At 54.9% G+C, this 57,671-nt stretch carries 44 protein-coding genes, 6 tRNA genes and 1 rRNA gene (1 of these 51 running past the window's edge); 16 read left to right on the top strand and 35 right to left on the bottom strand.

Annotated features, from left to right (window positions below; genetic code table 11):
- Window positions 1–2,632 carry the 5' portion of an ATP-binding protein gene (locus tag ABE504_RS32225; protein ID WP_430096736.1) on the bottom strand. Its footprint begins 59 nt before the window's first position, so 2,632 of the gene's 2,691 nt are visible here — the first part of the coding sequence; its start codon is at window positions 2,630–2,632; its stop codon lies off the left edge, out of view.
- Window positions 2,633–2,791: 159 nt separating this feature from the next.
- Between ABE504_RS32225 and hisC the strand changes: the two genes are divergently transcribed.
- Both hisC and mscL read left to right on the top strand, forming a co-directional pair.
- Window positions 2,792–3,931: a histidinol-phosphate transaminase gene (hisC, locus tag ABE504_RS32220; protein WP_430096734.1), complete on the top strand. Its 1,140-nt coding sequence runs from the start codon at window positions 2,792–2,794 to the stop codon at window positions 3,929–3,931.
- 65 nt (window positions 3,932–3,996) lie between these two features.
- Window positions 3,997–4,455: a large conductance mechanosensitive channel protein MscL gene (mscL, locus tag ABE504_RS32215; RefSeq protein ID WP_430096732.1), complete on the top strand. Its 459-nt coding sequence runs from the start codon at window positions 3,997–3,999 to the stop codon at window positions 4,453–4,455.
- 59 nt (window positions 4,456–4,514) lie between these two features.
- Here the strand turns inward: mscL and ABE504_RS32210 are convergent, their stop codons facing one another.
- The 6 genes from ABE504_RS32210 to ABE504_RS32185 all read right to left on the bottom strand — a co-directional run bounded on the left by ABE504_RS32210 (window position 4,515) and on the right by ABE504_RS32185 (window position 11,185).
- Complete coding sequence (locus tag ABE504_RS32210) at window positions 4,515–5,264, bottom strand: (S)-benzoin forming benzil reductase (RefSeq protein WP_430096730.1); 750 nt, start codon at window positions 5,262–5,264, stop codon at window positions 4,515–4,517.
- A gap of 816 nt (window positions 5,265–6,080) precedes the next feature.
- A complete protein-coding gene (add, locus tag ABE504_RS32205; RefSeq protein WP_430096728.1) occupies window positions 6,081–7,118 on the bottom strand; it encodes an adenosine deaminase in 1,038 nt (345 codons plus the stop codon).
- Window positions 7,119–7,306: 188 nt separating this feature from the next.
- The gene (locus ABE504_RS32200) at window positions 7,307–8,335 is read right to left on the bottom strand and encodes a FecCD family ABC transporter permease (protein ID WP_430096726.1); all 1,029 of its coding nucleotides are present in this window, start codon (window positions 8,333–8,335) and stop codon (window positions 7,307–7,309) included.
- On the bottom strand, window positions 8,335–9,375 hold the full coding sequence (locus ABE504_RS32195) for a FecCD family ABC transporter permease (RefSeq protein WP_430096724.1): 1,041 nt from the start codon (window positions 9,373–9,375) through the stop codon (window positions 8,335–8,337). Before ABE504_RS32195 ends, ABE504_RS32200 begins: the two co-directional genes overlap by 1 nt.
- Window positions 9,376–9,397: 22 nt before the next feature.
- Window positions 9,398–10,408 (bottom strand): ABC transporter substrate-binding protein, encoded by a 1,011-nt coding sequence (locus tag ABE504_RS32190; protein ID WP_430096722.1) that lies wholly within the window; start codon window positions 10,406–10,408, stop codon window positions 9,398–9,400.
- A 108-nt stretch (window positions 10,409–10,516) separates the two neighbouring features.
- The gene (locus tag ABE504_RS32185; protein ID WP_430096720.1) at window positions 10,517–11,185 is read right to left on the bottom strand and encodes a DNA alkylation repair protein; all 669 of its coding nucleotides are present in this window, start codon (window positions 11,183–11,185) and stop codon (window positions 10,517–10,519) included.
- A gap of 119 nt (window positions 11,186–11,304) precedes the next feature.
- On the opposite strand from ABE504_RS32185, the gene ABE504_RS32180 reads away from it, so the two are divergent.
- Window positions 11,305–12,102, top strand: a complete 798-nt coding sequence (locus ABE504_RS32180; protein WP_430096718.1) for an HAD family hydrolase — start codon at window positions 11,305–11,307, stop codon at window positions 12,100–12,102.
- Window positions 12,103–12,683: 581 nt separating this feature from the next.
- Window positions 12,684–13,532 carry an SDR family oxidoreductase gene (locus ABE504_RS32175; RefSeq protein ID WP_430096716.1) on the top strand — a complete coding sequence of 283 codons (849 nt, stop codon included), beginning with the start codon at window positions 12,684–12,686 and terminating at the stop codon, window positions 13,530–13,532.
- A gap of 68 nt (window positions 13,533–13,600) precedes the next feature.
- Here the strand turns inward: ABE504_RS32175 and ABE504_RS32170 are convergent, their stop codons facing one another.
- On the bottom strand, window positions 13,601–13,996 hold the full coding sequence (locus ABE504_RS32170) for an iron chaperone (RefSeq protein WP_430096714.1): 396 nt from the start codon (window positions 13,994–13,996) through the stop codon (window positions 13,601–13,603).
- Between the two features lie 185 nt (window positions 13,997–14,181).
- Here ABE504_RS32170 and ABE504_RS32165 point away from each other — a divergent pair, with 185 nt between their 5' ends.
- A complete protein-coding gene (locus tag ABE504_RS32165; protein WP_430096712.1) occupies window positions 14,182–15,726 on the top strand; it encodes an MFS transporter in 1,545 nt (514 codons plus the stop codon).
- Between the two features lie 142 nt (window positions 15,727–15,868).
- Here ABE504_RS32165 and ABE504_RS32160 read toward each other — a convergent pair whose 3' ends face one another.
- The 6 genes from ABE504_RS32160 to ABE504_RS32135 all read right to left on the bottom strand — a co-directional run bounded on the left by ABE504_RS32160 (window position 15,869) and on the right by ABE504_RS32135 (window position 23,666).
- Complete coding sequence (locus ABE504_RS32160; RefSeq protein WP_430096710.1) at window positions 15,869–16,645, bottom strand: TetR/AcrR family transcriptional regulator; 777 nt, start codon at window positions 16,643–16,645, stop codon at window positions 15,869–15,871.
- Window positions 16,646–16,870: 225 nt separating this feature from the next.
- A complete protein-coding gene (locus ABE504_RS32155) occupies window positions 16,871–17,713 on the bottom strand; it encodes a carbohydrate ABC transporter permease (RefSeq protein ID WP_430096746.1) in 843 nt (280 codons plus the stop codon).
- A gap of 51 nt (window positions 17,714–17,764) precedes the next feature.
- Entirely contained in the window at window positions 17,765–18,640 is an 876-nt protein-coding gene (locus tag ABE504_RS32150) for a carbohydrate ABC transporter permease (protein ID WP_430096708.1), read from the bottom strand.
- Window positions 18,641–18,733: 93 nt separating this feature from the next.
- Window positions 18,734–20,077: an extracellular solute-binding protein gene (locus tag ABE504_RS32145; RefSeq protein ID WP_430096706.1), complete on the bottom strand. Its 1,344-nt coding sequence runs from the start codon at window positions 20,075–20,077 to the stop codon at window positions 18,734–18,736.
- 131 nt (window positions 20,078–20,208) lie between these two features.
- Window positions 20,209–21,873, bottom strand: a complete 1,665-nt coding sequence (locus tag ABE504_RS32140) for a response regulator transcription factor (protein ID WP_430096704.1) — start codon at window positions 21,871–21,873, stop codon at window positions 20,209–20,211.
- A complete protein-coding gene (locus ABE504_RS32135) occupies window positions 21,870–23,666 on the bottom strand; it encodes a cache domain-containing sensor histidine kinase (RefSeq protein WP_430096702.1) in 1,797 nt (598 codons plus the stop codon). The genes ABE504_RS32140 and ABE504_RS32135 overlap by 4 nt, the downstream gene beginning before the upstream one ends.
- Before the next feature lie 171 nt (window positions 23,667–23,837).
- Between ABE504_RS32135 and ABE504_RS32130 the strand changes: the two genes are divergently transcribed.
- The 4 genes from ABE504_RS32130 (at window position 23,838) to ABE504_RS32115 (ending at window position 28,194) form a co-directional block, all read left to right on the top strand.
- Entirely contained in the window at window positions 23,838–24,509 is a 672-nt protein-coding gene (locus tag ABE504_RS32130; protein WP_430096700.1) for a helix-turn-helix transcriptional regulator, read from the top strand.
- Window positions 24,506–25,618: an alanine racemase gene (locus ABE504_RS32125; protein ID WP_430096699.1), complete on the top strand. Its 1,113-nt coding sequence runs from the start codon at window positions 24,506–24,508 to the stop codon at window positions 25,616–25,618. Before ABE504_RS32130 ends, ABE504_RS32125 begins: the two co-directional genes overlap by 4 nt.
- Before the next feature lie 338 nt (window positions 25,619–25,956).
- Window positions 25,957–27,564: an N-acyl-D-amino-acid deacylase family protein gene (locus ABE504_RS32120; RefSeq protein WP_430096697.1), complete on the top strand. Its 1,608-nt coding sequence runs from the start codon at window positions 25,957–25,959 to the stop codon at window positions 27,562–27,564.
- A 165-nt stretch (window positions 27,565–27,729) separates the two neighbouring features.
- Complete coding sequence (locus ABE504_RS32115) at window positions 27,730–28,194, top strand: RidA family protein (RefSeq protein WP_430096695.1); 465 nt, start codon at window positions 27,730–27,732, stop codon at window positions 28,192–28,194.
- Between the two features lie 858 nt (window positions 28,195–29,052).
- On the opposite strand, the gene ABE504_RS32110 is transcribed toward ABE504_RS32115, so the two are convergent.
- From ABE504_RS32110 to ABE504_RS32080, 7 genes are all read right to left on the bottom strand, one after another.
- Window positions 29,053–30,771, bottom strand: coding sequence for a methyl-accepting chemotaxis protein (locus ABE504_RS32110; protein ID WP_430096693.1), 1,719 nt, complete (start codon window positions 30,769–30,771; stop codon window positions 29,053–29,055).
- 131 nt (window positions 30,772–30,902) lie between these two features.
- On the bottom strand, window positions 30,903–31,934 hold the full coding sequence (gene mglC, locus ABE504_RS32105; RefSeq protein ID WP_430096691.1) for a galactose/methyl galactoside ABC transporter permease MglC: 1,032 nt from the start codon (window positions 31,932–31,934) through the stop codon (window positions 30,903–30,905).
- A gap of 18 nt (window positions 31,935–31,952) precedes the next feature.
- Window positions 31,953–33,467, bottom strand: a complete 1,515-nt coding sequence (locus tag ABE504_RS32100; RefSeq protein ID WP_430096690.1) for a sugar ABC transporter ATP-binding protein — start codon at window positions 33,465–33,467, stop codon at window positions 31,953–31,955.
- Window positions 33,468–33,576: 109 nt separating this feature from the next.
- The gene (locus tag ABE504_RS32095; protein WP_430096689.1) at window positions 33,577–34,653 is read right to left on the bottom strand and encodes a galactose ABC transporter substrate-binding protein; all 1,077 of its coding nucleotides are present in this window, start codon (window positions 34,651–34,653) and stop codon (window positions 33,577–33,579) included.
- Window positions 34,654–34,781: 128 nt separating this feature from the next.
- Entirely contained in the window at window positions 34,782–35,750 is a 969-nt protein-coding gene (locus ABE504_RS32090; protein WP_430096687.1) for a substrate-binding domain-containing protein, read from the bottom strand.
- Window positions 35,747–37,549 (bottom strand): sensor histidine kinase, encoded by a 1,803-nt coding sequence (locus ABE504_RS32085; protein WP_430096685.1) that lies wholly within the window; start codon window positions 37,547–37,549, stop codon window positions 35,747–35,749. Before ABE504_RS32085 ends, ABE504_RS32090 begins: the two co-directional genes overlap by 4 nt.
- A gap of 21 nt (window positions 37,550–37,570) precedes the next feature.
- Window positions 37,571–39,226 (bottom strand): response regulator, encoded by a 1,656-nt coding sequence (locus ABE504_RS32080; RefSeq protein ID WP_430096683.1) that lies wholly within the window; start codon window positions 39,224–39,226, stop codon window positions 37,571–37,573.
- A gap of 564 nt (window positions 39,227–39,790) precedes the next feature.
- On the opposite strand from ABE504_RS32080, the gene ABE504_RS32075 reads away from it, so the two are divergent.
- The 7 genes from ABE504_RS32075 to ABE504_RS32045 all read left to right on the top strand — a co-directional run bounded on the left by ABE504_RS32075 (window position 39,791) and on the right by ABE504_RS32045 (window position 46,180).
- A complete protein-coding gene (locus ABE504_RS32075) occupies window positions 39,791–40,747 on the top strand; it encodes an AAA family ATPase (RefSeq protein ID WP_430096681.1) in 957 nt (318 codons plus the stop codon).
- 9 nt (window positions 40,748–40,756) lie between these two features.
- Window positions 40,757–41,890, top strand: coding sequence for a DUF58 domain-containing protein (locus ABE504_RS32070; protein ID WP_430096679.1), 1,134 nt, complete (start codon window positions 40,757–40,759; stop codon window positions 41,888–41,890).
- The gene (locus ABE504_RS32065; protein ID WP_430096678.1) at window positions 41,874–43,232 is read left to right on the top strand and encodes a DUF4129 domain-containing protein; all 1,359 of its coding nucleotides are present in this window, start codon (window positions 41,874–41,876) and stop codon (window positions 43,230–43,232) included. Before ABE504_RS32070 ends, ABE504_RS32065 begins: the two co-directional genes overlap by 17 nt.
- 88 nt (window positions 43,233–43,320) lie before the next feature.
- Window positions 43,321–43,491, top strand: coding sequence for a hypothetical protein (locus tag ABE504_RS32060; RefSeq protein ID WP_164716704.1), 171 nt, complete (start codon window positions 43,321–43,323; stop codon window positions 43,489–43,491).
- A gap of 175 nt (window positions 43,492–43,666) precedes the next feature.
- The gene (gene hprK / locus ABE504_RS32055) at window positions 43,667–44,584 is read left to right on the top strand and encodes an HPr(Ser) kinase/phosphatase (RefSeq protein ID WP_430096676.1); all 918 of its coding nucleotides are present in this window, start codon (window positions 43,667–43,669) and stop codon (window positions 44,582–44,584) included.
- A gap of 152 nt (window positions 44,585–44,736) precedes the next feature.
- Window positions 44,737–45,618 (top strand): hypothetical protein, encoded by an 882-nt coding sequence (locus tag ABE504_RS32050; RefSeq protein WP_430096674.1) that lies wholly within the window; start codon window positions 44,737–44,739, stop codon window positions 45,616–45,618.
- Window positions 45,619–45,811: 193 nt separating this feature from the next.
- The gene (locus ABE504_RS32045; protein ID WP_430096673.1) at window positions 45,812–46,180 is read left to right on the top strand and encodes a VOC family protein; all 369 of its coding nucleotides are present in this window, start codon (window positions 45,812–45,814) and stop codon (window positions 46,178–46,180) included.
- A 70-nt stretch (window positions 46,181–46,250) separates the two neighbouring features.
- Here ABE504_RS32045 and ABE504_RS32040 read toward each other — a convergent pair whose 3' ends face one another.
- From ABE504_RS32040 to rrf, 14 genes are all read right to left on the bottom strand, one after another.
- Window positions 46,251–48,263 carry a transglycosylase domain-containing protein gene (locus ABE504_RS32040; RefSeq protein WP_430096671.1) on the bottom strand — a complete coding sequence of 671 codons (2,013 nt, stop codon included), beginning with the start codon at window positions 48,261–48,263 and terminating at the stop codon, window positions 46,251–46,253.
- A gap of 196 nt (window positions 48,264–48,459) precedes the next feature.
- Entirely contained in the window at window positions 48,460–49,338 is an 879-nt protein-coding gene (locus ABE504_RS32035; protein WP_430096670.1) for an aldo/keto reductase, read from the bottom strand.
- A gap of 455 nt (window positions 49,339–49,793) precedes the next feature.
- On the bottom strand, window positions 49,794–51,473 hold the full coding sequence (locus tag ABE504_RS32030; RefSeq protein WP_430096668.1) for a thiamine pyrophosphate-binding protein: 1,680 nt from the start codon (window positions 51,471–51,473) through the stop codon (window positions 49,794–49,796).
- Window positions 51,474–51,476: 3 nt separating this feature from the next.
- Window positions 51,477–53,243: a sensor histidine kinase gene (locus tag ABE504_RS32025; RefSeq protein ID WP_430096667.1), complete on the bottom strand. Its 1,767-nt coding sequence runs from the start codon at window positions 53,241–53,243 to the stop codon at window positions 51,477–51,479.
- A gap of 74 nt (window positions 53,244–53,317) precedes the next feature.
- A complete protein-coding gene (locus ABE504_RS32020) occupies window positions 53,318–54,208 on the bottom strand; it encodes a diguanylate cyclase (protein WP_430096666.1) in 891 nt (296 codons plus the stop codon).
- Between the two features lie 34 nt (window positions 54,209–54,242).
- Entirely contained in the window at window positions 54,243–55,295 is a 1,053-nt protein-coding gene (locus tag ABE504_RS32015) for an HD-GYP domain-containing protein (RefSeq protein WP_430096664.1), read from the bottom strand.
- 268 nt (window positions 55,296–55,563) lie between these two features.
- A complete protein-coding gene (locus tag ABE504_RS32010) occupies window positions 55,564–56,763 on the bottom strand; it encodes an MFS transporter (RefSeq protein ID WP_430096662.1) in 1,200 nt (399 codons plus the stop codon).
- A 122-nt stretch (window positions 56,764–56,885) separates the two neighbouring features.
- Window positions 56,886–56,959, bottom strand: a tRNA-Pro gene (locus ABE504_RS32005).
- A 23-nt stretch (window positions 56,960–56,982) separates the two neighbouring features.
- A tRNA-Arg gene (locus ABE504_RS32000) sits at window positions 56,983–57,059 on the bottom strand.
- Window positions 57,060–57,065: 6 nt separating this feature from the next.
- A tRNA-Gly gene (locus tag ABE504_RS31995) sits at window positions 57,066–57,140 on the bottom strand.
- A 7-nt stretch (window positions 57,141–57,147) separates the two neighbouring features.
- Window positions 57,148–57,230 (bottom strand) — tRNA-Leu (locus tag ABE504_RS31990).
- Window positions 57,231–57,262: 32 nt separating this feature from the next.
- Window positions 57,263–57,338, bottom strand: a tRNA-Lys gene (locus ABE504_RS31985).
- A 6-nt stretch (window positions 57,339–57,344) separates the two neighbouring features.
- Window positions 57,345–57,421, bottom strand: a tRNA-Met gene (locus ABE504_RS31980).
- 32 nt (window positions 57,422–57,453) lie between these two features.
- Window positions 57,454–57,570, bottom strand: a 5S ribosomal RNA gene (rrf, locus tag ABE504_RS31975).
- Window positions 57,571–57,671 lie beyond the last annotated feature (101 nt).

Here is a 57,671-nt window from a genome sequence, read left to right as displayed (position 1 = left end):
TGTAGTCGGAAGCGCCTGCCTGCAGGCAGATTTCCCGGTCCTGCTTCATGGCTTTCGCTGTCAGGGCGATAATCGGCACCTCGGCGTAGCGCTCGTCCTTGCGAATGAGGCGAATCGCCTCGTAGCCGTCCATCACCGGCATCATGATGTCCATCAGGATGAGCTCAATATCCGGGTCCTGCTGGAGCAGTTCGATACATTCCTGCCCGTTCTGTGCGACGCTGACCCGTATGCCTTCTTTTTCAAATGCGTTGCACAAGGCGTAGACGTTGCGCACATCGTCATCGACAACCAGCACTTTGCGGTCCGCGAAATTGTTCTTCGCCTCGATGGCAGACGCTTTCTTATACGCATCGCGCAGCAAGTACCCGCTGATCGTCGAACCCGAGGAAGCCGCCGCCTCCAGGGAGGCTTGGTTCATTTCCTCCATTTTATGCTGAATGGAAGGTACGTAGAGGGTGAAGCGACTTCCTCTGCCTTCCTCGCTCTCCATCACAATGGCGCCTCCAAGCAGACGCGCAAGCTCGCGGGAGATCGAAAGGCCCAGTCCCGTGCCGCCGTACTTCCGATTCGTCGTACCGTCCGCCTGGGTGAAAGGCTCGAAGATAAGCTGCTGCTTATCAGGCGAGATGCCAATCCCCGTATCTTGAACGGAAATGGCAATCGCGAGGCCGCTATGCTTAACCGTCGGTACAACACTGTCCATCTCGTCGGGCAAACACTTGCGGATCGCAACCTGAACCGCGCCCTCATGCGTGAATTTGAAAGCATTGGACAACAGGTTTTTGACAATTTGACTAACTCTCTGCTCATCCGAATAAAAACTGGCCGGCACGTCGGCATCAATCGCTATGGTAAAATCAAGGTTCCGCTGCTCCGCCACTTTGTCAAACTGACTGCGGAGTATGTCAGGGAGCGTAAAGAGGTTCATTTCGCCAACATGAATGTCAAGCTTGCCGGCCTCCACTTTGGATAAATCTAAAATATCATTAATCAAATGCAAAAGATCGTTGCCCGAGGAATGAATGACTCTTGCGTACTCCTGCTCTTCCTTGGATAGGGAGCCATTCCCGTTCTCGTGCAGCATTTGGGATAAAATGAGCACGCTGTTCAGCGGGGTACGCAGTTCATGCGACATGTTAGCCAAAAATTCGGATTTATAGCGGGAGCTCTGCTCCAACTGGATCGCATACTCTTCAAAAGAAGCTCGCATATGCTCAAGCTCTCTCGATCGTTCGTCCGCATAGCGGTTCCGCTCCTCAAGTTGTTCATTCGTAATATGTAGCTCTTCTTGCTGTGTGCGGAGCTCCTCTGTAATCACCTGGTATTCTTGGAGCAACTGCTCGAGTTCCACGCGCGTTTGCACGCTATGAATAATGGTGCCGAGCATTTCAAGCGTATCGTGCAGCAGTTCAAGCTGCATGGACGTGAAGCGTTCGAGCGAAGCAAGTTCGATGATCGAAATCACTTCATTGTTATGTAAAATAGGTACGATGAGCACGCTTTGCGCCTTTGCCGCGCACAAACCGGTCGACAGCGTAATATAAGCGTCCGGTACGTGGGTGAGGTGAAACATCCTTTTTTCCAAAACGCTCTGGCCTACGAGTCCTTCGCCAACGGCGATATAAGGCTTGCCTACCTCATCGCCCGCCGGTACGTCGGCATAGGACGCCAGCTTCATCAGTACATCCTTACCATTCACGGTACTTCTGAAATAAAATACGCCGTACGAAGCCCCGAACATATCATAGGCTTGTCCAATAATCATCGCGGCTAACTGTTCCAAATCCGGGATGCCTTGCAGCAATCGAATAAGCTCGGTCAACTTTCGCTGCTGCCATTCGATTTCCTCCTGATTCTCGAGCAGCGCATTCGTTGCCTCCGCCAAATCTTTGACTTCATCGTTCATGCGGACATAAATGCGTTTGGAGCGGTCCCTTTTCATTGATGTCAGCTTAATAATGCTCCGGGTAACCTGCTTAAGCGTGCCGACAATGGAACCGGAGACCAGCACGGCCGCAATCAAGGAAAAGAGCAGCACTAATCCGAGCATCGCAAAAAGCGAGTGCGTGAGCATCTGATTCTGAGCATCCAATTCCTTGGTCCGCGACGTCAGGTACCCCATCTCCATCGTACGGAATCTCCCTAACTGCGCGCGAATGTCCAATATATCCTGGTGCGCTTGAAAAAATGAAACATTGAATGCGCTCGTATTCGAAATCTCTTTCCGAAGCTGCATCATGGCAGCTCCGCCAGACTGTATAAGCCAATTTTCAATGGAAGATTTGATCGACGCCAAATTATTAAGCTGAACAGCGTTTCCGTAGGAGAGCTCTAGAAGTCGCATGTAGGCATCTCGCCAGTGGCTCTCGGCAGAATTATAGGGCTCCAAGTAATTGGATTCCCCCGTAAGCAGGTAGCCTCTTTGCCCGATTTCCATGTCCATGACGTATTTCTCAAGACGGTTCGTTTCATTACTAATGGCAAAATCATGCTCAATGACATAATTGCGATCCTTCTGCATGATCATTAATTCTCGATTGACCAGTACGAAGGAAATGGTGATACAAATGATGATGAATAAGTAGCCGATCATAATTTTGGCGCGAATGCCGAATCTCATTTTCCCCATCGTGCTGTCATCCTTTCACCACAGTACAGTCCCCCTCTTATTATCATAACTCAAAATCCCAGTATCTGGGTATGATTATTTTAAACTTTACTACTTTACCGAGTTAATGTATTATCTAGATAAAGAAATTCATCTTTCCTTATAAAAGGAGCTGGTAACATGAAGAAAGGCCCTGGTATTTCCAATATTACGTCCAGAAGTATTTTATCCCGCATGCAGCCTTATTCGCCGGGCAAGCCGATTTGGGAAGTGCAGCAAGAGTTAGGGATTGAGCGCGTTACGAAGCTGGCTTCGAATGAAAACCCGATCGGCCCGTCCCCTATGGCGTTGGAGGCGATTCAAGCTTATCTGACCGAGATCAACCGCTACCCGGATGCCGACACGGTACATCTTCGCAAAGCGATTGCAAGCCACTACGCGCTGGAGGCGGAACAGGTGCTGGTAACCAATGGCGGAGATGAGCTGATTACGCTGCTTTCGGAAACATTTTTGGAGGCGGATGATGAGGTGATCGTTCCTTCTCCGACGTTCAGCGAGTATGAATTCGGCGGCAATCTGTTGGGAGCCAAAGTCGTACCCGTTCCGCTTCGCGAGGGGTTCAACTATGATGTGGACGATTTGCTCGCCGCTGTTACGGAACGCACCAAGCTGCTTTATCTCTGCTCGCCTAACAATCCGACAGGTACTTATATGAAAAAAGAGGAGCTGCACCGGCTCGTTGCCTCCCTCCCCTCTCATGTACTCGTGGTTTATGACGGTGCGTACAGCCATTTTGTGACGGCGGACGACTACTGCGATGGCATCGAGCTTGTGCGCAGCGGCTTTCCAATTGTCGTGCTGCAAACTTTCTCGAAGCTGTATGGGCTGGCTGGCATTCGTGTCGGTTACGGCCTTGCAGACCCGGGCATTATCGCCCGCATACGCCAGGTGAAAGAGCCGTTTAACGTCAATATGCTGGCACAAGTAGCCGCTGCCGCTGCCATTGGCGACGAGGCGCATGTAGAAGCTACGCGCACTTTGAACGAACAAGGCCGCAACACGCTGTATGCGCAATTGGACGCTTTGAAACTGGGATATACGCCGAGCATGAGCAATTTTGTGCTGGTAGAGCTTGGTCCCGATGCTAAAACGATCTACGATCGCCTGATGCAGCGCGGCATCATCGTTCGCTACGCGGGAAGCTGGCATTTGCCGAATCACATTCGCGTCTCTATCGGAACCGCCGAAGAACAGGACCTGTTCATTCAGGAGCTGACTGCCATTCTAGCCTCCCTCGCACAGCCGAGCACGTCAATCTAGTCGATTGTCCGACTCTATGAATTATGGTACAATGCTACCAAATTACGTGCAGGTGGAGGTAGGTTATGTTAAAGGAATTTAGAGATTTTGCTTTTAAAGGAAATATGATCGATCTCGCTGTCGGGGTTATCATCGGCGGTGCCTTCGGGAAAGTCATCACGTCGATTGTGAGTGATTTGGTGATGCCGCTTGTCGGGTTGGTTGTTGGCAAAGTGAAGTTTAATGACTTGTTCATTTCCTTGAACGGTGAACATTACGATACGCTAGCGCAAGCCGCTGAGGCTAGCGCACCAACATTTAACTACGGTCAATTCCTTACCGTATTCCTCGATTTCCTCATCGTGGCCTTCGTCATCTTCATGGTCGTGCGTCAACTGCACCGATTCCGTAAAAAGGAAGCGCCGAAGGAAGTGACGACCAAGACGTGTCCGCACTGCGTCTCGGAAATTCCGATTCAGGCGACGCGCTGCAAGTTCTGTACGTCGGAGCTGGCGACCGGGACAGCGAGCGGCGGGATTCAGTAGGCAAAAAAGCCCTTTGTGGGGCTTTTTTTTCGTTAGCGGGCGCGGCTGCTGGCAGCCCGCTAAGCTTTGGTCCGGAGGTCGGCGATCTCGCCGGACTCGAAGGCATTTGCATGCAGCAGGCGAAGCAGCTGCGCGGCGGTATCCGCAGGCGTGCGCAGCTCGCCCTGCTCCTTCAAAGCGACGAACCGGCCTACCTCCGGGAAGTCCGTTTGGGATGCAGCGCGAATCTCCTGCTGCATGTCCGTGTCGACCACACCCGGTGCTACGGAGATGACGTGCACCGGGTGTGGCTGGTTCGCCTGCTCGACGCTCGCGCAGCGCGTCAGCATGTCCAGCCCGGCTTTGGCGGTGCAGTAGGCACCCCAGCCGGGGTAGGGCTTGCGGCCCGCGCCCGAGGAGATGCCGACGACCCGCTTCAGGACCGGCCACGCCTGCGTGAGCCGGATGAAGCTGTTCGTCAGCAGCGCGGGCGCGATGAGGTTGACCTGCAGGCTGCGCTGCAGGTCCTGCGGGCTTGCGGCGCCGAGCGGCTTCATCGGCGCGAGCGTGCCCGCGTTGTTGATCAGCGTGATCGAGGTCACGCTGGCGAGGGGGGCGATGATTCGCGCCATGAGCGAATCGATGCCTTCGGTCTGCGCCAGGTCGTAAGCGTGAAAGGTGAGTTCACCTTTCGCGCTTTGCGCCGTTTGGCGCAGGAGCTCGCTTTCGCTGCGGGCGATGCAATGCACCGCAGCGCCTTCTTGCAGGAGCTGCGTCGCGAGCGCAGCGCCGATGCCGCGCGTGCCGCCAGTGATAATGTAGACGTCCATGATCGTTGAGGCCTCCTTGTGATGGTCTTTTATTCGGTATTTACATACTATTCCCATCGCTCAGAATGTCAAGTTGCTGAACAGCCATTTCAAAAGATGCGTTCACTCCAACCACCACTAGCTTTACAAGTTAGCCATAGCCTTTGAAGCCCCTCCTCCGAACCATTCCTAAACCTGCAAAAAAGCAGTAATTTCACTCCACACTCCACAATTTCAAGAAAATGCCTGCGATTCGGCAGGTATTAATGGTACTTTCATCCAAAAACGAGAAAATGCCGCTAAAAACCTGCCTATTTGCCTATTTGCAGGCATCCCCCTCAAACTGGACGCTTACTCGAAAAAAACTGCATAATCGCAGGCATCGGAGAGTTGCTGAACCATCTGGCCAATCAGGTGGCAAGCAGCAGGATGATCTAGCGTTCACACCTGCGGCATTGCAGGCACTGGAGGCTAATGGACACGCAAGCCTATCGAAGCGATTACTGCTCGAGCCCCTTGGAACGCGAAGTGCTATGCCGCTTCTCCCCGCAAACATTAGAGGATCGAAAAGACACTATTATGCGTTTTTTTGCGTTTAAACGCGAGATGCGGAACGAGGAGGCGCTATTCGGGCTCCAAACCACCGGAACGGGGAAAAATGGCACAAATAACATCCTCTCGTTCCCCTCCCCAGTCCTAAAGGGGTGCTTGGGCTTAAATAGCGGCTCTGCGTTCCTCTAGCACAAAAGCCTCGAATCCCACAGCGCCGAAGGTAATTCCAGCGGCATCAGCCCACTGCAGGGTACTTCAAGCCCGTGGTATTCGAGGCTTCTTACTTCAATTATAGACGCCCAGGCTGCTCAGTTCCGCTTTCATCTCGTTGCGGAATTGCGCTTTGTCGGACTTGGGCATAAAGGCGGCTTCCACGCCGTTCATGATGAGTTGTGCCAGTTCCGGCGGCGAGAAGCCGAAGTTGTCTGCGAGCGCTCTGTACTCGTTGGTGATGTTCGTGCCCGACACGCTGGGATTATCGGTGTTGACGGTCACGATCAACCCTTGGTCCATGTACTCCCGAATCGGGTAGGCGTCCCAGGAAGCGACGGCTTTGGTTTGGATGTTGGAGATCGGGCACATTTCCAGCGGAATCCGTCGGTCTTTCACCATCCGCAGGATGTCTTCGTTCTCGCGCAGGCGGACGCCGTGGCCAATACGTGTAGCGCCTAGCCATGTGACGGCTTCCTGCACGTTCACTGCTCCGCCCGCCTCGCCCGCGTGAATGGTAACGGGAATGCCGTGTGTATGGGATTTCGCGAATACCTCGCGGAAAAACTCCGGCGGATACGTCGCCTCATCTCCTGCCAAATCGACGGCGACGACCCCCTTGCCAGCATACAGTGCAGCCGCCTCAATCACTTCCATATTGCTGGCGCAGGAATGATTGCGCATGCAGATGGCGATAACGCCGAATCGGGTGCCGTAATCATGCTGCGCACGCCGCAGCCCCATGATGACATAGTGAAATGTCTCTTCGATCGACAATCCTTGGCGTCGATGAAGCTGCGGCGCAAAACGCACCTCCACATACCGGCAGTTATGTTCCACGGATTGCTCGACGACTTCGTACGCAACCCGCTCCAGCGCCGCTCCGGTTTGCAGGAAACGCGTCGTAAAGTGAAATTTCTCCAAATATTCAATAAGGCTGCCGCAATGCTCCGTGACCCGCATGTATGGAATCAGCGTCTGGGTCTCATACGCAGGCAATGGAATGCCTTGCTCCCGCGCAAGCGCCACAATCGTCTCTGGCCTCACACTTCCATCCAAGTGCAGGTGCAAATCCACTTTCGGCAATTTCATTAACAGGTCATGTGTACGCATAGGAGCCACTCCGATCTTGTGAATTTTCAATTACTTTATATGAGTGTGATGAATATGTCAATATATATAACACACAATTATGATACTAATATATGCGTCACATTAAATAACATCAACCTCACTTTTACGAAAAACAAAAAATCCGCAGCAAGCTCACCGCCCTGCCACGGATTGGTCCAAGCCACGCACTAATTTCTAGCGCGCGCCAATAAATATAGAAAGTACGGCGCCCCGATGACCGCCGCAACAAGCCCCGTCGGAATTTCCGTCGGCTGAAACACCCATCGTGCCAAGGTGTCGGCAAGAATCAGAATCAAGCCTCCGGTCAGCGCAGACGCGGGCAGCAAGTACTGATGCTTCGGTCCGACAAGGCGTCTCGCCAAGTGCGGGCCGATGAGCCCGACAAAGCCGATGCCGCCGCCGACGGCCACGCAAGCGCCAGCCAGCGCCACAGCTGCTGCGAGCAGCCATCTGCGCTCGCGCTCGAGCGCGACGCCCAGTCCTAGCGATGTATTTTCGCCAAGATTAAGTACGTTAAGCACATTCGCCTTATACATCACATAAGGAAGCAGAATAATCAGCCACGGAAGCAGCGCCAGCACGAACTTCCAGTTGGTTCCCCAGATGCTGCCGGCCAGCCAAATGGATACGAACTGAAAATCGTTCGGGTCCAGCCTGATGCTGAGCACGACCATCAAGGCGGCGATGCCCGCCGATACACCGATGCCCACAAGTATAAGCCTGGAGGAGGAGATGCCTTCCCCTCGAACATAGGACATGCTGTAAATCAGAATCGCCGCAAGCCCCGCTCCGGCCATTGCGATGATCGGCATGAGGAACAGTGGGCCTGCGAGATTATTTTTATAGAAGGAAACCGTCAAAATCACGGCTAATCCTGCGCCTGCGTTAATCCCCAGAATCCCCGGATCGGCCAGCGCGTTGCGAGAAACTCCCTGCAGAATCGTCCCCGACACCGCAAGGCCCGCCCCCACAAGAATAGAAATGACGATACGCGGAAGACGAAATTCAAATAAAATGAGATGCTGCTTATCCGTCCCGCCGCCGAACAGCGTCCGCAGCATGTCCCCCGGACTGAGCCGGATAACACCTGTGTTCATACTCCAGATAAAAATAAGTGCGATCACGATAGCCAGTATGGACATGACAGTGACAGCCCGCGTCGTTCTTGCTTGCGTCGAGATGCCTGTTGCTTTCATTACGATCTCCCTCTCTTTCTGCGTGCAAGATAGAGGAAGAACGGCACGCCGATGAGCGCGATGATCGATCCGATCGGCGTCTCAAACGGCGGGTTGACCATGCGTGCGGCCATGTCGGCCACCACAACGAGCAGGCCGCCGAATACAGCCGACGTTGGAATGATCCAGCGGTAATCGACCCCCACCAAAAAACGAACGATATGCGGCACGATGAGCCCGATAAAAGCAATCGGTCCAACCGTGGATACAGCGGCTCCCGCCAGAATAAGGACTAACGTGAAAGCGATGAATTTGACGCGCCCCGTCCGCAGCCCCAAACCTATGGCAACATCCTCGCCCATGCTCAGCACCGTAATCCAGGGCGAAATCAACAATGCGCCTAACACCGCTCCTGCAACCCACGGGCCCATGATCTCGATTTGCATCCATTTGGTACCCGCGATCCCCCCGGCGAACCAGAAGGCAATATCCTGCCCAACACGAAACGTAATGGCGATGCCTTCGCTCAAAGCAACCAGCAGCGCGCTAACCGCAGAGCCGGCAAGCACGATGCGAACTGGCGTTACGCCACCCCTCACCATGGCGGTAATCCCATAAACCAACCCCGTCGCAACCGCCGCCCCAATAAATGAAAGCAGAATCACGTAGTGGAACGGCAGCCCTGGAAAAACGGCAAAACACAGGGCAAGCATAAGGCCTGCTCCTGCGTTAATGCCCAGAATCCCTGGGTCCGATAGGGGGTTGCGTGTAACGCCTTGCATAATCGCACCGGCCACGGCGAAAGCCGCACCGACCAGCACGCCGGCTACTGCACGCGGCAGTCGAAGCTGCCAAATAATGAGATGCTCCGTAACCTCGGCATTATAATGGAAGATCGCCTGCCACACTTCCTTAAAAGAAATATCCGCCGCTCCGACAGAGATCGAAGCGATGAGGGAAATGAACAGCAGCATCAATCCGCCGATAATCATGCCGGACGCTGTCCAAGGGCGCGATGTCATCGCGGGTACTTGAGGTGAAGCTTTGATCTCGGAACCCATGTCTAGCTCGCTCCCCCAAATATTATTTAACAGAAACCTTAAGAATATCGTCCATCACTCGCGTGCCGGCAATGACACCGTTATACAACCATGAGCTTTGCTTATCCATGTCATAGACACGATTAGATTTAACTGCCGGAATATTTTTCCACAAAGGATCTTCCAGGTTGCCCGCTTGTCCTTTATCGCTGTTCACGAGGAAAATGTAATCCGCATCAAGCTGAGCCAGCTTCTCGAGCGAAATCGGCACCCAGTTCGCCTTGGCATCCGGCAGCACTGCCAGAATGTTCGGCATTTGGAGGCCAAGATCGCCGTACACAACCGCGCCGCTCGCCACTTTACCATTAACGACATAAAAGTTTTTGTTCGTTAACCAAAGGATGGCAACCTTTTTATCGCCGATAGTGGAAGCAAGCTTCGCTTTGGTATCCTTGGCTTTCTGATCGTAATCCGCAAGCGCCTTGTTCGCTACGTCAGTTTTGTTCAGCAGCTCACCCATTTTCAGCAGTGTTTTGCGGAAGTCACCTGTTGTTTCCGTGCCAAGCACGTAGGTAGGTACAATTTTGGAATACTGGTCGTACAACCCTTTTTCCACTTGGGACTCGCTGCCCACGATCATGAAATCCGGAGCCGCCTTCAGTACGGACTCTACTGGCAAATCGCTAGGAATGATCGGAACGCCATTCAACTGCGTTTGCAGATAATCCTGCACCGACCCTCCTTTTACCGACCACTGCACAGCCGGCTTAACGCCAAGGGTGAGCAGCGGATCTTCTAAATAGGAAGCAATGACCGTTTTCGGATTCGCAGGCACTTTCACGTCGTGCCCCATCGCGTCTTTCAGCGTGCGCTGGGCAGCAGGAGCTTGCGTTGCCGCTGCAGTCGCCGCAGGTGCCGTAGAAGCTGCTGCGGACGGGGATGTCGTGCTGGCTGCGTTTTTGTCGCTGCCGCACGCTGTCGCCAGAAGGGCTGCCGCACAGATAGAAAGCACGGTGAATGTAAGTTTAGTCGATTTCTTGTTGGGTGTAGACAAGGAAAACCCTCCCGATATTTTCATTATAATACGGTCTATCATAATGAAAATGATTCTCAATGTCAACTAATTTGACTGAAAATCGGAATGGGATAATCTTTCCTTCTATTATATATGCTTCAGTGCCTCGCGTACGCTAAGCGGTGACAGCTCCGTCTGTGCAACGAACGCCCCCACCGCCTCCGCATCGGTCTTGGCATATTCGCGCAGCGCCCAGCCGATCGCTTTGCGGATGAAGAATTCTTTCGAGTCCGCAAGGCGACTGATTACAGCAAACAGCTGCGCCGTGTCGGTTTTCTTTTTATATTTGAGCTGAAATAAAATCGCCGTCCGCTGCAGCCACATGTTGCCGGAGATCAGCCACTTCTCGACATAATCGGGAATGAGCTCGGGATAGCGCTGCAAATGGTAACCAATCAGATGATCGGCGATGGTATCGACTGTATCCCACCAGGACTTGGTGACGATGTACGTCTCGAGCGTATCGATGTGCGCCGCCTCCGCCGTCTTCCGCACTTGCATCAGCATGAGGATCGCCGTGTACGCAAATTCGCGTTCGGGAAGCTGCCACAGCGCCTGCGCCGCCTGGACCGCCTCCTCCCCTTTCGGCAAACCATGCGCTTTCGTAAACTGCTTGGTCAGTTCAGTGCGCTGCGGATTGCGGATGCCCAGAAAAGGAAACTGATTCTTCATGTACGCCTCCATTTTTCGGGCGTTTTCTTGGTCGCTGTGCGCTCTAAGCATCTTTTCCAATTGCTGGACATATGCGGTTGACATCGCCGGTTCCTCCTCGTATTCACTTCTTTTCTATGACTCTCATTGTAGCAATTCCTTGGCAGTTGGGGTATGCTTATAGCAGCATTTTTATAGTAGATATTAGGATCGGAGAGAACAACATGACGACATATAAGCTAGTTGCTGCAGACCTGGACGATACGTTGCTGCGCGATGATTTGACGATTTCTGAGGCGACGATCGCTGCTATGCACCAAGCGGTTGCCAAGGGCGTAACTGTCACGATTGCGACAGGACGAAGCTTCCCTTCGGCCGCCAAAATCGCCAACCAAATCGGACTCAATGTGCCGATCATTACGTACCAGGGCGCGCTCATTAAAAATTTGATCGACGAAGAAGTCATTTACGAACGTACCGTGCCTGTCGACTGCGCCCGTTATTTGCTCGATTACTGTGAACAGCGCGGGCTTCACCTCCAGCTTTACCATGGCGATGAGCTTTATGCAGGCGAGGATAACGACAAGGTGAAAAAATATGTACACCTGACGAAAACGCCTTATATCGTCGGCGATTTGCGCCAATGGATCGACATTCCGCAGCCGAAAATGCTCATTATCGACGAGCCGGCCGTCTGCGATCAGATCCGCGAAGAGCTGCTGCCGATTCTCGGTGACCAGCTCCACATTACGAAGTCCAAGCCGCATTATTTGGAATTCATGCACAAAGAAGGTACCAAAGGCCATGCGATCACCTTCCTGGCCGAGCATATCGGCTGCACACTGGAGCAAGTCATCGCCCTTGGCGATGCGTGGAACGACCGGGAAATGCTGGAGGTTGCCGGCCTTGGCGTAGCGATGGACAATGCGCTGCCGGAGCTGAAGGCGCTGGCGAATTATGTGACAAAGAGCAACAACGACGACGGCGTGCGGCATGTGCTGGAGACGTTCGTACTGGTGTAGTTGAGGGGCCGGGCAGTGGAGCTGTCCGGCTTTTTGGCATGTTGGGGGCGGCTGACTCCTTTGATGAGTCGAGTGTTCAGATACCTAGCGGGATGGCGTGGAAAGCGGCGGGCGCACGAATTCCTGCAGTAAGGCAGGAATTTTCAGGGGGAAAGATCGTTTCTAGCCCGATTGCTGCGAAAAGGCAGTTTTTTCCGTGGATTCCGTTCAAAAAGAGGATTCTCGCCAAATATGCCTGCCGATTCGCAGGAATGTAATGAATTCGAGTGAGGATTGAGGGAAATTCCTGTCTGTAGGAATCAAACTCCCCCCTTCCACCTCTTGGACAAGCGCCTAAGCAGCTCATCACTCCCTGCTCGGTACCACAAACGATGAAAATAGCCTGGGCGACTGCTCGCCACCGAGGTATTTCCGGGGTAGTTCACCTTGTACGGGATTAACCATCCGCGTATAATATTTTTGAAAGCGTATACATTTTAGCGGGTTTGCATTTAGCCCCCTGCTTGTTTCATACGATTGAACAGTAAGCCCATGACTGATTCACGAGGCGAATTTGATTAAGCGAATGGGAGTGTGCGGCGATGTTTCAGGAGACTTTGCTCCAGGATAAAATCATTCTCATCACCGGCGGCGGCACGGGGCTCGGCCGTGCGATGGGCGAACGCTTTCTCGCCCTCGGCGCGAAGCTCGCCATCACCTCGCGGCGCGAGGACGTGCTGGCTGCGGCGGCAGCCGAGATGAGCGCGGGCGGCGGCGAGGTGTTCTACGCGCCGTGCGATGTGCGCGACCCGCAGCAGGTCGCGGCGATGTTTGACGCCGTCTACACCCGCTTCGGGCGCGTTGACGTGCTGGTCAACAACGCGGCGGGCAATTTTGCCTCGCCGACGGAGCGGCTGTCCCCGCGCGCGGTGGACGCGGTGTTGAATATTGTGCTCCACGGGACGTTCTACACTACGCTGGAGCTGGGGAAACGGTGGATCGACGAAGGCGCAGGCGGCACGATGCTGAACATCGTGACCTCCTACGCCTCGACCGGATCCGCCTATGTGGTGCCGTCCGCCGCCGCGAAAGCCGGCGTGCTGGCCTTGACCCGCTCCCTCGCGGTGGAGTGGGCCCGGTACGGCATCCGGCAGGTCGCGATCGCGCCGGGGCTGTTTCCGACGGACGGCGCGTGGAGCCGGCTCGCGCCGACACCCGAGCTGGCGGAGCAGCTCGTGGGCCGCGTGCCACTAGGGCGCGTCGGCAGTAAAGATGAGCTGGCGAACCTCGCCGCTTATCTGATCTCGGACTTCGCCGGGTTCATTAACGGCGAAGTGGTTACGATAGACGGCGGCGAGTGGCTGCAAGGCGCCGGCCAGTTTAATGAACTGCGCGAGGTGACCGATTCGCAGTGGGATGCCCTGAGCGAGCTGACGCGCAAAGGGAAGTGAACCCGCCGCAGCCTCAAGCAGCGCGCGTTGTCATGACTTTGAAGTAAGCCTTCCCGGCTGCGGGAGGCTTATTTTTTCGTTTGCGCTGATTTGAGCTCGGCCAGCTCGAGATTTTCCTGCACGCGGAATTTCACGATACGGCGGATCAGCTCATACGGAATCGGCTGCCCGAGCGGGAATTGAATCGTGCCTTTGGAGACTTTGTAGTGCGGCGCCAATTCTTCCATGAATGCCTCCATCCCCTTGCCCGTCGGATAAAAGCCAATGTGCTTCTTGAACGCCGCGAAGTACACGAGCGCGCCGTGCAGCGCGTAGCCGGGCATGCCATAGCTGATCTTTTCCGCAGCCTGCGGCGCTTCTTCCTTCACGACGGCACGAATCTGATTCAAAATCTCCTGCACCTCCGGCGTCTGGCCCGCAATGTAAGCCTCGACCGTTTCATAAGCGGCTTTCGTTGAATCCACGGCAAACTCCTCCTTTGCGTAACGCATGTACCCAAATCGTACTCGATTCCAGCTGAAATAGAAAGAGCTTGGGCAGCGTAGACAAGCTTCTTTATTTTTGTGTTGACCATATACTGTTTATGTAATATACTAATTTCAACAAATACAGTTTATACAATAAACAGTAACGAAGGAGAGGATTTCAAATGAATAAAACCGCTAACGCGGCTCCATTGGCCGGCCGCAAAGAATGGATCGCCCTTTGCATCTTGTGTCTCCCGCTGATGGTCGTCTCGATGGATGTCTCTGTCTTGTTTTTCGCCGCACCGGCCATTGCTACAGATTTGCTGCCAACCGCCACTGAACAATTGTGGATCTTCGACATTTACGGCTTCATCCTCGCCGGCCTGCTGCTAACGATGGGCGCCGTCGGCGACCGTATCGGACGCCGCAGACTGCTTATGATCGGTTCCGTCGGATTCGCCCTGAGTTCCTTGTTCGCGGCTTACGCCCATTCGGCCGGAACGCTGATTCTCGCCCGCGGCATTCTCGGGGTTGCCGGCTCCACCCTCATGCCGTCGACGATTGCGCTCGTTCGCACGATGTTCCAAAATCCGGCGCAGCGGACGAAAGCCTTATCGATCTGGAGCGCCGTCATGGCCAGCGGTGTCACCGTCGGGCCGATTATCGGCGGTCTGCTGCTTGACCATTTCTCTTGGGGCTCCGTGTTCCTCATTAATATCCCGGCGATGGCGCTGCTGCTGGTGATTGCACCGTTTCTCCTGCCCGAATCCCGCAGCGCCGAACGGAGCCCGGTCGATGTATACAGCTCGATCCTTGCTCTCGCCGCAATTCTTCCGGTTACTTATGGCGTCAAGACACTCGCTGAGCATGGCTGGGCGCTGACTCCCGCCACACTGCTCGCAGCCGGTCTACTCATCGGCATCGTCTTCGTACGCCGCCAGCTAACGATCCAAAATCCGCTGCTCGATATTCGTGCGCTGCTGGAGCGGCGTACCGGCGGCTCGATTCTCGTCAACTTTATCGCAACGTTCGCGTTGATGGCGAGCGCCCTCATGAATACGCAATTTCTCCAGTCCGTGCTCGGTTATTCGCCGTTTGTCGCGTCCCTCTGGAGCGTGCTCCCTTCGATTGCCGTCGGGGCAGCGGCGCCGCTCGCGGCTAAGCTGTCGCAAACCCAGGGACGGCCGCGCATCATGGCCGGAGGCTTCCTCTTGGCGGCGATTGGATTCGGCATACTGACCCAAGTTCGTCTGGAAGGCTTCTCGCCGCTTGTCGGAATCCTCGTCGGAGCCGGATTGGTCGCAGCGGGCATCGTCTCCGTCATGACCCTCGTCACCGATTATGTCGTGGGTGTCGCCCCGGCCGATCGCGCAGGTGCCGTCGGAGGCCTGATCGAGACGTCCAGCGAACTCGGCGGCGCATTCGGTATCGCCCTGCTTGGCTGCGTTCTTGCTGCCGTCTACCGCCATGCCGTCTCGCCTCACCTGCCTTCGACGCTCGCGCCGGAAACGGCTCTCTCGGCTGGGCAAACCATTGCCGGCGCTTCGGCCGCCGCCAGCCATTTGCCTGCGGAGGCCGCATCACAGGTGATGGACGCTTCCCGCGAGGCGTTCATGACCGCGATGCACGTCACCTGCCTCGTCTCCGCCGTCATCCTCTTACTAGCTACGGCGGTCACGCTCGTGCTGCTCCGCGACAAAAAAGCCGTCGTTGACGTCGCGGCATAAAGATAAACGGCTTCGCCGTCCTTTCGAGGACGATAGCGTTTACTGATGACATGGAGCTGCTTCGAGGATATACTTTCTGACATGTTAAAAAAAAGCCTGGCGAATTTAGATCGCCAGGCTTTTTTTGTGCGTTCAGTACCGGTCACGCCCGCTTCAAATAATGTTCAACACCGTCCAAAATCCGCTCCAGACCGAAGTCCAGATCGCTCCCAACGGTGTTCTCTTCCTCATTCTCACCGGTGTAGGCGCCGGACATGATGAGCGGGTGCAGATTCGGGAATTGCTCCGGTTGAACTAGAACGCGAAGCGCCGCCGAATAATTGATTCCGCTGAATTCCTGCTCGCTCGAGCCCTCCTGAATCGCGCTGTCGATGTCTCTCTGAAGCATCCCGCAGGAACGGGCATAGCCGCTCAGCAGAAGAACGATGGACATCTTCTCAAAGTCGTTCAGCGGCATGTCCCGCAAAGGCCGAAGCGCCCAGTCCACGATGCGCAAATTATTAGGCGCGATGGGAATCCCGAAGATCGGGATGTCCGCATACCACGGATGCTTGCGAAAAACATCGATCGTCCCCATCACATACTCGCGCAAGCCCTCCCGCCACTCATGCGGAGGTCTCTCCGGCGGCATCACAATGTCGCAGGCCGCGTCCTGCATGAGCATGAGCAGGTCGTTTTTACTCGGAATGTAGCGGTAGAGCGACATGGCGGTGAAGCCGAGCTCTGACGCTACTCGATTCATCGAAACCGCCGCGATGCCATCCGCATCGGCGATGTCCATCGCTTTTTTCACGATGAGATCAATGCTCATCTCTCGCTTGGGCCCGCGCTGCGGCGACTTCACGAAGCCCCAGCTTAGCGCCGCTCCCGCCGGCAGCATCTCCGCCGCCTCTTCCCGCGTTATGTCTTGATCGCTCATTCGAGTTACCCCCTGGTCGTCTGAATCTGCCTTACACAAAATGTATACATCATAAACAGTATATCATAATTGAGCAAGATACGAAAAGGATAAGGAGGCGCACAAAAACCCCTCTCATACAGCCAAACTCCGTTATTGGAGCCTGCTGTTGGGAGGGGTTTGGGTTTGGACAGCCGTTAGTCGATGATGCTGCGTACTGGTCGGGGTGCGAAATCTCACTAACGCCTACCCCTTCACCGCCCCCGCTGTCATGCCCTTCATAATCTGTTCCTGGAACAGCAGGAACACGATGATCGTCGGGAGCACGGCGATGGCCAGTGCGGCCATGGTTAGCTCGTAGTCAGTCATGTAGCCGGTGGCGAAGGACGACAGGCTGAGGGGCACGGTTTTGAGCGACGGCTTGCTGATGAAGACGAGCGCGAAGGCGAAGTCGTTCCAGAACCGCAGGAAGCCGAGAATGGCGACGGTGGACAGCGCCGGAACGCTGAGCGGCATCATCATGCGGAAGAAGATGCCCCAATAGCCGGTGCCGTCGATCAGGGCGGCTTCCTCGATTTCTTTTGGAATGGAGATGAGGTACGCCGCCACCACAAAGATCGCTAACGGCAGCTCAAACGCCGTATACGGAAGAACCAACGCGCCATAGGAGTTGAGCAAGCCTATTTTTTTCATCATAATAAAGAGCGGCACGAGGGTGCTGTGAATCGGAATGAGCATCCCGAGCAGAAACAAGCCCATCATGAACCCCTTCAGCTTGAATTCGAACCGAGCCAGCACAAAGGCCGCCAACGCACCGAGCACAAGGGTCAACACGAGCGAAAGGACCGTGACGACCGTTGAGTTCCACAGCGAAAGCCCCATCCCCGACACTTTCCAAGCCCGGACGAGATTGTCCCACTTCCATACCGTAGGCAGCAGAAACGGCCTCGAGTAAAATTCTTCATTAGATTTAACAGCACTAATAAATAACCAGATTAACGGATAGACGGTGACCAGCGCATACAGCGACAGTCCTGCATTAACAACGCCGCGCCCCCACCTTTTGCGTTTTGAAGCTCCTGCGGGCATACCCGCCGATATCGCTACGGCCTGCGCCATGCCGATCCCTCCCTGACAAGTTTATCGATAATCCCGCTTCATTACATACTGGCTGCCGACAATCAGGATCAGGCTCAAAATAATGATCGCCGTCGAGATCGCGCTGCCGAAGCCAAAGCGGTATACATTGAATGTGGAGTTATACATATAGGAAGCGAGCAATTCGGTCGAATGCGCCGGGCCGCCGCCGGTCATGATATAAATCAGGTCGAACGCTTTGAGGCTGCCCGAGATACAGAGCACGACCGCCACCTTCACCGTATCCCAGATCATCGGCAAGGTGACAGCGAACAGCTTGCGCGCCGATCCCACCCCGTCGAGCTGCGCGGCGTCTTCGATTTCAGGCGAAATATTTTGCAACGCCGCGATGAACATAATCATATACGGACCAATATAATTCCAGATGATCGGCACCATGAGGGCGAACATCGATACTTTCGGATCGGAGAGCCAAGCTTTTTTCCAGCTATCAAGTCCAACGCCATCCAGCAAAAAATTCAAAATCCCGATCTGCGGATGATAAATATACCCCCAAATAATCCCGACAACGACGGATGACAGCACCATCGGCATAAAGACGGACGCGCGGATCACGCGTTGAAACAGTGTGCTGCGGGTCAGCAGCAGCGCCAGTACCAGGGCGATCGGCACTTGCCCGAAGACCGAGGCGGCAACGATGTACATGTTGTTTTTAAAAGCTTTCCAGAAAATCGGGTCCTTCACGACCTCCAGATAGTTGTCGAAGCCGATGAACTTGGCCGCGCCTATCCCTTTCCAATCAAAAAAACCATAATACGCCGACCAAAAAATCGGCACGATGACGAAAATCAAGTAAACGACCAAGGCGGGCAGGAGCCCTAGGGTAATGAATCCTCTCAACCGTGCGGATACGCTCATGACGCTCCTCCCTCTCATGCTTGTTGGAAAAAAGTCCCCAGCCCTGCCGGAGCTGAAGCTGGAGACTTGGTACAACCGATGCTACTCTCGATGCTATTGGCCGGAAGCCTTCACATGCGCATCTTGAATCCTCTTCGCGATGTCTTCCGGCTTGCCGCCCATGAGCAGCTCTTGCAGGCCGTTGTTCACCACATCCGCAGTCGCAGAGGTCAATTTGCCGTCGTAAACCGGCGTCATTTTCACACTGCTCATCAGCTTATACACTTCCGCAAAGATCGAGGTCACCTTGGACGTATCCAAGTTCACATTGTAAGAAACAAGCTGATTGCTTTCCAAAATCGCTTTCTGCGCTTCCGGACCGGACAGCGCGTAGATCAGTTCATATGCCGCCTGCTTCTTCGCGCCCGTCACGTTCTTGCTCATGCCAAGCCCTGTGCCCACGACGCCGGACAGTGTGTTCGGATCGCCCTTGCCGTTCGGCACGGAAGGCAGCACCGTCACCGCCATATTCGCCAGCGCTTCCTTGGAAGCGGAAGCCGCGAGGTTCGTCAGCGCCCAGCCGCCGTCGATCATCATGGCTGCTTTGCCCTGAGCGAACATTTGTTCCATTTGCGTATTGTCGATGGCATTGAAGCCGTCCTGGAAAGCGCCGGCTTTGCCGAGCTGCTGCAGGTACGTCAGGGCTTGGACGAATTCCGGGTCCGTGAATTTGGCGCCTTTTTGATCCACCGCGTTCAGGAACCACTGCGTGCCCGTCACCCGATCGGCCAAAGAGGAGATAATCGAGGACTGCGCCACCCACGCCGCTTTATTGCCGAGCGCGATCGGCGTAACGTTCGCCTTTTTGAACGTATCCACCAGCTTCATGAGATCGTCCCATGTCTTTGGCGGCTGTACGCCGTTCTTTGCAAAAATTTCTTTATTATAGTAGAGGATCGAGGTTGGCGATAAGGCCATTGGAGCGCTGTATGTTTTGCCGTCTAGGGTGAAATCGTCAAAGGAACCTGGCATGAAGCCCTTCTTCCAATCCGGCTTGCTGTCCAGCAGCTCGTTGATCGGTTGAATCAGGTCGCCCCCGACAAATTCCTTCGTCATGACGCCAGGCCACATCACAAACAAATCCGGCATTTCGTTCGCCGCAGCGACGGTTTTGAGACGCGGACGGTAGCCGTCCGGTGGAATCGCTTGAATGTCCAGCTCGACGTTCGGATGATCTTTCTTAAACTTTTCCATATAGTCGCGCATCGTTTTCGCCCGAAGATCTTCGCCGGTGTAGTTGTGCCAGATCGAGAGCTTGACTTTCTCCGCTGGTTTGCTGGCGTCCGTTTTCGGCGCTTCGCTCTGTACAGTCCCTTCGGTTGTCCCGTTCGATCCACAGCCTGCCAACAGTGACAGCGATAAAGCCGCCGCCATCGTTACGATCCATGATTTTTTCATAAATTCGACCTCCTCGTAAGTTGCCTGCCCGATTCCCCTGTAAGGTTCCTTGCTGCTTGCTACATGTTCAGTATAGGGGACATCCGCCCGAGGGGGTACGGGAGAGACTTCGGCGCGAAGGGGGTCATTTCTCAGTCTTTCCGCATTTGCCGGAATTCCGACGGGGTTTGTCCGGTGTGCTTTTTGAACTGCTGGGTAAAATATTTGATGTCCTCATAGCCCACGCTCTTGGCCACGTCCGCTACCTTCGTCTGCGTTTCGGACACGATCTCGATGGCCCGGTTCATGCGCTCCCGCGTGACAAATTCGAGGTAGGTGCAGCCTGTTTCCCTTTTGAACACCTCGCTAAAATGGTTCGGATTCACGTGCACGTACCCCGCCACCTGCTGGAGGGAAATCGGGAGATGCAGATTCTCCCGAATGTACGCAATCGCTTTATGAATATACGCGTACCGCCCCTGCTCAACCCCTTGATGGAACCGCGTCATCACCGCGGACAGCGCCTTAAATACATCTTCCTCCGGCTTGCCGTCGCCCTCGAACGTCGGCAGGGGCGGCGGCGTCAGGTCGCTTTGGGTGCTGCTCGCCCGCTCCAGCCAGCGGTAGCCGCTGATGACCATCGATTGCAGGTAGCCCTGCACCGACAGCGGCGTCGCCGACGCATCTTCGAGCTGCGCGCGCACCTTCTGGTTCACCCAGTGCCGCAGCTCCGTGGCATTGTCGCTCATGAGAATGGCGGCGAGCTCCTTCTCTTCCTTCTCCGTGCACACCGTGCGGCTGCCGCTGCGCGCGGCGATGTCCTCCGGCGTGTAAAGGCCCTGCTGGGGCAGCAGGCCTTGAAACGCAAACACCTCCTGCGCGGCCTTGTACGAGTCGCGTAATTCTTCCTCGCTGTGCGCGGGCGTGCCGAGCGCTGCAAATGCGGAGCATTTCAGCGTCTCCGTCACGCGCTTCAGCGCCTTGGTCAGCCCGGCCTGGTCGGTCAGGCCGGGTTGAATGCGAAGGACGAGCAGGACGTAGTCCTTCGTCTGAAGCGTGATGCACGGCAGCAGCTCGTGCAGGATGTTCTCGCCCGCGCCGATCAGCAGGTCGGCGATCGGCGGGTCGCCCCAGCCGCTGAGGGCGACGAGCAGGACCTGCTTCGGCGCAGCGAAGCTGGGTGCAGCGGGCGACGGCGGCGTGACGGCGGCGCTTGCCGACGGCGCGTGGGCGGATGGCGTGCCGATGGAAGCAGCGCGACCGGTCGGCGGGGCTGCGGGCGAGTTTACGGCCGCGGCGGACTCTACGCCGTTGCGGACGAGCCAGGCGTACAGCTGCGCCCTCGCCGTCTCGTCGTCCTGCAAGCCACGCTCCAGCACCCGTTCGAGGAGCTGCCGACGCAGCGCAGCCTGCTGCAAGTGATCCTGTTTTACCGTGGCCCATTTGTCCAGGATATTCATCTTCGCCTTAAGCGCAGCTTTCATAATCTCCTCCGGACGGCTCGTCTTGAGGAGATAGTCCGTCACGCCGCCGCGCAGCGCTTGCTGCGCGTAGCTGAAATCGTCATAGCCCGTCAGGATAACGACCTCCGTATCGGGCAGCAGCTTTTTAATCTCCGCCGCCAGCTGAATCCCGTCCATGCCCGGCATCCGAATGTCGGTCAGCACGATATGCGGCTTCTCCGCCAGGATGCGCTCCAACGCTTCTTCCGCCGACTCGGCGGCTGGCAGCAGTTCGAGCCCCAGTTCCTTCCAATCTATTACCGTGCACAATCCTCTGCGGATAATTACTTCATCGTCTACAATAAGCAGTCTCATGTCGTTTGTTCGCCCCTTTCGTAAGGAATCGTGAACGCAATACGCGTACCTGCGCCTTGTGTGCTGTCGACCGTGAGGCCGGACTGCTGTCCATAATGCAGCAGCAAGCGCCGATGGACGTTGACGAGACCGTAGCTGGTTACGGTGCGCACCGCTTCCCGGTCAGCCGCGTTCCGCAGGCCCAGCTCTTGGCTTGCCGCCGTCAGTACAGCCTGAATCTCGCGCAGCTTGAGCTCGTCCATGCCGATGCCGGTGTCCTCGACGACGAACTTCATTTCCGACTCGCGCAGTTCGCCGTGGACATAGATGTGGCCTTTTGCTTTTTTCTTCTGGATGCCATGGATCATGCTGTTCTCAATCAAAGGTTGAAGCAGCAACTTAAGCATCGGTAATTGAAGCAGCTCCGGATCGAAGAAAAACTCGATCTCGAACTGGTCGGGAAAGCGAATCGCCTGGATGTAGGCGTAGTTCTGCGCATGGGCGACCTCCTGCTGCACGAGGCAGAACTCCTCTCCTTTGTTAAGGGAGAAGCGCAGGAAGTCACTGAGTGCGCCAACCATTTCAGCAATCTGCCGGTCCTGGTTCATGAGCGCGATCCAGTGAATCGAGGACAGCGTGTTGTAAAGGAAATGCGGATTAATCTGCGCCTGCAGCGCCAAAATATCCGCCTCCTTCTTCATCGCTTCATTCAGCTGCACCTGCTCCTTGAGCCGGCCGATCCGCTCGCTCAGCTTGTTGTAGCTATGCACGAGCAGCCCGATTTCGTCGGTGCTCTTGACCTCTATGGTCGGCGTCGCCTCGTCGGGGTTCAGGTCTTTAAGCGACTTCGTCAGCTTCATTAGCGGGTTCGTGACCCAGCGCAGGAAGTACAGGACAAGCCCCATCGCAATAAGCAGCGCGATCACGACGGTCACCGCCGTTACGTTGAGGACGAAGCGGTTCTGTTTCTGGTAAATCTCGGTCGGAATTAAGCCGACCAGCTTCCACCCAATACCCGGCAGGGTATTGTACAGCACGGTGTACGGGGTCAAGCCCTGCAGGACGTTGGACACGCCGCTGGCGCTTGAAAACGGATTCATACCGGGAAACACGTCGGCGATGTCCCGCATCTGCCAGCTCGGATCGCCGCCCGCGATGATCTGATTTTCGCTGTCCAACATGACGACAAAGCCGCTCGTCTCCCAGCCTGCGGTGGTCAAATAGCTCGCTAGTTCTTTTTGATCCAGAGAGAACGACAGCGTGCCCAGCGTCTTGAATGTGCTGAAATCGCGGATCGGCCGCACGAGTGAGATCACCTTTTTCGGACCGTCTGTCGTTTGAATCTCATACAGCGGAGACCACCATTTGGGCGCGGATTGGATCGCCTTGTCGTACTGCTGAATGAGCGGAGTCAGACCGGATTTCGTAATCGTCGTTGTGCTCAACATCGGGTTGTTATTGCGAGGGGCGATCGTGATATTGGCGATATATTTTTTGGAGGAGGACAGGTTCCATAAGGTGCCCACGATCAGCGAATAGCTGTTGACGTCACCTTCCTCACTGCTGAGGTAGTTCTGAATATCCTTCTGCCCGATCAGAAACATCGACATATTCTCCACGTCTTGAATGACGAAGTTCAGCTTGTCGGAAATCTGTCTGAGTGTCGTCAAGCCGGCACTTTTGGCTTTATCCTCGGTTACGGACGTCGCGATGCCGTAGGATACGAAGCCGAGCGAAACAAGCGGCAGGATGACGGCGAATAAAATAAGCAGCGAGAGCTTGCGGTTAAGCGATTTGGTGAACCAGCGCCTCATGTTCTTTGCCTCCGTATGCGGTGTGATGATCTTGGTATCATACTATCACGATTGGAGATGGAAAATCATACTTTTTTTCAGCACACCAAACTTTTTGTTTGATTTTTTAAAACTTTGTGTTAGTATGGGCTCAATATCATCACGATGCTCAACAAAGGAGGAGACCCGCTCTTGGAATCGATTCGGGATGAATTTGAGTTTTTGACAGGGCTTGTGCACGGCCTTGCCGCACAGTTCGGCGAGAACTGCGAAGTTGTTCTCCACGACTTGACCGGCTCATACGAGAGCACGATTGTCGCCATCGCCAACGGCCACATTACCGGGCGCAAAGTCGGCGATCCCGGCACGAATCTCGGCCTGGAGCTGCTGAGGGGCAACCACGACAACGACAACGGCAACCGATTCAATTATTTGACCCAGACGAAGGAAGGCCGCATCCTGCGCTCCTCCTCGATGTACATGAAAAACAAAGCCGGCGCGATCATTGGCTCGCTCTGTATCAATTTTGACATCACCGAGCTCATGGTGGCGGAGAAAACGCTGCAAAGCCTCATCTCCCCCGGCGGCGCCGAGCAGACGGAAGTCAAGGAATCGTTCGTGACGAGTGTCAGCGATTTGCTCGACGCATTGATTCAGGAGGCGCAGGAGATGATCGGCAAGCCGGTCGCCATGATGACCAAGGAAGATAAAATCCGCATGATTCAGCTGCTCGACGCCAAAGGCGCGTTCCTGATCAAAAAAGGCGGCGAAAAAATATGCACATATCTTAATATTTCCAAATATACCCTGTACAGTCATCTGGAAGAAGGCAAAAGCCTCGCGAAAGAGAGTGATCCTTCATGAGCATTCGGTATCCGTTAGAAACCCCTTGCGTGCTGATCGACACGGAGGTCATGCAGCGCAACATCACGGCGATGGCGGCTGTGGCAGCGAAGCACGGCGTCAAACTGCGCCCCCATGCCAAAACACATAAGCTGCCTTCGGTGGCTTTGCGGCAAGTCGCGGCTGGCGCCGTCGGCGTAACGGTCGCCAAGGTGTCCGAAGCCGAGGTCATGGCAGCCGGCGGTGTAAGCAGCATTTTTATCGCGTATCCGCTCGTGACGCCGGGCAAAATCGAGCGCGCCGCCCGGCTCAGCCAGCAGATCGAGCTGATCGTCGGCGTGGACAGCCTGGCGGGGGCGCAGCTGCTGGAGGAGACAGCTGCGCGGCTGGGCGCGACGCTGCAGGTGCGGCTCGAGATCGACACCGGGCTGCGGCGCACCGGGGTCGGGTTTGAGTCGGCGCTCGGGATCGCCGACGGGATTGCGCGGCTGCCGCACCTGCGGCTGACCGGCATTTATACGTTCCGCGGCGCGGTGCTCTCCGGCAAGCCGACGCTCGATCTCGAAGCCGCGGGCTTCGAGGAAGGCACGGTGATGGCGCTGCTTGCCAAGCGCCTGCGGGCGCACGGCCACGCCATCGCGGACGTGAGCGTCGGCTCGACGCCGACGGCGGCGTACGCCGCGGCGGTGGACGGCGTGACGGAGATTCGCCCCGGCACGTACGTGTACCAAGACCGCATGCAGGCCAAGTTTGGCGTATGCGGTCTGGACGACTGCGCCGGGAGCGTGCTCGTCACGGTGGTGAGCCGCCCGGCGGCGGATCTCGCGATCGTCGACGGCGGCAGCAAGACGTTCGCGACCGACGTGCAGCCGGGCACGCAGCCCTTGCAGCTCGCGGGCTTCGGCCACGTCGTGGGCCTGCCGGACGCGGTGCTCGCCCGCATGAACGAGGAGCACGGCATGCTGGAGCTGGGGCCTGATGCGCAGGCAGCGGACCTGAAGGTCGGCGACCAGCTGCGCATTATTCCGAACCACATTTGTTCCACGGTGAATTTGCATAATGGGGTCGTGATGGTGCAGGGAGATAAGTTTGAGCGCGTACCTGTGTCAGCAAGGGGAATGCTGGAGTAATTGGTTTCCCGCACGCAGCTGTTTGGTGGCGACTGGTGGTGGCTAGGGTGGGTTGAGTAGCTTGGGTGACTTAGGCTCTCTCCCCTTCATAAAAGTCAGAATAATCCGACAACAATATGACTGGTTGCGCGAAACTAAGCTTGAAACCTGCAAATACGCAGGAATTTTTCGATTTCCCTTTGATTCCGGGCCAAAGCCTGCGAATCTGCAGGAATTATCATTCGAAAAGGCCTGGTTTCAGCAAATCCGAGGAAAAAACCTGCACTTTCGCAGGTTTCCCCCTCTATACGATCAATCGGGTGGCTTCGGGGAGTTACTATTCAGGAGGGTGATACTCAATGTTGGATCTGCTGCTCAAAAACGGCCGCATCGTCGACGGCACCGGGAATCCCTGGTTCGCCGGCGACGTCGGCATTAAGAATAACCAAATTGTCGCCGTAGGTCATCTGCATGACGAAGCGGCAAAGACCATCGATGTCGGGCGTCAAGTGATCGCGCCGGGCTTTATCGACGGGCACTGCCACTCCGATCTGATGATTTTCGACCATCCGCATAGCGAGATCAAAATGCGCCAAGGCGTCACCGCCGAGGTCGTCGGCAACTGCGGCCTCGCCCCTGCCCCGTTCGTGCCGGCGCAGGCCGAACTGCTGCAAAGCTACGTGCAGCCGGTACTCGGCCGCACGAATTGGCCGTGGCCGTGGGAATCGGTCGGGGACTATATGGAAGCGCTGTCCGCTTCCCGCCCGTCCGAGCATATGGCCACGTACGTCGCGCACGGCGCGCTGCGCATCGCCGTGATGGGCTTCGCAAACCGGGCGGCGACGCCGGTAGAGCGCGCCCGCATGAAAGAACTGCTCGCCGAGGGCATGAAAGCCGGCGCGATCGGGCTCTCCATCGGGCTGCTCTACGCGCCCGGCAGCTACACCACGAAGCAGGAAATTGCCGAGCTCTGCTCGGTGCTCCCTCCTTATCACGGCCTCCTCTCCACGCACATCCGTGGAGAAGGCAACAACCTGCTGCCTTCGGTCGCAGAGGTGATCTGGATCGCCGAAAAAGCCGGCGTCTCCCTCCACATCTCCCACCTCAAAGCGGCCGGCAAGCGCAACTGGGGGCAAATCGAAGACGCGCTGAGCCTCATTGAAGATGCGCGCGCCAAGGGCATGGATGTCACCTGTGACGTCTATCCATATAACGCAGGCTCCACGACGCTGACGACCATCCTTCCCCCATGGGTGCTGGAAGGCGGCATCGCCGCTGCGCTTGAAGTCATGCGCGATCCGGCTTTACGCGCCCGCATCCGCAAAGAACTCGGCGAGGAACAAACGGAGTGGGACAATCTCGTCTGCTCCACCGGCTGGCAAAGCGTAATCGTCTCGGCCACGCACACGGAGGCGAACCGTCATCTCGAAGGTATGCACCTTGCCGAGATCAGCGAACTGCGCGGTCAGCATCCGGCAGACTGCATGATGGATCTGCTGCTGGAGGAGGAGGGCCGCATCTCCATCGTTTATTTTCATATGTCGCATGACGATGTGAATCAGGTTGTCGCCTACGACAAATCGCTGATCGCTTCAGACAGTCTGACGTGCGATACCGGCAAGCCGCATCCTCGTCTCTATGGCACATTCCCGCGCGTGTTCGCGACGTATGTGCGGGAGCAGCGCATTTTGACACTGGAGCAAGCCGTCCGCAAAGTCAGCTCCTTCCCTGTACAGCGCTTCAAGCTGGGCAAACGTGGACTGCTGGTGCCAGGGTACATCGCGGACATCGCCGTTTTTGACCCGGATACGATTCAAGATCACGCTACTTTTGAAAATCCGAGACAGTATCCGAGCGGCATCTCACATGTCGTAGTGAACGGCTCGTTGACGTTGGAAAACGGCTCGCACACTCACGCACGTGAAGGCTCCCTCATTCGGGCGCAGCATTGCTGTCATCACCATTAGCCAATTGCCTCGGCGGCGGCGGTATAGGAAGCGGTGACAGCGGCGGTCCCAGCAAACGTTGGTGCACGGCAGCGGTCCGATCCCGCTTTTGCCCATTATCCCGTTGACTCAGGGGCAGCACTCATTCACTCTCTTAACACCATTAACTATTCGGAGGTCATCTTCATGTCACTAATCGAACAACGTCTACAAGAACTCGGTATCACGCTTCCCCCGTCACCGGAACCGCGCTTCACGTACATTCCTTGTAATCAGACCGGCAATCTAATCTACTTGTCCGGCCAAGATTGCCGCATCAACGGCGAGCTCATGTATGAAGGCAAACTCGGCCTCGAAGTGACCATCGAGCAAGGGCAAGCCGCTGCGCGCCAAACGATCATCAACTGCCTTGCTGTGATGAAAGGCTACCTCGGCGACCTCGACCGTGTCGTCAAAATCGTCAAGCTGCTCGGCTTTGTCAACAGCGCACCAGGTTTCGGCGATCAACCGTACGTCATGAACGGAGCTTCCGATTTGCTCGTCTCCGTTTTCGGCGAGAACGGTAAACATGCCCGCTCCGCCATCGGTACCAGCGACCTTCCCTTCCACACGCCGGTGGAGATCGAGCTGATCGTAGAGATTCGGGAGTAGCGGAAAAGTAGTGCCATGTATTGACTTTTGTGCGCTAAGGTGTGTTACAATATAAGTACATGTGGGGCAATTGTTTCTTTGCTTCTTGGCTTGGACATAATAAAAAGACCGCAGTGTGCGCTAACACCTGCGGCCTTTCAGACAACGAAGCTGTGGACACCCACGGCGCGCATAGTTAGACTAAGCGAAAACCACCGATCAGGGTCTGCAGCCTAATGACGGTGGTTTTTTCGCTTGTTATACTTCCTTTTTATCCATTTGAATAGCTTTCTGGAACTAAACCATAGGCTTAGCAACGTCGCAATCCATTTCAGGACATCAAGTAGCGTCACAAGTGTGACCAGGGCAATCACCTCCTCCTTTGGAGGGCTGCGCCGTGGTCAAATCTTCCACCGTTTCGTCATCACTCAAAAATTATAGCATATTTTGGTATATTTTGTCTTCAAGTATATCCTGTATCCCCGAAAATTGGCACGGAGGCTGAGCCGAAATAACATCGCCCAATCCGCCTCCTGCAAAAACTACAACAAATTCCCGATAAAGCACCCATTCGAAGGCAACAACCTGCAGAAACTACAGTAAATTATCCGCATTCTCGCCCATTTCCCGCCTTTCAGCGGGAGTGGGCCATTTTTTGATGTAGGAAATGCAGGTTCTTCCTCAAAATTTGCGCTCTTCCCCGATATTTGATGTAGGAAATACAGCAATACTGCCCGGCTGAACTAAAGGAGGGAGCTGCCCCTCCACATTACACACGCCATAGCCACACTCCACACCAACTCCCAAAACCGTTATCTACTCCTACACCCCTTGCCCTTCCGCATCACGCTAACTCTAACGACACTCCCCGCGCTCCACCTACACCCGAAACTGCCCGATCCGCTCCTGCAGCTCGGCGGCCATCGCGTTCAGCACCGCGGCGGCGGAGACGATCTCCTCCATGCTCGCGTGCTGGCCTTCCATGCTCGCCGCCACCTGCTGCGCCCCGGCGGCGGTTTCCCCGGCGATGTCGTCGATCGCCCGGATCACCCCAACCGCCGCGCCTGTGCGCGCGGCGATGCTCGCAGCACTCGCCGACACCTCGGCGATCTGCTGCGCAACCCCGTCCATCGCCCCGCGAATGCGGGCGAAGGTGGCGCCAGCGGCGCTGACCACGGTCAGTCCCGTGTCCACTTCACGGCTCCCCGCCTCCGTGGCGAGCCGCACTTCTTCCGTTTCGCCCAGGATGTGCGAAACGAGCTCCGCCACCTCGCCCGCCGCCGCGCTCGTCTGCAGCGACAGCTTGCGCACCTCGTCGGCGACGACGGCGAAGCCTTTGCCGGCGGCGCCGGCCCGCGCCGCCTCGATCGAGGCATTCAGCGCGAGCATGTTCGTACGCCGCGAGATCGCGGCGATCATCGCATTCGCGCTGGAGATGGACTCCACGCGCAGGCCGAGGCGCTCAACAGACACAAACAATGCCTGCATGGTGCGGTGGATGGCCTCCATTTGCGACACGGCGCGCTCCACAGAAGCCGTGCCATCACCAGACTCCAACTGCGCCCCAGCCGCTACCTCCTTGGCCGATAAGGCAACCGCCGTGATCTGATCCACCGCGGCCGCCATCTCTTCCATCATCGCAACACCTTCCTGCACGCTGCGCACCTGATCCCCCGTACCTGCGGAGATAAGCTGCACCGTCGCAGTGACGCGCTCCGACATTTCGCTGACGCCGCCGGCATTGGCGCTCAATTCCTCCGAGGCGGCAGCAACCTGGTCGCTGCTGAGGCCTGCCGTTCGAATCAAGCTGTGCAGATTGCCCTTCATCGCATTAAACGCGGCTGCCAGCTGACGCAGTTCGTCGCGGCTGCTCACCTTCACATCGGGAATCGTCAGATCCCCATCCGCCATCGCCTGCGCCGCGCGCACCAACCGCTTCAACGGTCCCACGATCCCCCGCGCAAGCAGCAAGCCGATCACGGCAGCAAGCACCAACGCCGCTGCACTCACGCCAATGAGCGTCCGCATCGTAGCCGCAACAATCTCGTGATTATGCACCGTAGCCGCAGTCTGCTCAACAGCCGAAATCTCTTCAATGCGGCCCGCAGCTTCCTTTAGCGTTTCCGTCGTCGGAATTGCCCACTGCATCGCTTCCGCTTTTGCGAGCCCCACATCGCCTTTGCTCGCATAGTCGACGACTTTCTGGACGAGCCGGGCGAACGTCTGATTCGCATCCATCATCGCGGTGATGGCCGACTGCTCTTCCTCTTGCCCGGCCGCCTTACCCATCTGCGCGATCGCAGCTGTTAACGCCGCGTTCGTTTCCATCAGCAGCTGCTGCTTGTCCTTCGTCGGATCCAACACGTAACCGAACAATAAGCTCGTCTGCAGCAAATTTTTCTCCTTAATGTCGGCTACCTGCTGAGAAGCGCTCCGCTCTCGTTGCAAAAGCTCTGTATAGGTGCTGTCCACCTTCTGCAAGTACGTGTACGCTAAACCCGACGTCATGGCCACAAGCAGCGCCACAAGTACGAAAGCTCCCGCTAACTTCAAGCGCAGAGACACGATCCGCCCGGGCTGTCTCTTATTTTCCGCCATTTCCTTTTTCCCCTCTCCTTCATTTCGCCAAAAAAGAAAACGTTTACAACCAATCCGCAAGAAAAAGCCGCCGAGCACGTCGACAGCCTTTTCCCTTCGAACCTTACTTGGATTGCATGCAGTTTCTCGTCTTACTTGGAATTCATATATTTCCGCATATCGAAGGCCACCGCGGCAACGATAATAACGCCTTTGATAATCAACTGCCAGTAAGGGCTAATACCGATAAACGTCAAACCGTAGTTGATAACGCTGAAAATGAGTACCCCAGCCAGTACGCCAGGCACAGTACCGATCCCACCGGATGTCGACACCCCGCCGACAACGCACGCCGCGATCGCGTCAAGCTCGTACATGTTCCCGTAGTTGTTCGTTGCGCCGCCCGTTCTTGCGGCTTCCAGTACGCCTGCCAGACCGTAAAGCGCACCGGCAATCGCATAGATGTAAATCAGATATTTATTGACGTTAATCCCGGATACGATCGCCGCGTGAATGTTGCCGCCAATCGCGTACATGTATTTCCCGAGCTTCGTTTTATTGAACACAATCCACACGATAATCGCAACAATCAGCGCGAAAATGACGATATAAGGAACGGAATACGTCGCGCCGGAACCGATAGCCCCTGTTCCCAGCTTGGAGAAATCAGGACGCAAACCGCCGATCGGCTGGGATTGGTTCGGTTTCATATCAAAGTACAAGGAGTTTGCTCCGTACACGGCAACCATTGTACCGAGTGTGGCGATGAATGGCGGCACTTTGAGCTTCGCCACGACAAGACCGTTAATTAACCCGATTAACAAACCTACCACAATCGCGATCAGGATAGGTACAATCATCCACAAATGCGGCAGGTCCGGGAAAAATCTGCGGCCATATTCCTGCGTTTGCAGCATGGACGCCGAGATAACCGCGGTCAGACCGACAATCCGGCCGGCCGAAAGGTCCGTACCGCCTGTGATCAGAATAAACGCGGCGCCAAGCGCGATGATGACACGCGTTGAAGACTGCAGCAAGATGTCGCGCAGAATGCTTACGGACAAAAAGCGAGGATCATATATCGCGATCCCGACGACCAGCACCACTAACACGATGTAAATCGCATATTTGGTGATGAACCCGCTCACGTTATTGGATTTTACTGTTTCTGCTTTCGTACTCATGGTTGATAGTCCCCTCCATTATGCCATATGCTGTGCAGCAAGGCGCATAATCTCTTCTTCTGTTGCTTGTTTTCCATCGACAATACCGGTGAGACGTCCTTCGCACATGACCATGATTCGGTCTGACATCCCAAGCAGCTCGGGCATTTCAGAAGAGATCATGATAATACTTTTCCCCTGCTTCGCCAGATCGGCAATGATGGAGTATATCTCGAATTTGGCGCCGACATCGATGCCCCGGGTTGGTTCATCGAGCAGCAGCACGTCCGGATCAGTAAGCAGCCATCTCGCTAACAGCACCTTTTGTTGGTTGCCGCCGGAAAGGTTTTTGATCAGCTCGTACATATGAGGCGTTTTGGTGCGCAGCTTCTCAATGCTTTCTTTCACTTCTTTTTTCCGCTTCGCTTCCTGGATGAAACCGAACTTCATATAGCGATCCAGATTGGCGATCACCGTATTCTCCAGAATGTTCAGCACCGGGAAAATCCCCGTGACGCGGCGCTCTTCCGTGAGCAGCGCGATTTTATGCTTAATCGCATCGAGTGACGACTTGATGCGCACCGGCTTGCCATGAATCGATATGGATCCTGCGGATATGCCGCGAAGCCCGAAAATCGCTTCGACCAGCTCTGTCCGCTGAGCGCCGACCAGACCTCCGACGCCGAGAATCTCCCCTTTTCTCAGCTCAAAAGACACATTCTTAAAAGATTTCGGCACAACCGATGTCAGATCTTCCACCTTCATCAGTACGCCGTCAGGCACGTTGGTGCGCTCAGGGAAACGCTCCTTCAGGTCGCGTCCCACCATTTTCGAAATGATCATATCGGTTGTTAGCTCCGCCGATGCCCACGTACCGATTTTCTTTCCGTCGCGCATGATCGTCACTTCATCCGAAATTTCCAGAATCTCTTCCATTTTATGTGAAATATAGATGATCGAAACGCCGCGGCTTCGCAGATCGCGAATGATCCGGAACAGTTGCTCAACCTCATTGCCCGTCAGGGAAGACGTTGGCTCATCCATAACAATAACTTTCGAATTGAAGGAAACGGCTTTAGCAATTTCAATGGATTGTACTTTGGATACGGACAGATCGCCCACAAGGCTATCGGAATCGATGTCCATTTGCAGCTGCTTGAACAACGCTTCCGTGTCCAGGCGCATTTTTTTATGATCAATGAATTTCAGCGGCCCGACGCCTTTCATCGGAAACCGGCCCAGCCAAATGTTCTCCATCACGTTGCGATGAGGAACCGGGTGCAGCTCTTGATGAATCATGGAAATGCCGTTTGCTAGCGCATCGTTTGAATTCGCAATCGTTACCGTCTGCCCGTTCAGTTGGATCTCGCCGCCATCCGGCTTATAGATCCCGAACAAGCATTTCATCAGCGTCGATTTCCCTGCGCCGTTCTCGCCCATCAGCGCATGCACGCTGCCTGGCCGTACTTTGAGGGTGACGCCATCCAGCGCTTTGACGCCGGGGAATTCTTTGGAGATTTCATTCATTTCCAGTAAATACTCATGTACAGTCATGGTAACTCCCCCTACAGCTCACGATTCCCCACGAAGCCATATTTTTAAAAAAGGAGGCAAAAGCGCGAGCGTTACGCACACATCGCCTCTCTTGCCTGCCTGCTTTCTCTTACTTCGCTTCGTTCATGTTCTCTTTGGTGATTTTTTTGTAGGAAATCCAGACGTATTTCCCGTCAGTTACATCGTAACCTGTTGTTTCTTTGCTTGGTACAAGGCCGTTAGCAAGCGCTGTTGCTACGTTAGTCGTTGCTGCACCTTGGTTTTTCGCATCGTTCAGTACCGTTCCGAGCAGTGTGCCGTCGCTAAGTGCTTGCAGCGCTGGAGCTGTTGCGTCTACACCAACAACCGGCATAAATTTATTGTCTTTGAAGTAGCCTTTCGCTTTCAAAGCTTCGATCGCGCCAAGCGCCATGTCGTCGTTGTTCGCGAGAACCGCTTCGATTTTGCTTTCGGAGGAAGCCAGGAATGCTGCCATTTTCTCTTGGCCTTTTACGCGATCCCACATTGCTGTATCTTCAGCGACTTTTTCTACACCCAGACCTGCATCAGTGATTGCTTGAATGGAGAATTTCGTACGCAGCTCGGCGTCTTGGTGACCAGGCTCGCCTTTGAGCATCACGTATTGGATTTTGCCGTCTTTGTTTTTGTCCGCTTCTGGATGCGCTTTGAAATAGTCAACCAGCAGCTGACCTTCCATCGTACCGGATTGCTCCGCTTTCGCACCTACGTAGTAGACTTTATCCCATTTCTTCATATCGTCAGCCAAAGGCTCGCGGTTCAAGAAGACAACCGGGATGTTCGCTGTTTTCGCTTTGTCGATGATGACGCCTGCCGCTGTACGGTCAACCGCGTTGATCGCCAGTGCGTTCACTTTTTTCGTGATGAACAGGTCGACTTTATCGTTTTGCGTAGGTTGGGAGTTTTGGCTGTCTACGATATCAACCGTCGCTTTGTCTTTCGCTGCATCCGAGATCGCCGCGCGAACGCCGGACATGAACGTATCGTCAAATTTATAGATCGCTACACCGATCGTTGGCTTTTTGCCGCCTGCTGCAGGAGCTGTCGTTGCCGCTGCGCCCGCGGAAGCCGCCGGGGAAGTTGAAGGTGTTGTTTCTGTTTTATTTCCGCAAGCGGTTACGCTCGCAACCAAGGCGCCTGCTACGGCAAGTGTAAGAAGTTTTTTCAAAACGAAGACCCTCCCTAAAAGGTTTGTGTTTGATTACATTACTTAATATACTGCTTCAAACCTTTGAACGAAATGCAATATCCTCATCAGTTCTATCGAAATTCTCATACGTTTCCAGCAGAATTTCATTATTTGATAAAAGGAAAGAGCAGTTTCTGATTGTCAGACCAAAACATATTGGTAAGGTCGATCGCTTTAATCTCCGTCTTGGTACGCTCCGGCAGCTTATGGCCGTTCGACGCTTCCGCCGCCTGCTTCACGCCCAAATAGCCGATGGAGAACGGGTTTTGGACAATCGCCGCCTGAATGACACCTTCCTGCATTAGCGCCAATTCCTCGGGCGTGCTGTTAAACGTAATGATTTTGACCTTCTCCTGCAGATTGCGGCTTTGAATGGCGCTCGCCGCGCCTAGTGAGGCGTTCTCCGTTAGCGCCACGATCCCGCTGAGCCCCGGATGATTCTTGAGCACCTCTTCGGTCAACTGGACGGCCAGCTCCCGATTCGTGGAACCATACACCTTCTCCAACACCTGAATGTCCCGGTAATGCGCCAATTTATCGAGCAGTCCCTGCTCCCGCAGCTCCGTATTCCGATCGCCCTGCCGGTTGCTCACAATGGCGATCTGCCCTGTCGTGCCGATCCACTTGATCAACTGCGCGGCGGCTTGCTGCCCCGCTTCATAATGATCGGCGCCGATGAACGACCGCACCTGCGGCGTATCCACCTCGCTGTCGATCGCCACAACCGGGATATGCTGCTTCGCCGCCTCATCGACGGCCGGAGAAAGCGCCTTGTAATCGTTCGCGGCGAGCAGAATCGCGTCCGGCTTGCTGGCGACGGACTGCTCCAGCAGCGCCACTTGCCCCTTCACGTCCGCCTCGTCGGCGGGTGCGCGAAAGTCCAGCGTTACGTCGAACTCCTTGGCGGCGACTTCCGCCCCCATTTTTACCGTTCGCCAGTACTCACTTTCCTGCGTGCGCAGCACCACTTCCACATGCTTCAAATGCTCCGTCGGCAGACTCTCCACCTGTCTCGTACAGGAGGACACCGTCACGAGGAATAACAGCGCAAGCAATAACGCGGATCTTATTTTCATGGCTGCTCCTCCTGATCTTCGTACTCGAGAGCCGGAATGCGGATGGTGACCGTTGTCCCTTCCTCCAGCTCGCTTGCGATGGACACGCCGTATCCCCTGCCGTAGATGAGCTGAATCCGCTCATGCACGTTGCGCAGGCCGACGCCGGAGCCGTCCTTGCTTTTGACTTGTCCCGTCAGCAGGCTCTTCAGCGTATCTTCCGACATGCCGACGCCGTTGTCGCGCACCTGCATCACAATCGTCTCCCCTTCCTGGGCGACCGCGACGACAATATGGCCCGTATCCGCCATGTACTCGATCCCGTGGTAGAGGGCATTCTCCACAAAAGGCTGCAGAATCAGCTTCGGCGTCCGATACGTCAGCAGCGATTCGGGAACGTCGATCTCGTAGTTGAACTTGTCTTTATACCGCATCTTCTGGATGATTAAATAGTTGCGGATATGCTCAATTTCTTCGCCGATCGTGATTACCGTCTTCCCTTTGCTCAAGGAAATACGGAAAAACTTCGATAACGACGTAATCGTCGTCACCACCTCTTCCTTCCGGTCGCTGCCAACCATGCGCACAACGGAATTGAGCGTGTTGTATAGGAAGTGCGGATTGATCTGCGATTGCAGCACCTCCAGCTCGTTCTTCCGCTTCGTCTCCTGCTCCCGGATACTCTGATCCATCAGCTCCCGCACCCGCGATACCATCAAATTGAACCGCCGCGACAACTGCTCCACCTCATCAGCGCCGCGCACGTGAATATATGTGTCGAAATGCCCCTTTTCCACCATCTCCATCGACTTGCGCAGCCGCTTGATCGGCTGGGAGATACGGGCCGAAATCAAGGCCGAAATTACCAAAATAAAAATAAGAACGATAGCGAGCAGCCAAATCATAAACGCAGAGACTTCCTTCGTCGTCGTGACCATCTCATCGAGATAGGATACCCCCACGATTTTCCAACCGATATTGTTCACCGTACGCACGACGTTCAGCCGCGACTCGCCGCCGCTGTTATCGAGGTACTGCCCATACGAGAACTTGAGCGCCTGTTCCACATTTTCATACTTAAGCCCGGTGTAAATGAGCTGCTGCTGCGGGTGGTAGACGATATTCCCGGCCGATTCATCGATAATATAGACGTACCCCTTCTTCCCGAGCGCAACCGTGCGAAACACGTCATCCAGCGTTTTGAAGTTAATATCCACCAGAATGACCCCATTCTCCCACTTTCCGTCCCGCTCGATCGACACGCTTTTGCTCATGGATACGACCCAATTGTACGGGTTGTCCTTGAACAGGTTCTGAATATGCGGAAGCGAAAACGTCAAATGGTTCGGATTGTCCAGTGCTGATTTATACCAAGACTGCTCCTGAAGGCGCGTATTCTTGCGCATCTCGGTCGTCGGTACGCCCGCCACCAAGGTTCCGTCGCTTGCAAACAAATGAATGGACACGATGTCCTCCCGCGTTCCGGCAATCGTCGCAAGCTGATCCAGCAGATTCGCCGTGGGAATCCCCCGGCTTTTGCCGATTTTGGCATCGACGACTTCAAAAGTTTCCGACATGCCCTTGATATACTGCTCCAGGCTAAACTGCACCTGTTCGACAATCTGCTGCGTATTCAGAAAAGCGCTTTCCTGCGCCGTCCGCGAAAACTTGTTATAAAGCACCAAAGAGACGATCAACATGACCGTCACGGTAATCACGATGAACCACACCGTAATCGCGAATTGAATACTCCTGACGCGAAGCGTATCCTTCATCGTATTGTAAGCTGTCCGCAGCAGCCTGCGGCTTTCTTTTCTCATTCGCTGCCCTCCTTGTCAAGGCTAACCCTTATCGCTGACATTGCGGTACTCTTTGGGCGATACGCCGACATATTTACGAAACGCGAAACTAAAATAATTCGCATCCGAATACCCGACCCGCTCCGCGATTTCGAGCGCTTTCATATCCGTCGTGCGCAGCAGCTCCTTCGCCGCCTCCATCCGAATGTGATTTAGATAGTTCACAAACGTCATCTTCGTCTCTTTTTTGAAAATAGAACTGAAATACCCTGCGCTGATATGCAAATGCCCGCACACCTTGTTGATCGAAATATCGCCTTCAGGATAGTGCGCCTTCGTGTATTCCTTGGCCATCTCGACGAGGTTCTTATACGTATACTGCCGATCCGTCGTAATGTGGTTGATCATGCTCGCGCACAGCTCGGTCATCCAATGCTTCGCTTCCTCCAGCGACGTAAACTTGTTAATCTCGGTAAACGGGACAAAATTGTCGCCGAACACCTCGTCCACGTTCAGGTTCGCATCTTTCGCTGCCTTCAAAATACACGTCAGCATCTCCAACAAATAAATCTGATAATCCTTCACGGATACGCCCGCTTCGATCCCTTGAAACAGCTCGTCCATCGTCTCGCGAATCTCCTGCACCGTGCCGACCTTGATGCACCGGGTGAGCGCATGCTCCTTCACATCGTCAAAACGGATCTTCTCCACACTGCGCTGCTCCACGTCGTCGATATAAATCATCCGGTTGTTCCCGAGAATGAGCCGATAATCCAGCGACAACACCGCATCCTCATAGGCGTAGCTGAGCTTCGTCACATCCTTCATAACCGAGCCGATGCCAACCGTCAGCGTGAAGCGCAAATATTTCTCGACGTTCTGCCGGATCTCTTCCAGCACCCGCATCGCTTCTTGAAGCGCCGTATCTTTGTCGGGGGTAGCGCTGGCCGCCAGGAAGACGACCTGATCGTTATGCATGAAAATAAGACCGATGCCGTGTTTCGTCGCTATTTCCTCGGAAATATTTAATAGGGCGAAATATTTTAAAGCCTGATCCTCGGAATACTTGAGCGAGACCGACTTGGCCAGTTCTTTGCGGTTCTCCACATCCTCCTCGCGGATCAGCACGCCGTCGATGCTCAGCACCGCCACCACATACCGATTCCCCGCCAGGTCGATGCCGTAGGTCGCCGCCTTCTCGAACACCTCGTCCCTCGGCAGCTTACGATTCATTAACGTGGCTAAAAAGTTTTCCCGCAGCACCGGCATGCTTTTGCGGTAGTGCTCCTTCAGCAGCTGCACGTCCTTGCGGTGCGCCTCTTCCTCCTGGATGTGCGCCTTCACCTTCGTCAGCGTCCGCACCAGCTCGTCCGCGGAAAAAGGCTTCAGCACATACTCGTCGATATGCAGCTTCACCGCCCGCTGCGCGTACTCGAACTCGTCGTGCCCCGTCAAAATAATAATTCGGATCGTTGGAAAGCGCTCTCGAATCGCTTCAGCCAGCTGCAGTCCGTTCATAAAAGGCATCTGAATGTCCGTCACGACGACATCCGGCTGCAGGCGCTCGACCATCTCCAGCGCTTCCTTCCCGTTCTCGGCCTTCTCAATCACTTCGTAGCCGATGGCCTCCCAATCGATCTCCCGGACGACACCTTCCCGCACATCCTCTTCGTCATCCGCCAACAGCAGCTTGTACATGCCCGTTTTCCTCCAGCTTGTCGATTTTATCATCATTGTACTCATTGCTTTTGGAATACACAAATGAGAGTTGTGCAAGCGTTCGTCGGGTCTCTCCATAAACTACACTACTCGCGCGCCACTCCCCTTCGCTCTCCTCTACCCAAAACTACACTGCTTGCACGCCTCTCGCCCACGTTCCATCGCAGAAGCTCCACTATGTGCGCGCCCTCGCTACGCTCTCCTACGCTGAAACTACATCGCTTGCCCCCACTCGCCTACATTCCTCCACCGAAGCTACAAAAGCTGCTAAAAAGCAGGAATCTTCCAAATTTCCGATGAAATTTAGCCAATGCCTGCAAATAAGCATCCTTTTTCTTCCGATAGACCGAAATTGGGACGATTTCTACGAAAAGCCTGCCTTTTCGCAGGCTTCGCCACAGATCGAGGGGCATGCTGGGAGAATTCCTGCTATATTGCAGGTTTGGATATAGCAGAGTAAATTTAAGGGACAATCCGCCCCGCCTCTGTTAAAATTAGTTATTATCGCAACTATCATTCCTCACTCGTTAGGAGGCTTTTCTCTTGGACATTTCCCAGATTGCTCGGCTAGGCGAACAAATAAAAGCAAATGTTGGCCGTGTTATTGTCGGCAAAGATCAGACCGTCGAGCTGCTGACCATCGCGCTCATCGCCTCCGGCCACGTGCTGCTGGAAGACGTGCCCGGCACGGGCAAAACCCAGCTCGCCAAAGCGCTCGCCCGCTCCCTGGATGGCACGATGAAGCGCATCCAGTTCACCCCCGACCTGCTTCCATCCGATGTAAGCGGTGTCAACTTCTTCAACCAAAAACTGGGTGAATTTGAATTCCGCCCCGGCCCGATCTTCGCGCACATCGTGCTCGCCGATGAAATCAATCGCGCGACGCCGCGCACGCAATCCTCCCTGCTGGAGAGCATGGAGGAGCGCCAGGTCAGCATCGACGGGGAAACGCGCCGGCTCGAAGCGCCGTTCCTCGTCATCGCCACGCAGAACCCTGTCGACAACCAGGGGACGTTTCCCCTGCCGGAAGCGCAGCTTGACCGCTTCCTGATGAAGCTCTCGCTGGGCTATCCGGCAGCGGATGAGCAGCTCGAGATCTTGAAACGCTACCGGACGCAGGACCCGCTGGACAGCCTGCGCCCGGTCGTCAGCCGCGCCGAGCTGCTCGAGGCGCAGCAGGCTTTTACGCAGGTGCGCGTCGACGACGAGCTCCTGCAATACATCGTGCAGCTCGCGGAAGCGACGCGCGCGCATGCGGATACCGCGCTCGGCGTCAGCCCGCGCGGCGTGCGCGCCCTGATGCGGGCGTCGCAGGTGTACGCGGCGCTGCGCGGCCGCGACTACGTGCTGCCGGACGACATCAAGACGCTGGCAGCGCCCGTGTGGGCGCACCGCATCCTGCTGCGCACGCGGTCGCGGCAGCAAGAGCAGGCCGTGGCGGCGCTGCTCAGCGGCATTCTCGGCTCGGTACGCGTGCCGACCGAAGCCAAGCTGGGGTAGGCGAGCCGGATGAGCATCTCATGGATTCTGCTTCTCGCCGCCCTGCTCTTCTTCCTCCAGCATAAGCTGATGGGGCGCTGGGGCTTCCGTGGCTTGCAGATCGACCGCAAGTTCGACCGTGCCCACGCCCATGCCGGCGAAGACATGCTCATGATCGAGACGATCATGAACCGCAAGCTGCTGCCGATCCCATGGCTGAGGCTCGAAGCGACCCTTTCCACCGGACTTCGGTTCGGTCAGATGAACAATCTTGAAGTGAGCACCGGCTCACTTTTTCAGAACCACCGCAGCCTCTTCACGCTGATGCCTTACACCCGCATCGTGCGGCGGCATCACGTGCATTGCGCGCGGCGAGGCTGGTATAAGCTGGAGACCGTCGCTGCGGCGATGGGCGATCTCATCGGGATGCAGGCGGCTTCCAAGACGCATCGCCTGCACGTCGAACTGCTCGTCTATCCGCGGCTCGTGCAGCCGGAGGACGTCCCGATCCTCTCCAGCCGCTGGCAGGGCGACGTCATCGTCCGGCGCTGGATGGTGCCGGACCCGTTCCTCGTCTCCGGCGTGCGGGAATACCGCTTCGGGGACACGATGAACAGCATCCACTGGAAAGCGACCGCGCGCACCGGGCGGCTGCAAGTGTACAATCGCGAATTCACTGCCGATCCGCGGCTCGTCATCGTCGTGAACAGCCAGGTGACCGAAGAGATGTGGGACGCCGTAACCGACCCTGAGCTGGTGGAAAAAGGACTCTCCTACGCCGCTACGCTCGCCGACTACGCCATCAGTCAAGGCGTGCCCGTTGGCTTTGGCTACAATGGATGGCGGCTGGATGCGCCTGGCGTACCCGTCTACTGTGCGCCCGAGGGCGGCGCGCAGCAGCTCGACTATTTGTTCGAAACAATGGCGAAGCTGGCGATTTCCTGCGCCCGATCCTGCGAGGATTTCCTCCAGCAGCTGTTGGAGGAAGAGACTTCGCCTGTCGACATCTTTCTGCTGACCGCTTATATCTCGGAAGGCATGCATGAGCGCATCGAGGAACTGGAAGACGCCGGGCATACCGTAAGCCTTGTTCCGTTGCGACATGAACTGATCGAAAGTCTGGAGAGCTTGGAGGTGAAGACGTCCAATGCCGTTTCTTCGTAAAATCGGAACAAGTGCCGCCTACAGCCTGCCGGAACTTATCCTGTTTGCGCCGGTCATTCTGCTCATCGGGACGGGGCTTCCAACGACTTGGCAAGCTCCGCTGTCCGCCCCATGGAACGCGTTCTGGCTGACGGCGCTCTGCTTTATAGCAGGCTCTCTTATCGGCTATGTGCCCCGGCTCCGCCGTAAGGTTTACGAGCTGCTGCTCAGCGCGCTCGTCGGAACTGCGGCAACCACCCTGTTCGTGAGCACTGGCTGGCAAATAGCGCTCGGCGCGCTCCTAGGCGCGTTCTTCGCCTATCGCGGCATCCGCAGCGTCAGAATGGGACGACTCGCCATGTATCCACCCGTCGTGTTCGGCCTGCTGACCGCCGTGTATTTCATCGGCGTGCCGATCATGACACACACGGAGCTGCTGCATGCGTATGCCGCTGTTCTAAATGGCTGCGGGCTCGGCGCGCTGTTCATCTTCTTCATCCTGTCGAATCGCAGCCAACTGCTGGGCGCAACGCTCGCGGGCTCGGAGGAGGCTGCGGCCTCCTCCCTCTCCCGCACAGTGAGGCAATCAAGCCGTGTGTGGCTGATCGTGTTCCTGGTTGTGCTGACGGGGATTGCTTATTTTCAGCAGGTCGGACGCTTCCTGCTTCACGTCCTGCGATCAGCCCTTGTCTGGCTGATCGGGTTGATGAACGGCAAGCCGTCCGAGGCGCCGCCCGAACCGGCCGCAACACCGCCGCCGATGCAGCTTCCGCCCGCCGATCCTTCCAAGAAGCCTGCTTGGCTGGAAGCGCTGCTGCACTACGCTATGATCGCCTTCATGACGCTTGTCGTTCTAGCGCTGGCCGCCGGGCTGGTTTACCTGCTAGTCGCCAAAGTGTGGCCTGCCGTGCGCCGGCTGCTTCGCTACTTGATGCGCGGTTCGCAAGGACGTGAAGACAGTGGGGCAAGCGCCGGGTATACGGATGAGCGTGAGGATCTTTTGAACTGGAAGGAACTCCCCTCCCTGTGGTGGCAGCGCATGGCGGGCATGTTTGGCCGTTCAACTGAGGCGCAGGAGCCGGGATGGTCCCAGCTCAGGAGCAATCGCGAGCGGGTGCGGTTCCTGTACCGCAAGCTGATGGAACGGGCCGCCCGAGATGGATATGCATACAAACAAGCCTACACCCCGAGCGAGACCGAACAGGAACTTTTGCAAAATCATAGGCTTGGCTCTGCGGCGCTTCATGACATTACAGCAGCGTATAACCGCTCGCGATACGGCGACGAGGAGTTGTCCGGCGAGGAAATAGAGCGCCTCGTGCAGCAGCTCGATCCTAAAATCCGTAATCAATTCAAAACTTAATTCATGATTTATGAAAAAACCGTCACATCTTTTCATTCCGGCGCATATGCATAATTGTTTGAAACTATTCGATTGAGGTGGTTTTGAGATGTTAGCATTAAAAACCGGAACGGAAAAAGAAGAAGTGCTCCACACGCTCCAAGAAATGGGCTTGGATCAAATTGCAAGATGGATTTCAATTTTACCTGAAGACCGGTGGGAAAACATGTTCCTTTCGACATGGCCAACACTCGCCAAAAAATGCGGCTTGCACAGATAGGCTGCTTTTACATACAAGATGAGAGTCAAGCCTACCTTCGCTCCATGCAGACGACTGCATGGGGCTTTTTTTTCGTTCATCGCCATCTCACATTTCCCCGCGCGCCTCTAGCAGGATTGCCCCCACCCGAACACGAATAGTTCAAGTGTACATTTCTTGTAAGGAGGATTCCCTCGTGAAATCCGTCACTGTCAAAGATCTCGTCGAGCGCTTCTCGCTCGAAGTGCTTACCGGTCATTCCGAGCTGCACCGTCCCATCACCAAAACAAAAGCGCACCGCCCCGGCCTCGAATTTGTCGGTTATTTCGACTTTTTCCCGCAGGCGCATGTCCAGCTTCTCGGCCGCAAGGAGATCACGTATCTGCACAAGCTCTCCGAGAACGAGCGCAATTTGCATATCGGCAACATCGTCAAGTACCATCCGCCCTGCTTTGTCGTCACCCGGAGCCAGGAAGGCCTGAAATATTTGAAAAAATATTGCGAAGAGGAAAAGATCCCGCTCCTGCGAACCTCCGCACCGACCAGCAAATTTCAGGATTTGGTCGACTTGTATTTGAGCAAATCGCTGGCTGAAGAGATCGCGATCCATGGCGTGTGCGTCAATGTTTCCGGTATCGGCATCCTGCTCCGCGGCAAATCCGGCGTAGGCAAAAGTGAAACCGCTCACACCCTCATTCGCCGGGGTCACCGCCTCGTCGCCGACGACATCGTCGTGCTGAAGAAAATCAGCCCCGAGACGTTGCTCGGCACGCACAACGGCAAGACCAAAGAATTTCTCGCGCTTCGCAGCATCGGACTGATCAACGTGTCCCGCCTGTACGGCCGCAAGGCATTTCAAGACGAAACGCGCATCGTCCTCGACATCGAGCTGACGAAGTGGCAGGAGAACGCGCTCAACAACGATTTGGAGTTGGAGCCCCGTTTTACAGATTATATGGATATTCAAGTCCCGCATATCGAGATTCAGCTCCAACCGGGACGCGACGTCGCCGGACTTGTGGAAGCCGCCGCCAACAACTGGTACTTGCGTCAGCAAGGCTACCGGGCAGCGGAGGATTTTATGCAGCGTCTGATGAATAATTCGAACGATTAATGCAGCGAATTTAAATCAGAAATGCCCTCCCAAAATCACTCTGTCCGCACACTTGCGGCCTGTCGTCACGCGCTTTCCGCGTCGCCATTCTACTCGCAGACCGTCCCAAAACCTCCCTTACAGCCGAAAGCTGTGAGTGGAGGTGTTTTTCTATGATGAATAAAAAACGCATAAAGCTCGTCCTGCTTAGCCTGGCCGCCGTCGCCATGCTGCTGTGCGGCTTAAGCGCCTATGCCGCAACTTCGTCCGAAACGACCGCTGCAACGGCAGTAACCGGCACGCTGCAAGCTTTAACTGACCATTCCCTGACTGTACATACGGAAGCCGGCGATCGCAACTTCACGGTAGCTCAATCGGTATGGGTGTACCGCAATGAACAGTCTGCCAAACTGGCCGACCTGGCAGCAGGCGATCGCGTTGAAGTGTTCATGAACAATAAAAACCAAGCCGCTTACATCAAAGCGACCGCAGAAGCAAGCGCAATACCGACTTCGAGTTCCGAAGCTGCACCGGCACCGTCTGCACCGTCAGCAACCGCCACACCAGCCACACCAACAACTTCGCCGACGGCAGAAGCAACGGCATCCGCTTCAACAGCAGCGCCAACGCCGGCACCGACCACGCCAACCACAGGCAAGCAGCCTGACAAGGAAGATCAACAAGCAGATGATGTGGAGCTGGATGTGAAAGGAGAGCATTTTAACATCCATATCGGCCGAACGAAGGATGCACAGTGGGATCTGACCATCCAAGCACCGCAAGCAGGCAAATTTCATCTGACAGGCGACGATGCACGCGAATGGTGTGCCAACCTGCTCGGCGCATTGGATCTCTCCGACCCGAATGCCAAGCAAATACTGGCTCAGAAGCTAGCAACCCAGTACCACATGGATGCCCGCAAGCTGAATGTCAACCTAAAGGCGAGCGCGTACAAGGCGCCAAACCCGCCAAAATCCCCAAATGCGGACCGCGATTCGCATCAAGGCCGCGGATCTGACAAGCAGAAGCACGAGAAACATGATGGCAGGGACTAAGCTTCCCGCATAACAAAAGCATCGCCCATTCACAATGTGGGCGATGCTTTTTATTATCTAAGCTCATATCGTGACCTCTTTGTACGGATTCCCCTATCGTACCGTAATTGTCAGCGAGATTCTTACACCAGAACTTCGCCAATGTGGTAAAATGTGGTATAACTATCACACGAATATTGGGAGGAATACAATTATGGTTCAGGAAGCAAAGCCCGTTATTGAACACTCTATACATTTCGTTTTTGTCCCAGTAAGTAATATGGATAGGGCAGTGAAATTTTACAGCATAATTTTGGGGTTGCCCTTAAAACCTGAACCTTACGGCAGCCTCTATAATTTGGATATTAATTCCCCCAATATTGTTCTAGATAGTAACTTAGAAGAAGATTTCGTACCGTGTAAACACCCATTGTTTTCGTTTAAGGCTGATAATCTTGAGGATGCTCGCTTGGTGGTCACTCGTGCAGGCGGAAAAGTAAGGGATATCGTTTCATTCGGAGATACTTCATTTTTTGTTTTTGATGATTTTGATGGTAACAGGATCATGATTGTAAACAAATAAAACTATTGGCAATGAAAATGTGCCGCTGGGAATCCCATTGGACCGCCCATATAGGGCGGTTTTCCTTTGGTCACCTCTCCTTCCCCCGCTCACGCTCCTTCGCTCGCGCTTTCTCCTGCCCCTTCGGCTGACTCTTCTCCCCGTTCCTCAGCAGATCTTGCTGCGGTCCACCCGCCGAATTTGCCGGGTTCCCCGGCTTCACTGGATCATCCGCCGCCGGAATCGGCATATCAAACAGCACCGCAGGCACCTTCGCCAAAGCCCTGCTCATGATTTCCCGAAACACCACCGCTGGGACCGCCCCGCCTGACGTGGTCAAATAATGGCCGCTATCCGTCTTATCGTAGCCGACCCACACGGCACCCGTCAGCTCTGGCGTATAGCCGACGAACCACGCATCCTTGGCGCTGCCGCTGCCGGCACCCTCAAACTCCTTCGTGTCCGGCAGCTGCGTCGTCCCGGATTTGCCCGCAACCGGCCGGTTCATGGCCGCATTCTTTCCCGTGCCCCGCGCGACCGCCTGCTGGAGCATCGACGTCATCGCATACGCCGTCTCCGGCTTCATGACCGGTGTGCCCGCCTCCTTGTACGCGATCAGCGGATGACCGTCGCTGGTCTCGATTTTCGCGATCGTATGCGCCGGATGCAGCACGCCCTTCGCCGCAAAAGCGCTGAACCCCTGCGCCATCTGCAGCGGTGATACGCCTTCGGACAGTCCGCCGAGCGCGGTTCCGAGCTGGCGGTCGCCGGCCGGGAGCGAGATCCCGACAGACTTCGCGAAGCTCAGCCCTTTGTCAATGCCGATCTCCTTCAGCAGCCACACCGCCGGAATATTCCAGGAGGAGATAATGGCCTCCTGCATCGACACTTGCCCGCGGGTTTGATGATCCCAGTCCTGCGGCTGGTAGCCCTCAATATTCAGCGGTCCGTCATACAGCATCGTACCAGGCTTGTAACCCATCTCCAGTGCAGGGCCGTACACCGCAATCGGCTTGAACGACGAACCCGGCTGCCGCTTGAGCTGCGTTGCATGGCTGAACCCGCGGAACACACTTTCGCCGCGCCCGCCGGCAATGGCCCGAATGCCGCCGGTCTTTTGATCGAGAATGACCGCTCCGCTTTGGATCAACTGGTCCGGCTGACCAGCCGGGAATAAACTATCATCCCGGTACACCTCCGCCACCGCCTGCTGCACGGACACATCCAACTCGGTCGTAATGCGCATGCCCCCAGTGAGCAACTGCTCCTCCGTAAAGCCGTACAGTCGCACAGCCTCGTCGATAACAGCATCCACATAAGATCGATAGCGCTCTCTGCTGTCGTCAGCCGCCTGCTTGACCGTCCCAAGCGGGGCAGCGACCGCTTGCGCGTAAGCCTCCGCCGTGATTTTGCCTTCGTCCGCCATCAGCTTCAGCACCGTATTTCGCCGCTCCAACGCCTGCTCCTCATTCTGAAAAGGCGAATAATGGCTCGGCGCCTTCGGCAATGCCGCCAGCACCGCAGCCTCCGGGAGCGTGAGGTCTTTCACATTTTTATTAAAATACGTTTTCGCCGCGGCCCCCACGCCCCAACTCCCCTCACCGAAATAGATCCGGTTCAGATACATCTCCAGAATCTCATCCTTGCTGTAGTCCGTCTCCATTTTGATCGCATAAGCGGCTTCCTTCAGCTTGCGCCCCAACGTTTTATCCGAAGTTAAAAACAAGTTTTTCGCCAACTGCTGCGTAATCGTACTGCCGCCCTCCGAGTAGCTGCCCCGCAGCACATCCCGCGCCACTGCCCGCGTAATTGACTTCAAATCAACGCCTTTGTGCTCATAGAAGCGCCGATCCTCCACCGCAACCACCGCATCCGTCAGCACCTTCGGCATATCGGCCAATCGGGCGGCATCAATCCGCGAACCCGACAACTGGTAGATGTCCACCCCGTTTTTATCTAAAATATGCGTCGCCTCCGGCAGCGGCTGATCCAGCAGGGAGACATCCAGCTTGTGCACATAGGCATAGCTCGTCAGCCCACCGCCAAGCGCCCCGAGCAACACCATCCCGCAGACAAGCAGCCCCCAACGTTTCCACTTTGACATACAAACTCCTCCTAACCTCTATAGGTATTCGGAGTCCAGTCCGTCTTAATGTCCAAAGATAAACGGCTTCACCGTCCTTTTAAGGACGAAAGCGTTTACTGATCGCATAGAGCCACTTCGAGGATATACTTTCTGATACGCTTAACAAAAAATCCCTTCAGCACAAGAAACATGCCAAAGGGATTCCTCATCCTATCTATGCAATTGAAGTCGGTGCGCCAAACACCGTCGTGTAGCCCGGAATGCTGCTCAAAATCCGCTGCGCTTCCTCCGCGCCCATATCGCCGAACCGCTCGACGCTATCCACGATTTTCGGGAACAGGTGAATGTCCCCCGCCGTCGCAAACCCGCTTAAGCCCGGGAATGACAAAATAAACTGCACACAAGCGTCGATCACCCGCTGCTCGTCAAAAGGCTCGTACCACGTCGCATACGTCCGCTCCGCCCCGACAGCCCACGGCGCTTTGGCAATCGCCTTGATCGCACGAACTGCCGCTTGCTGCTTCCCTGCCTCTTCCATCAAAGCGTCAAACGCCTCGCGGTACTCCGGCAGGCTGTACATAAAGTAATTCAGCGGCAGCAGCACCGTCGCAAAAGGGTACCGCCGCAGCGCCTCCAAATGCACCTTAGGCGCCTCGTGCCCGTGACCGGTGATGCCGATCGCTTTCACGATGCCCTCCTGCTGCGCTTCCAGCAGCGCCTCCAACGCGCCGCCCTTCTCCGTGCAGCGGTCAAGCTCGTCCATACTGCCGACTGCATGCAACTGCAGCAAATCGACGGAGGACACTCCCATTCGCTCGAGCGAACGGTAAATTTCCTCCTTCGCCCCTTGCTTCGAGCGCTGCCCCGTCTTCGTCGCCAAGAAAATGTCGTCCCGAATTCCGCTGATGATCGGCCCCATCCGCACCTCGGCATCGCCATAGCTCGCCGCCGTATCAAAATGGTCAACCCCATGCTCACGGGCAAATCTGATCGACGCATCCGCCTCCTGCTGCGTGACCTGCCCCAAACTTGCAGCTCCAAACATCACAACCGACGTCTCCCGATTCAATCGTCCAATAGTTCGTCTTAACATGAGCGAGCGCTCCTTCCAAGTCATCATTGTCAGGCTGTTTCGTCTCAACGATAGCACGTCAGCGGCTAACTTTCAAATTGACCATCGGTTGACCAACCAGTAAGATCCTTACGCATCAGACGAACGGGGTTGCGCCATGCGCACATCCCCCACAAATAAGCGTGGTTAACTACCTCTATTTCCCCGCGCTCACCCGCTGCCCGGCAAATAGAGGCGGCAAACCACGCTTATTTGCTCTTATCCCCTCCGAAAACAGGCGATTCTCCTACGAATAGAAGCGGTTTCCCCCGCCTATTCCCTCAAGTTACGAAAGAAATTCCATCATAGACGCGGTTTACCACTCTTATTTACATGTTCCTCCCCGGGAGCGAACAATCGCATGAAAAAAAGCCGTCCGGTACGCTAACGAGACCTATCACTCGTCCACACACCCGACAGCTTTGATTATCGCGCGCCTAATACGTCGCGCCCTGCAAAAACTTCACCCGCTCGCCCATCGGTGGAATATCATTGCCGTCGACAATGACTTCCACGACGACTGGCCCGCCGCTGCCAAGCCATGCCTGCATGTGCTGCGCTTCCAGCTGCGCCAGCGAGCTGACTTCGGCATAGCGCAGGCCAAGCGCCTGGGCTACCCCCGCAATGCTTGTACGCGCCTGCGAAAAATCGTCCAGGCAGCGCTTGTACTGCAGCATATGCCCGTGGTACACCATCCCCAGGCGGGCGTTGTTGATGACGACGAACACGATCGGCAGATCGTACTCCTTCGCCGTCAGCACTTCCATCCCGTGCATGAAGAAGCAGCCGTCGCCCGTCACGCAAATCGTAGGCCGCTCCGGCTCCGCAAGCTGCGCGCCCAGCGCACTGCCGATGCCGGAGCCCATGCCGCCGAAATTAATATCGATATCGAACGACTGCCCTTGTTCGATCAGCAGATTCTGAATCGAGTACGTCATGAACTCGCCAATGTCCAAAGAGAATCGCGCGTTCCCCGGCGCGATCTCGCTCAAGCGGCGAATCGCTGCGCGCGTATTCCACGCCTCCGCCTCGCCGCTGCCCGTAGCCAACGGCTCCAACACCGTCGCAGCCGCCGCTTCCGCGCGCGCAGCCGCAAGCTCCTGCCACGCCGCCGCGCCGCTAACCGGCGGCAGCTGCTCCAGCAGTGCGGGAATGACATCCCGCACATCGCCCAACACCGGAAAGTGCACGTCGTACACTTTCCCAAGCTCGGCCGCATCATAGTCGATCTGGATGAGCGTCCGGCCTTCCACCAGGCGAGGCTCCCAGTTACTGGTCGCAAGCTCGCCTAACGTCGAACCCACGATCAGCAGCACATCGTGGCCGCTGCCGTTCAAAACCTCGCTCGCCTGCGGATGAGCGGACAACCCGTAGACCCCCAGCGACAGCGGGTGGTCTTCGGGAAAACCGCCCTTGCCGCGCGGCGTCGTCGCCACGCGCCAGCCTAACCGCTCCGCGAGCGCAACCACGCTCGCGCCTGCGGCTTTAGCGCCGCTGCCGAGCAGGATCGCTCCGCGATCCCCGGCGGCGCGGATGCGCCCTGCTGCGGCTGCTGCGCCCGCCGCATCAAACGGCACGGCCGTCACTGCAGCCAGCGCCGGCAGCGCACGCTCCCCGATGTCCGTCATCTGGACATCGATCGGAATGGCGAGGTGCACGGGACCCGGCACCCCGCTAATGGCGGTGTGATACGCCTCCGCCAATATCTCCGGCAGTTGCTGCGGATCCAGCACCGTCCGGCTCATTTTGGTAATCGAAGCAAAAATCGGCTCCGCATAAAGCTCCTGAGCTCCGCCCATGCCCAACTTGCTGGAAGGGACGGACCCCGTGATAAAAATGACCGGAAGCTTCTGTTTCCAAGCATTGGCCGCCGGCGTTACCAGATTCGTCGCCCCTGGACCGCTTGACGCCACACAAATGGACGGCATTCCCGTAATTCTCGTGTACGCGCCCGCCATATAACCGGAGCTGTTCTCATGCTTCGCAACAATGGGTGTTAGCTCGGGAATATCCAAGAGGGCGTCGTAAATAGCATTGATGGAGCCCGCCGGTATCCCAAATACATACCGCACTCCCTGCTCCACAAGAAACCTCAATCCTACTTCTATCGCCCGCATTTGCTACTCCTTCCCTTTCGGTAACGAAAATTTAAAGATAGAGCCTTCGCCCTCCGTGCTTTCAAACCAGATCCGGCCGCCGTGCAGTTCAATAAGCTGCTTCGAAATGGCCAATCCCAGCCCTGTACCATTGATCTGATTGTTAGCTTGATAAAACTTGGTAAAAATGTTCTTCTGCTTCTCAACTGGGATGCCAATTCCACTGTCCTGCACCTCAACCGTTACGATGGCAATCTCAATCTTCGTTCGGATCGTGATGACCCCCAGCGGTGAGGTGAACTTGATCGCATTGGATAGCAAGTTCAACATAATCTGCATAATACGCTGCCTGTCCACGCGGACAAGGGTATTCGCGCCATCCGCAACATTCGACTCGATGACGAGATTCAATTTCTTTTTGTTAATTAGCGACTGCACGATTAGCACAGACTCTGTGATAATCTCTTTGAGATCGGCCTCGGTGTATTGCAGCTCGAACTTCCCGTTCTCCATTTTGGCAAAATCGAGCAGCTCATTCACCTGATTGAGCAGGCGCTCAATGGATTTGCTGGCGATTTCGAGCAGGTCCTTCTGCGAATCGTTCAGTTCCCCAAGAATGCCCTTATTTAAAATATCCACGGAACCCTTCACCGCCGTAATCGGTGTACGAAGCTCATGCGACAGCGTCGCGATAAAATCGCTCTTGAGATCGTTCAGATGCTCCAACTCACTGACAAGCCCTTCCAGCTTGAAGTTCGCATGCTGCAATTCGAGCGACCGCTCAATGATGGAATGGTCCAGCTTCTCGGTATGCTGCGCGTTCGAAAGCGCAATCGCCGTAGCATCCGCAATCGACTGGCAGAACTCTAGCAGATCGGACTCATATTTGCGTGGCTTGCCGATAGATGGAATCGCGATGACGCCGTAAACAGAGCCCTTCGCCACCAGCGGGAACACCATAATACTTTTAATATTGAATGCGATAAAAGCTTTATGATTCGGGCGCGGATCCGCGTACACATCTTCGATCGCCGCCGACTTTTTCTGCGTAATGACTTCGTACAGCAGTCGGTCGTTTTCAATCGTCAGTTTCGCTTCCCGGTGTTTAAACCGCCATTCGTCCACCGTCACATTGACGGAGGAGAGCTGGTACGGCTCGATCGTATGCTCCTTCTCGTTGTACAAATGAATGCCGATATCCTTGGATCCGCTGGCTTTGCGCATGTAATGGAAGAAGGTGTTCAGCACATCCTTCACGTTCAGCGACTCCGACAAAGCTTTTGTTGCATCCAGCAACAGCTGCTGCTTCTCCATCAAAAGCTGGCGCTGCTCGAACATCCGAATGTTCCGGATCGCTACGCTCGCCATATTGACGAATGCTTCCGTCACTTCCATCTGTTCCTGGGTAATATTCATCCGTTTCCCGAAGTCGTGAACGAATACGAGACCGAATACATCCCCGTCCACGATGACCGGAATGCCGAGAATGGATTTGATTTTGAGCAGTTGCCGCTTAGACTGGTCGAGTCGAAGATCCAAGCTCGTATCCGAGATGTAATCGCTGGAACGGGTTCTTAAAATATCCCGAACAAATTCGTCTTCCTTCGGATCAATTAACAGCTCCGTTATATCGACCGGCAGTTTGTTGCCTTTGTATCCTTGGAACGTCCCATCCGGCTGCTTAATGAAAAAACCGACCAAATCCGCCTGCGTAATCTCGCCTGCGATGGCATCGACGAACACCTGCAATATTTCCGACATTTCAAATTGCGAATTTATGATTTTCGTCATTTGAAACAGCTTCTGAAAACTTCTCAATTCCATGACCATGCTTCACCCATCCTTTTATGTTAAACTCCTAAGCGTTATCGCATTTTTATCTGATGTCTGCCGTTGTTTTTCGCCCCGAGCAGCGCAGAATCCGCTTGAGCGATCACTTGCATGATCGAGGTAGGGTCAAAGTCATTCGTCACACCGATACTGACTGAGAAGTTCATTGTTTTTTGCGGTGCCAGGCTTACCCTCATCACATCAACGGCGCGAATAATGCGATCTGCAATGTCCGCGCAGTTGTCCCCGTCCTGTAACAACACTAAATATTCATCCCCACCATAACGAAAAGCCAAATCCTGTTCAGCCGAGATATTCGCCAAAATAATCGCTGCCACCTCACGAAGCACCTGATCGCCAACCAAATGGCCGTAATTATCGTTAATGTCCTTAAAATAATCCATATCTACCATCATCGCGGCCTTGAAAACTCGTATGCCTTCCTTCATTTGGCGGCTCATAATGTCCAGATAAGCCCGGTTGTACAGTCCCGTCAGGGCATCAACATAGACCAGCTTGGCTAATTGCTTGTTGTCCTTGACCAGATTTCGAACCTTCGCCTTTTGCTGAAGCGCGATTTCAACTTTCCGCTCCAACACGTCCAGGTCAAACGGCTTTGTCAAATAATCGACTGCCCCCAAACGCAGGCCGAACAAGAGATCTTCCTTCTGAGCATTGGCCGACAGAAAAATGATTGGGATGTCGAATTCATGGTTGGCCAGCAACGTTTTGCAAATCTCAAAGCCCGTAATTTCAGGCATCATCACATCAAGCAAAATCAGATCCGGCATCGTCTCTCTAACGCTCTTCAGCGCCTCGCGTCCATCTTCAATCGTGATGACTTCATAGTGCAGCGAACTTAAAAAGATGCGTAAAATACTTAAATTATGCGGTTCATCGTCGATGATCAGAATGCGTCCATTCATGAGATTATCCCAACCTTCATTACTATTTTCATATTCATGATCTTATCCCATCCTTCCTGATGTACATCTGTTCATCCAGTATCCTCAAGAAGATAGGCACCAATTTATCGTCAAATTGCTTGCCGGCGTGGGTTTGCAGTTGTTCCCGCACCTCATGGACATGCAAAGAGTTTCTGTATACTCTCGTAGACGTCATAGCATCAAACGCATCCGCAAGACTCACAATACGCACAAGCAGAGGAATTTCATCGCCGCTTAGCCCGTCCGGATAGCCTCGTCCATCGATCCGCTCATGATGCCAACGTACCATAGGGAGAAAATGCTCGACACCTGGCAAATCTTTTAATAATTCGTAGCCGTAATCGGGATGTTGGCGTATAACGTTGAACTCGGCTTCCGTGAGTCTATCAGGTTTTCTTAATATATGATCAGGTATCGCAATCTTGCCGACATCATGAAGCAAAGCACCGAGCTTCAGGCGCTCGAGCTCTGCCTCGCTAAGGCCTATTCGGCCTCCCAGAAGCGTCGAATAGAAGGCGACATTATAACAATGATCGACCGTAAAACTATCTTTGACACGAAGTGTATTAAATAAAGTTTCATAGGCTTGCTGTTTCAGCACTTGCTTACGAAATTGAATTTTTCGGATCGATTGCTCCATATGCAGCTCCGATAGCTTACACAGTTGAAGCTGCTCTTCCGACAACAACGTTGGCGATTGAAAAGCGAACAATAATGCGCCATAGGCATGACCATGCTGTATATGAAAGCCGTAGAGACAGGCCAGCTTGCTCTTCAGAAGACATGCTTTGACGATGCCGTTTGCCTGTGCCAGCATGAATGGCGTTCCTTCCATTTCCCCGGCAAAATAGTCCGTACGAATGACAACTTCCTGCAGTTCTTCCATCACGGCCGTGCTCATATTCACCGAATACGAGGTTGGCGTGATCTGACCCGGCTCTTCTATAAGAAATAGAGAAATAGATTCGCACCCGATAGCGGTTTTGGCGAAATCACTTAATTGTCCGATTGATTCAAAAATGGAATCAGCATTTATCACATTCTTAAAAAACAATGAATTTTGCATCAATCTCCCTCTTATTCTTCACAGTTAAGGCTTGTCGAAATCTTAATCTGTATTATTTCTGCTTCATAAGAAGAATCTCCTCTATTATACACGAAAAATTCCAGTAAATTAATACTTTATTTACTAAAATTTGATAAAATATTTCCTTATTTTTACTATGTTTAAAATCATATCCTGTCGAAATTTGCCTATTTTTATAGGAATCCGATTAATGAGAAAAACGACCTATTTCTTATCGAAATAAGTCGTTAGTTGAAAGAAGCTACCGCTAGCCGGCCTCAACCTGCGGCCTTTGTTTTCTTCGGTTCGCCTGCAGCCATAAGGCTGCCAGAAGCAATGAAACGCCGGTAATCAAAAAGACAAAATGAATACCGATCCAGCCGCCTAAGAATCCGCCGATGATCGGACCGATCATCATACCTAGCTGATTGGACGTTTGATTCAAACTCATCGCCCGGCCGCGAAAATCGGTGCTGGAGCTTTTGACGATCAGCGCGTTAAGCGCAGGATAAACAGCGGCGAAAAACAAGCCGTAGCTGAACCGCAGCACACCAAACGCAACCAGATTATGCGTCGCCAGCTGGAGCAGATTGCCGATGCCGCCACCGATCAGGCCGATAAGCAGCGTTTTGTCGTAGCCGATCTTTTGTCCGATCAGCCCCCAACGGGACCCCATAATAACGGTCGCAACTCCCACCGCGGAGAAAATAATTCCTGAGCTCAGCGAAGCGCCTTCGGCCGAACCGCCGATGTCGACCACATAGAGCGTCAGCAGCGGTTCCAGCACCATGATCGAGGTGGCCACCAACAGTGTGAGTCCAAACACCGACATGAGCCTTCTATTCTTCACTGCTTGCTGAATGTCCAAACGCACACTTTGCCGTGCCCCTTCTTTTTTCCGATGAACCTCCCGGACACTGACCATCGCGATAGCCGCCGATACGAGCACGACAAAGCCTGACACGAGGAAGCATTCACGTATGCCTACCCAGTGGCTGAGCATCCCGCCGGCCAGCGGACCCAGGATACCGCCGGCTGCCGTCGCTGTCGACATGATGCCAAGCGCATAACCTACATGTTTTTCCGGCGTATTCGTGCTGATGAGGGCAAGCGACGAAGGAATGTAGCCCGCCATCAAGCCCTGTAAAATCCGCACCAGAATGAACGTGTAAGGGTCATGAACAAAATAATTAATAAAATAACAGACGCTGAGACTGAAGCCTGAACGAATCAGCATCGGTTTGCGGCCGTACTTGTCCGCCAGCGAGCCCCAATACGGAGCAATCAAGGCGCTTGCCAGAAAGCTGACCGAAAACGTAATGCCAGACCATGCTTCAACACCGCTGTGTATACCTAAATCCTCTTGCAGGAAAAGTGGGATAAAGGGAACCGATAGCGTATACGCCATCGAACAAAAAAATGCACCAATCCATAAAATGAATAAGTTCCGCTTCCAATTGAGCTCCAAATGAAAGTCGCCTCCTTTCCATTGTCTACTATAACACCAATGCATCGAAAGCGCATGTCCTGTCAAAACGAAAAAAGCATAGGCCAGCAGCGAATTGCTGCCGAACTATGCTTCTTTGCTGATCGGGACGACACGATTTGAACATGCGACCCCCTGCTCCCAAAGCAGGTGCTCTACCAAGCTGAGCTACGTCCCGATACGGGAAAAACGAATAGATAATGGCGCGCTCTGAGAGATTCGAACTCCCGACCTTTTGATTCGTAGTCAAATGCTCTATCCAGCTGAGCTAAGAGCGCATCTTATGGAGCGGAAGACGGGGATCGAACCCGCGACCCTCGCCTTGGCAAGGCGATGCTCTACCGCTGAGCCACTTCCGCATAATATTGGTGCGCGTAGAGGGACTTGAACCCCCACGGTCGCCCGCTAGATCCTAAGTCTAGTGCGTCTGCCAATTCCGCCATACGCGCGCATGCTTGGCACTTCACTTCTTGAAGTAAAGTGGTGAGTCATGTAGGATTCGAACCTACGACACCCTGATTAAAAGTCAGGTGCTCTACCAACTGAGCTAATGACTCATAATTTGGTTGCGGGGGCAGGATTTGAACCTGCGGCCTTCGGGTTATGAGCCCGACGAGCTACCGAGCTGCTCCACCCCGCGTCAAAATTAGATAAGCTCCCATAAAAGGAACTGCTTGGCAACGTTCTACTCTCCCAGAACCCTGCGGTTCAAGTACCATCGACGCTGGAGGGCTTAACGGTCGTGTTCGAGATGGGAACGCGTGGATCCCCTCCGCCATCATCACCAAACAGTATTGCTTTTCTCAAGGCTTGCACCTTGAAAACTAGATACGAAACGTTGTTCAAACCTTAGGTTTATGTTGTAGTTCTGGGCCCCGAGAAAGTCATCG

The organism is Paenibacillus oryzisoli (genome assembly GCF_050467285.1).
In the GTDB taxonomy this organism is placed as follows: Bacteria; Bacillota; Bacilli; order Paenibacillales; family NBRC-103111; genus Paenibacillus_E; species Paenibacillus_E oryzisoli_A.
This window is presented reverse-complemented; position numbering and strand designations above follow the sequence as displayed.

Coding starts and splice junctions, on each gene's coding strand:
- ABE504_RS32160 (WP_430096710.1), bottom strand. CDS start 16,645: ATGAGCGATCAAGACATAACGCGGGAAGAGGCGGCGGAGATGCTGCCG.
- ABE504_RS32165 (WP_430096712.1), top strand. CDS start 14,182: ATGAATAAAACCGCTAACGCGGCTCCATTGGCCGGCCGCAAAGAATGG.
- ABE504_RS32150 (WP_430096708.1), bottom strand. CDS start 18,640: ATGAGCGTATCCGCACGGTTGAGAGGATTCATTACCCTAGGGCTCCTG.
- ABE504_RS32065 (WP_430096678.1), top strand. CDS start 41,874: ATGCCGTTTCTTCGTAAAATCGGAACAAGTGCCGCCTACAGCCTGCCG.
- ABE504_RS32030 (WP_430096668.1), bottom strand. CDS start 51,473: ATGCGGGCGATAGAAGTAGGATTGAGGTTTCTTGTGGAGCAGGGAGTG.
- ABE504_RS32140 (WP_430096704.1), bottom strand. CDS start 21,873: ATGAGACTGCTTATTGTAGACGATGAAGTAATTATCCGCAGAGGATTG.
- ABE504_RS32185 (WP_430096720.1), bottom strand. CDS start 11,185: ATGTCAACCGCATATGTCCAGCAATTGGAAAAGATGCTTAGAGCGCAC.
- ABE504_RS32090 (WP_430096687.1), bottom strand. CDS start 35,750: ATGAAAATAAGATCCGCGTTATTGCTTGCGCTGTTATTCCTCGTGACG.
- ABE504_RS32115 (WP_430096695.1), top strand. CDS start 27,730: ATGTCACTAATCGAACAACGTCTACAAGAACTCGGTATCACGCTTCCC.
- ABE504_RS32020 (WP_430096666.1), bottom strand. CDS start 54,208: ATGAATGGACGCATTCTGATCATCGACGATGAACCGCATAATTTAAGT.
- ABE504_RS32120 (WP_430096697.1), top strand. CDS start 25,957: ATGTTGGATCTGCTGCTCAAAAACGGCCGCATCGTCGACGGCACCGGG.
- ABE504_RS32180 (WP_430096718.1), top strand. CDS start 11,305: ATGACGACATATAAGCTAGTTGCTGCAGACCTGGACGATACGTTGCTG.
- mglC (WP_430096691.1), bottom strand. CDS start 31,934: ATGAGTACGAAAGCAGAAACAGTAAAATCCAATAACGTGAGCGGGTTC.
- ABE504_RS32060 (WP_164716704.1), top strand. CDS start 43,321: ATGTTAGCATTAAAAACCGGAACGGAAAAAGAAGAAGTGCTCCACACG.
- ABE504_RS32135 (WP_430096702.1), bottom strand. CDS start 23,666: ATGAGGCGCTGGTTCACCAAATCGCTTAACCGCAAGCTCTCGCTGCTT.
- ABE504_RS32100 (WP_430096690.1), bottom strand. CDS start 33,467: ATGACTGTACATGAGTATTTACTGGAAATGAATGAAATCTCCAAAGAA.
- ABE504_RS32110 (WP_430096693.1), bottom strand. CDS start 30,771: ATGGCGGAAAATAAGAGACAGCCCGGGCGGATCGTGTCTCTGCGCTTG.
- ABE504_RS32015 (WP_430096664.1), bottom strand. CDS start 55,295: ATGCAAAATTCATTGTTTTTTAAGAATGTGATAAATGCTGATTCCATT.
- mscL (WP_430096732.1), top strand. CDS start 3,997: ATGTTAAAGGAATTTAGAGATTTTGCTTTTAAAGGAAATATGATCGAT.
- ABE504_RS32155 (WP_430096746.1), bottom strand. CDS start 17,713: ATGCCCGCAGGAGCTTCAAAACGCAAAAGGTGGGGGCGCGGCGTTGTT.
- hisC (WP_430096734.1), top strand. CDS start 2,792: ATGAAGAAAGGCCCTGGTATTTCCAATATTACGTCCAGAAGTATTTTA.
- ABE504_RS32125 (WP_430096699.1), top strand. CDS start 24,506: ATGAGCATTCGGTATCCGTTAGAAACCCCTTGCGTGCTGATCGACACG.
- add (WP_430096728.1), bottom strand. CDS start 7,118: ATGCGTACACATGACCTGTTAATGAAATTGCCGAAAGTGGATTTGCAC.
- ABE504_RS32195 (WP_430096724.1), bottom strand. CDS start 9,375: ATGGGTTCCGAGATCAAAGCTTCACCTCAAGTACCCGCGATGACATCG.
- ABE504_RS32210 (WP_430096730.1), bottom strand. CDS start 5,264: ATGGACGTCTACATTATCACTGGCGGCACGCGCGGCATCGGCGCTGCG.
- ABE504_RS32200 (WP_430096726.1), bottom strand. CDS start 8,335: ATGAAAGCAACAGGCATCTCGACGCAAGCAAGAACGACGCGGGCTGTC.
- ABE504_RS32070 (WP_430096679.1), top strand. CDS start 40,757: ATGAGCATCTCATGGATTCTGCTTCTCGCCGCCCTGCTCTTCTTCCTC.
- ABE504_RS32080 (WP_430096683.1), bottom strand. CDS start 39,226: ATGTACAAGCTGCTGTTGGCGGATGACGAAGAGGATGTGCGGGAAGGT.
- ABE504_RS32085 (WP_430096685.1), bottom strand. CDS start 37,549: ATGAGAAAAGAAAGCCGCAGGCTGCTGCGGACAGCTTACAATACGATG.
- ABE504_RS32050 (WP_430096674.1), top strand. CDS start 44,737: ATGATGAATAAAAAACGCATAAAGCTCGTCCTGCTTAGCCTGGCCGCC.
- ABE504_RS32025 (WP_430096667.1), bottom strand. CDS start 53,243: ATGACGAAAATCATAAATTCGCAATTTGAAATGTCGGAAATATTGCAG.
- ABE504_RS32145 (WP_430096706.1), bottom strand. CDS start 20,077: ATGAAAAAATCATGGATCGTAACGATGGCGGCGGCTTTATCGCTGTCA.
- ABE504_RS32175 (WP_430096716.1), top strand. CDS start 12,684: ATGTTTCAGGAGACTTTGCTCCAGGATAAAATCATTCTCATCACCGGC.
- ABE504_RS32035 (WP_430096670.1), bottom strand. CDS start 49,338: ATGTTAAGACGAACTATTGGACGATTGAATCGGGAGACGTCGGTTGTG.
- ABE504_RS32045 (WP_430096673.1), top strand. CDS start 45,812: ATGGTTCAGGAAGCAAAGCCCGTTATTGAACACTCTATACATTTCGTT.
- ABE504_RS32040 (WP_430096671.1), bottom strand. CDS start 48,263: ATGTCAAAGTGGAAACGTTGGGGGCTGCTTGTCTGCGGGATGGTGTTG.